This window comes from Nonomuraea sp. NPDC049655, from assembly GCF_044465465.1.
Classification (GTDB): domain Bacteria; phylum Actinomycetota; class Actinomycetes; order Streptosporangiales; family Streptosporangiaceae; genus Nonomuraea.
In genome coordinates this window covers 56899-113762 of record NZ_JBITLS010000020.1, presented here as the reverse complement: position 1 = coordinate 113762, position 56864 = coordinate 56899, and the positions used below count along the sequence as shown (strand labels likewise).

General features: G+C 73.5%; 44 protein-coding genes and 1 riboswitch (2 of these 45 only partly in view). Of the genes, 22 read left to right on the top strand and 22 right to left on the bottom strand.

The features are described from left to right. On the top strand, nucleotides 1-771 hold the 3' portion of the coding sequence (pcaC, locus tag ACIBQ6_RS46360) for a 4-carboxymuconolactone decarboxylase (RefSeq protein ID WP_397219078.1). The gene continues 327 nt to the left of window position 1, outside the view; 771 of the gene's 1098 nt are visible here — the last part of the coding sequence; its start codon lies off the left edge, out of view; the stop codon is at nucleotides 769-771. Continuing rightward, nucleotides 768-2228: an aldehyde dehydrogenase family protein gene (locus ACIBQ6_RS46355; RefSeq protein ID WP_358292533.1), complete on the top strand. Its 1461-nt coding sequence runs from the start codon at nucleotides 768-770 to the stop codon at nucleotides 2226-2228. The genes pcaC and ACIBQ6_RS46355 overlap by 4 nt, the downstream gene beginning before the upstream one ends. A gap of 49 nt (nucleotides 2229-2277) precedes the next feature. On the opposite strand, the gene ACIBQ6_RS46350 is transcribed toward ACIBQ6_RS46355, so the two are convergent. After that, the gene (locus tag ACIBQ6_RS46350) at nucleotides 2278-5172 is read right to left on the bottom strand and encodes a M36 family metallopeptidase (protein ID WP_397219061.1); all 2895 of its coding nucleotides are present in this window, start codon (nucleotides 5170-5172) and stop codon (nucleotides 2278-2280) included. Between the two features lie 171 nt (nucleotides 5173-5343). On the opposite strand from ACIBQ6_RS46350, the gene ACIBQ6_RS46345 reads away from it, so the two are divergent. Genes ACIBQ6_RS46345 through ACIBQ6_RS46335 form a run of 3 tightly spaced genes read left to right on the top strand, consistent with a single transcriptional unit; the run spans nucleotide 5344 to nucleotide 6935 of the window. Continuing rightward, nucleotides 5344-6090 (top strand): SDR family NAD(P)-dependent oxidoreductase, encoded by a 747-nt coding sequence (locus ACIBQ6_RS46345; RefSeq protein WP_397219060.1) that lies wholly within the window; start codon nucleotides 5344-5346, stop codon nucleotides 6088-6090. Between the two features lie 34 nt (nucleotides 6091-6124). After that, nucleotides 6125-6472 (top strand): ArsR/SmtB family transcription factor, encoded by a 348-nt coding sequence (locus tag ACIBQ6_RS46340; RefSeq protein WP_397219058.1) that lies wholly within the window; start codon nucleotides 6125-6127, stop codon nucleotides 6470-6472. After that, the gene (locus tag ACIBQ6_RS46335) at nucleotides 6465-6935 is read left to right on the top strand and encodes an SRPBCC family protein (RefSeq protein ID WP_397219057.1); all 471 of its coding nucleotides are present in this window, start codon (nucleotides 6465-6467) and stop codon (nucleotides 6933-6935) included. The genes ACIBQ6_RS46340 and ACIBQ6_RS46335 overlap by 8 nt, the downstream gene beginning before the upstream one ends. Before the next feature lie 4 nt (nucleotides 6936-6939). Here ACIBQ6_RS46335 and ACIBQ6_RS46330 read toward each other — a convergent pair whose 3' ends face one another. Further along, nucleotides 6940-7458, bottom strand: a complete 519-nt coding sequence (locus tag ACIBQ6_RS46330; RefSeq protein WP_397219056.1) for a hypothetical protein — start codon at nucleotides 7456-7458, stop codon at nucleotides 6940-6942. Between the two features lie 610 nt (nucleotides 7459-8068). After that, the gene (locus ACIBQ6_RS46325) at nucleotides 8069-8821 is read right to left on the bottom strand and encodes a lytic polysaccharide monooxygenase (RefSeq protein WP_358292553.1); all 753 of its coding nucleotides are present in this window, start codon (nucleotides 8819-8821) and stop codon (nucleotides 8069-8071) included. A gap of 338 nt (nucleotides 8822-9159) precedes the next feature. On the opposite strand from ACIBQ6_RS46325, the gene ACIBQ6_RS46320 reads away from it, so the two are divergent. From ACIBQ6_RS46320 to ACIBQ6_RS46310, 3 genes are all read left to right on the top strand, one after another. Continuing rightward, complete coding sequence (locus ACIBQ6_RS46320) at nucleotides 9160-10164, top strand: TerC/Alx family metal homeostasis membrane protein (RefSeq protein WP_397219055.1); 1005 nt, start codon at nucleotides 9160-9162, stop codon at nucleotides 10162-10164. Between the two features lie 101 nt (nucleotides 10165-10265). Continuing rightward, nucleotides 10266-10982 (top strand): GNAT family N-acyltransferase, encoded by a 717-nt coding sequence (locus tag ACIBQ6_RS46315; protein ID WP_358292558.1) that lies wholly within the window; start codon nucleotides 10266-10268, stop codon nucleotides 10980-10982. Continuing rightward, nucleotides 10979-11968 (top strand): lysophospholipid acyltransferase family protein, encoded by a 990-nt coding sequence (locus ACIBQ6_RS46310; protein ID WP_397219054.1) that lies wholly within the window; start codon nucleotides 10979-10981, stop codon nucleotides 11966-11968. The genes ACIBQ6_RS46315 and ACIBQ6_RS46310 overlap by 4 nt, the downstream gene beginning before the upstream one ends. On the opposite strand, the gene ACIBQ6_RS46305 is transcribed toward ACIBQ6_RS46310, so the two are convergent. The 3 genes from ACIBQ6_RS46305 to ACIBQ6_RS46295 are packed head-to-tail and all read right to left on the bottom strand — an operon-like array spanning nucleotide 11929 to nucleotide 15087. Next, nucleotides 11929-12813 carry a carbohydrate ABC transporter permease gene (locus ACIBQ6_RS46305; protein ID WP_397219053.1) on the bottom strand — a complete coding sequence of 295 codons (885 nt, stop codon included), beginning with the start codon at nucleotides 12811-12813 and terminating at the stop codon, nucleotides 11929-11931. The two genes, ACIBQ6_RS46310 and ACIBQ6_RS46305, sit on opposite strands and share 40 nt — an antisense overlap. A gap of 1 nt (nucleotide 12814) precedes the next feature. After that, nucleotides 12815-13738, bottom strand: a complete 924-nt coding sequence (locus tag ACIBQ6_RS46300) for a carbohydrate ABC transporter permease (RefSeq protein WP_397219051.1) — start codon at nucleotides 13736-13738, stop codon at nucleotides 12815-12817. After that, the gene (locus tag ACIBQ6_RS46295; RefSeq protein ID WP_397160312.1) at nucleotides 13735-15087 is read right to left on the bottom strand and encodes an extracellular solute-binding protein; all 1353 of its coding nucleotides are present in this window, start codon (nucleotides 15085-15087) and stop codon (nucleotides 13735-13737) included. The genes ACIBQ6_RS46300 and ACIBQ6_RS46295 overlap by 4 nt, the downstream gene beginning before the upstream one ends. Nucleotides 15088-15440: 353 nt before the next feature. Between ACIBQ6_RS46295 and ACIBQ6_RS46290 the strand changes: the two genes are divergently transcribed. Both ACIBQ6_RS46290 and ACIBQ6_RS46285 read left to right on the top strand, forming a co-directional pair. Next, a complete protein-coding gene (locus ACIBQ6_RS46290) occupies nucleotides 15441-17852 on the top strand; it encodes a glycoside hydrolase family 3 N-terminal domain-containing protein (protein WP_397219050.1) in 2412 nt (803 codons plus the stop codon). Beyond that, a complete protein-coding gene (locus ACIBQ6_RS46285) occupies nucleotides 17839-18864 on the top strand; it encodes a substrate-binding domain-containing protein (RefSeq protein ID WP_358292575.1) in 1026 nt (341 codons plus the stop codon). Before ACIBQ6_RS46290 ends, ACIBQ6_RS46285 begins: the two co-directional genes overlap by 14 nt. On the opposite strand, the gene ACIBQ6_RS46280 is transcribed toward ACIBQ6_RS46285, so the two are convergent. The 5 genes from ACIBQ6_RS46280 to ACIBQ6_RS46260 form a co-directional block, all read right to left on the bottom strand. Next, entirely contained in the window at nucleotides 18851-20407 is a 1557-nt protein-coding gene (locus ACIBQ6_RS46280) for a PQQ-binding-like beta-propeller repeat protein (protein WP_397219048.1), read from the bottom strand. The two genes, ACIBQ6_RS46285 and ACIBQ6_RS46280, sit on opposite strands and share 14 nt — an antisense overlap. After that, the gene (locus tag ACIBQ6_RS46275; RefSeq protein WP_397219047.1) at nucleotides 20404-21993 is read right to left on the bottom strand and encodes a carboxylesterase/lipase family protein; all 1590 of its coding nucleotides are present in this window, start codon (nucleotides 21991-21993) and stop codon (nucleotides 20404-20406) included. The genes ACIBQ6_RS46280 and ACIBQ6_RS46275 overlap by 4 nt, the downstream gene beginning before the upstream one ends. Nucleotides 21994-22120: 127 nt before the next feature. Continuing rightward, nucleotides 22121-23455, bottom strand: coding sequence for a xylan 1,4-beta-xylosidase (locus tag ACIBQ6_RS46270; RefSeq protein ID WP_358292583.1), 1335 nt, complete (start codon nucleotides 23453-23455; stop codon nucleotides 22121-22123). 205 nt (nucleotides 23456-23660) lie between these two features. Beyond that, a complete protein-coding gene (locus tag ACIBQ6_RS46265; protein WP_357979767.1) occupies nucleotides 23661-25229 on the bottom strand; it encodes a carbohydrate binding domain-containing protein in 1569 nt (522 codons plus the stop codon). Between the two features lie 165 nt (nucleotides 25230-25394). Next, a complete protein-coding gene (locus ACIBQ6_RS46260; RefSeq protein ID WP_397219046.1) occupies nucleotides 25395-28964 on the bottom strand; it encodes a discoidin domain-containing protein in 3570 nt (1189 codons plus the stop codon). Nucleotides 28965-29199: 235 nt separating this feature from the next. On the opposite strand from ACIBQ6_RS46260, the gene ACIBQ6_RS46255 reads away from it, so the two are divergent. From ACIBQ6_RS46255 to ACIBQ6_RS46235, 5 genes are all read left to right on the top strand, one after another. Continuing rightward, nucleotides 29200-30192, top strand: a complete 993-nt coding sequence (locus tag ACIBQ6_RS46255) for a LacI family DNA-binding transcriptional regulator (protein ID WP_358292588.1) — start codon at nucleotides 29200-29202, stop codon at nucleotides 30190-30192. 141 nt (nucleotides 30193-30333) lie between these two features. After that, entirely contained in the window at nucleotides 30334-31707 is a 1374-nt protein-coding gene (locus ACIBQ6_RS46250) for an extracellular solute-binding protein (RefSeq protein WP_397219045.1), read from the top strand. Between the two features lie 71 nt (nucleotides 31708-31778). Next, entirely contained in the window at nucleotides 31779-32699 is a 921-nt protein-coding gene (locus ACIBQ6_RS46245; RefSeq protein ID WP_352325894.1) for a sugar ABC transporter permease, read from the top strand. Between the two features lie 2 nt (nucleotides 32700-32701). Further along, nucleotides 32702-33661 carry a carbohydrate ABC transporter permease gene (locus tag ACIBQ6_RS46240; protein ID WP_358292594.1) on the top strand — a complete coding sequence of 320 codons (960 nt, stop codon included), beginning with the start codon at nucleotides 32702-32704 and terminating at the stop codon, nucleotides 33659-33661. A 34-nt stretch (nucleotides 33662-33695) separates the two neighbouring features. Beyond that, on the top strand, nucleotides 33696-35213 hold the full coding sequence (locus tag ACIBQ6_RS46235; RefSeq protein ID WP_397219044.1) for a glycoside hydrolase family 13 protein: 1518 nt from the start codon (nucleotides 33696-33698) through the stop codon (nucleotides 35211-35213). 44 nt (nucleotides 35214-35257) lie between these two features. Here ACIBQ6_RS46235 and ACIBQ6_RS46230 read toward each other — a convergent pair whose 3' ends face one another. Further along, entirely contained in the window at nucleotides 35258-36244 is a 987-nt protein-coding gene (locus tag ACIBQ6_RS46230) for an endonuclease/exonuclease/phosphatase family protein (RefSeq protein WP_397219043.1), read from the bottom strand. A gap of 41 nt (nucleotides 36245-36285) precedes the next feature. After that, a complete protein-coding gene (locus ACIBQ6_RS46225) occupies nucleotides 36286-38547 on the bottom strand; it encodes a WD40 repeat domain-containing serine/threonine protein kinase (protein WP_397219042.1) in 2262 nt (753 codons plus the stop codon). A gap of 135 nt (nucleotides 38548-38682) precedes the next feature. Between ACIBQ6_RS46225 and ACIBQ6_RS46220 the strand changes: the two genes are divergently transcribed. After that, nucleotides 38683-39153 (top strand): PPOX class F420-dependent oxidoreductase, encoded by a 471-nt coding sequence (locus tag ACIBQ6_RS46220; protein WP_364336894.1) that lies wholly within the window; start codon nucleotides 38683-38685, stop codon nucleotides 39151-39153. Nucleotides 39154-39222: 69 nt separating this feature from the next. On the opposite strand, the gene ACIBQ6_RS46215 is transcribed toward ACIBQ6_RS46220, so the two are convergent. Both ACIBQ6_RS46215 and ACIBQ6_RS46210 read right to left on the bottom strand, forming a co-directional pair. Beyond that, nucleotides 39223-40029 carry an alpha/beta fold hydrolase gene (locus ACIBQ6_RS46215; protein ID WP_397219041.1) on the bottom strand — a complete coding sequence of 269 codons (807 nt, stop codon included), beginning with the start codon at nucleotides 40027-40029 and terminating at the stop codon, nucleotides 39223-39225. A gap of 95 nt (nucleotides 40030-40124) precedes the next feature. Next, nucleotides 40125-41603 (bottom strand): hypothetical protein, encoded by a 1479-nt coding sequence (locus tag ACIBQ6_RS46210; RefSeq protein WP_397219040.1) that lies wholly within the window; start codon nucleotides 41601-41603, stop codon nucleotides 40125-40127. Nucleotides 41604-41728: 125 nt separating this feature from the next. On the opposite strand from ACIBQ6_RS46210, the gene ACIBQ6_RS46205 reads away from it, so the two are divergent. Together ACIBQ6_RS46205 and ACIBQ6_RS46200 are read left to right on the top strand one after the other, a co-directional pair. After that, nucleotides 41729-43060: a hypothetical protein gene (locus ACIBQ6_RS46205; protein ID WP_358292613.1), complete on the top strand. Its 1332-nt coding sequence runs from the start codon at nucleotides 41729-41731 to the stop codon at nucleotides 43058-43060. A gap of 58 nt (nucleotides 43061-43118) precedes the next feature. Beyond that, a complete protein-coding gene (locus ACIBQ6_RS46200) occupies nucleotides 43119-43622 on the top strand; it encodes an NUDIX domain-containing protein (protein ID WP_358292616.1) in 504 nt (167 codons plus the stop codon). 21 nt (nucleotides 43623-43643) lie between these two features. On the opposite strand, the gene ACIBQ6_RS46195 is transcribed toward ACIBQ6_RS46200, so the two are convergent. Beyond that, on the bottom strand, nucleotides 43644-45098 hold the full coding sequence (locus ACIBQ6_RS46195) for a glycine hydroxymethyltransferase (protein ID WP_397219039.1): 1455 nt from the start codon (nucleotides 45096-45098) through the stop codon (nucleotides 43644-43646). A 22-nt stretch (nucleotides 45099-45120) separates the two neighbouring features. Next, a riboswitch (ZMP/ZTP riboswitch) is annotated at nucleotides 45121-45207 on the bottom strand. Nucleotides 45208-45289: 82 nt separating this feature from the next. Here ACIBQ6_RS46195 and ACIBQ6_RS46190 point away from each other — a divergent pair. Further along, a complete protein-coding gene (locus tag ACIBQ6_RS46190) occupies nucleotides 45290-46222 on the top strand; it encodes a MerR family transcriptional regulator (RefSeq protein ID WP_397219038.1) in 933 nt (310 codons plus the stop codon). 32 nt (nucleotides 46223-46254) lie between these two features. On the opposite strand, the gene ACIBQ6_RS46185 is transcribed toward ACIBQ6_RS46190, so the two are convergent. Next, nucleotides 46255-47472, bottom strand: a complete 1218-nt coding sequence (locus ACIBQ6_RS46185) for a multidrug effflux MFS transporter (protein ID WP_397219037.1) — start codon at nucleotides 47470-47472, stop codon at nucleotides 46255-46257. A gap of 212 nt (nucleotides 47473-47684) precedes the next feature. Between ACIBQ6_RS46185 and ACIBQ6_RS46180 the strand changes: the two genes are divergently transcribed. Then, nucleotides 47685-48269 carry a carboxymuconolactone decarboxylase family protein gene (locus tag ACIBQ6_RS46180; RefSeq protein WP_397219036.1) on the top strand — a complete coding sequence of 195 codons (585 nt, stop codon included), beginning with the start codon at nucleotides 47685-47687 and terminating at the stop codon, nucleotides 48267-48269. Nucleotides 48270-48303: 34 nt separating this feature from the next. Here the strand turns inward: ACIBQ6_RS46180 and ACIBQ6_RS46175 are convergent, their stop codons facing one another. The 5 genes from ACIBQ6_RS46175 to ACIBQ6_RS46155 form a co-directional block, all read right to left on the bottom strand. Further along, nucleotides 48304-49365: a GNAT family N-acetyltransferase gene (locus tag ACIBQ6_RS46175; protein ID WP_397219035.1), complete on the bottom strand. Its 1062-nt coding sequence runs from the start codon at nucleotides 49363-49365 to the stop codon at nucleotides 48304-48306. 29 nt (nucleotides 49366-49394) lie between these two features. Further along, nucleotides 49395-50609 (bottom strand): hypothetical protein, encoded by a 1215-nt coding sequence (locus tag ACIBQ6_RS46170; protein WP_397219034.1) that lies wholly within the window; start codon nucleotides 50607-50609, stop codon nucleotides 49395-49397. Further along, nucleotides 50606-52216, bottom strand: a complete 1611-nt coding sequence (locus ACIBQ6_RS46165; RefSeq protein ID WP_397219033.1) for a carbamoyltransferase — start codon at nucleotides 52214-52216, stop codon at nucleotides 50606-50608. The genes ACIBQ6_RS46170 and ACIBQ6_RS46165 overlap by 4 nt, the downstream gene beginning before the upstream one ends. 4 nt (nucleotides 52217-52220) lie before the next feature. Further along, nucleotides 52221-53468: a hypothetical protein gene (locus ACIBQ6_RS46160; protein ID WP_397219032.1), complete on the bottom strand. Its 1248-nt coding sequence runs from the start codon at nucleotides 53466-53468 to the stop codon at nucleotides 52221-52223. A gap of 125 nt (nucleotides 53469-53593) precedes the next feature. Further along, entirely contained in the window at nucleotides 53594-54658 is a 1065-nt protein-coding gene (locus ACIBQ6_RS46155) for a trypsin-like peptidase domain-containing protein (protein ID WP_358292642.1), read from the bottom strand. Nucleotides 54659-54823: 165 nt separating this feature from the next. Here ACIBQ6_RS46155 and ACIBQ6_RS46150 point away from each other — a divergent pair, with 165 nt between their 5' ends. Both ACIBQ6_RS46150 and ACIBQ6_RS46145 read left to right on the top strand, forming a co-directional pair. Further along, nucleotides 54824-55483 carry an AMP-binding protein gene (locus ACIBQ6_RS46150; RefSeq protein WP_397219031.1) on the top strand — a complete coding sequence of 220 codons (660 nt, stop codon included), beginning with the start codon at nucleotides 54824-54826 and terminating at the stop codon, nucleotides 55481-55483. Between the two features lie 69 nt (nucleotides 55484-55552). Continuing rightward, nucleotides 55553-56864, top strand: partial view of an ATP-binding protein gene (locus tag ACIBQ6_RS46145; RefSeq protein WP_397219030.1) — the 5' portion only. The gene runs 1139 nt beyond the window's last position; only the first 1312 of its 2451 coding nucleotides appear in the window; it begins with the start codon at nucleotides 55553-55555; its stop codon lies off the right edge, out of view.

Sequence of the window (56864 nt, the reverse complement as noted above, 5' to 3'; positions counted from 1 at the left end):
TCCTCGGCCCGCTTCGGCGAGCCGGACGGCTGGCGCGAGCGGGCCGCGCTGGTCCGTGAGCACGGCACCGCGCCGCTGCTGGAGCCCACGGCCAAGCGCTGGTTCGCCGGGCCGGGCGACCCGGCGCTGCTCGACGACCTCGCCGCCGCCGACCCCGCCGGCTACGCCGCCTGCTGCGACGCCTTGGCCGGCTACGACCTGCGCGCCGAGCTGCCCGGCATCGCCGTCCCGACGCTGGTCCTGGGCGGCCGCGACGACCCGGCCACGCCGCCCGCGCACGCCAGGGAGCTGGCCGACGGCATCCCCGGCGCGACGCTCGTGGAGGTGCCGGGAGCGGCCCACCTGGCCGGCGTCGACCAGCCCGAACGGGTCACCGCCGCGCTGCTCGCCCACCTGCCCGCCGCCCCCGGCATGCGGGTGCGCCGCGAAGTGCTCGGGGACGCCCACGTCGACCGGGCCGTCGCCCGCACCACCGCCTTCACCAGGGACTTCCAGGACCTCATCACGCGCTACGCCTGGGGGGAGATCTGGACCAGGCCCGGCCTCGACCGGCGCACCAGGAGCTGCGTCACCCTCACCGCGCTGGTCGCGCACGGGCACCTCGACGAGCTGGCCATGCACGTCCGCGCCGCCGTGCGCAACGGGCTGACGGCCGACGAGATCGGCGAGGTGCTGCTGCAGAGCGCGATCTACTGCGGGGTGCCGGCCGCCAACGCGGCGTTCGCCGTCGCCCAGCGCGTCCTTACCGAGATATCAGGGGAGTCCGCATGACCATCACCCGTGACCTGCTGATCGGCGGCAAGAACGTCCCCGCCCAGAGCGGCCGTACGACGCCCGACCTGGCCCCCTACACCGGCGAGGTGTACGCGACCGTGGCCGCCGCGGGCGTCGAGGACGTCACCTCGGCCGTGGACGCGGCGCAGGCCGCCTTCGACGGCTGGGCCGCCACCAGCCCGTTCGCCCGCCGGGCGATCTTCCTCAAGGCCGCCGACCTGCTCCAGGAGCGCGGCGAGCAGGCCGTGGCGCTGATGGCCGCCGAGGTCGGCGGCACCCGCCCGTGGGCGCTGTTCAACGTCGGGCTGGCCGCGAACATGCTGCGCGAGGCCGCCGCCGCGATCACCGCGCCGCGCGGCGAGGTGCTCACCGCGCAGGAGGAGGGCGTGCTCGGCCTGGCCGTGCGCGAGCCGCTCGGCGTGGTGGCCGCCTTCTCGCCGTGGAACGCGCCGATCATCCTCGGCGTGCGCTCGGTGGCCGCCGCCCTGGCCGCGGGCAACACCGTCGTCATGAAGCCCAGCGAGGACGCCCCCATCGCGTGCGGCCTGTTCGTCGCCGACCTGCTGCACGAGGCCGGGCTGCCCGCGGGCGTGCTCAACGTGGTCACCAACGACCCGGCCGACGCCGCCGTGGTCGCCGAGGCGCTCATCGCCGACCCCCGCGTCCGCGCGGTCAACTTCACCGGCTCCACCGAGGTCGGCCGGATCGTCGGCACCCACGCCGCCCGCCACCTCAAGCCCGCCCTGCTGGAGCTGGGCGGCAAGAACGCCATCATCGTCCTGGACGACGCCGACCTCGGCCACGCCGTCGACGCCGCCGCGTTCGGCGTCTACATGAACGCGGGCCAGATCTGCATGTCGGGCGACCGCGTGCTGGTGCACGAGTCGCTGGCCGAGGAGTTCGGCCGCCGGTTCGCCGACAAGGTGCGCGCGCTGCCCGCCGGCGACCCGTCCCGGCCGGAGACCGTGATCGGGCCGCTGGTCAGCGCGGACGCCGCCCGCCGGGTGGCCGGGCTGGTCGCCGACGCGGTCGCCGAGGGCGCGACGGTGCTGGCCGGTGGCGGCGAGCCCGACGGCGCGGTGCACCCGGCGACGGTGCTGGCCGATGTGCCCAAACATGCCCGTCTGTACTACGGCGAGGCGTTCGGCCCGGTGTGCGTGGTCGGCACCTTCGCCACCGACGACGAGGCCGTGGCCCTGGCCAACGACACCGAGCACGGCCTGACCGCCGGGATCATCACCGAGAACGGCACCCACGGCCTGCGCGTGGCCCGCCGCCTGCGGACCGGCATCGTGCACGTCAACGACCAGTCCGTGGGCGACGAGCCGCAGGCGCCGTTCGGCGGGGCCGGCTCCTCCGGCTACGGCCGGTTCGGCGGCCGGTGGGGCCTGGAGGCGTTCAGCAACACCCGCTGGATCACCCTGGCGACCGAACAGGCCCACTACCCGTTCTGACCACCCGGCCCACCCCTGGGAGGGGCGGGCCGGGCGGCCCGCCGGCGGGTCAGTGGGCGTACGCCTGGAACTCCGCCGCCCGCACCTGCTCGCGCGCCGGGCTCGCCGTGGCGCAGTCGGTCGCGGAGCCGGGGTCGGCGTCCTGCTCGCCCGCGTAGCGCGGGTTGCCGGTGCACTGGCTGCTGACCACCCGCAGCATCAGGTGGGTGGCGCTGGTCGGCGGCACCCGGAAGGAGCGCACCAGCAGGTCCGCGCCGCGCGGCCGGGGCAGCGTGGCGTCGAAGGCGTCCGCCGGGCTGGTGTAGACCTTCCTGAAGCTCGCCGGGTCGGCGCAGTTCGCGGCGCAGGCCAGCACCTCGAACGCGCGCAGCGCCGAGAACCTGTTCTGCCCGCCCGGATCGGCGGCGTCCCCGACGTCGGGCCGGAGCATCGCGCTCACCTGGACCCTGCGCACCGTGACCGGACGGTCGCCCGCCAGGTCCACGGTGACCGACCGGCCGGCCGGCGCGCCGGTGCGCGAGGCCCAGTTCGTGGCCTCGGTGTCGTCGATCAGCCGGGCCTGGTTGACGCCGTCGCCGGCGGCCGTCGCGCCCGCCGCGGCCGAGGCGAGGTTGCGCGGCAGCGGCAGCGGCAGCGGCAGCCTGGCCCCGGCCACCACCGGGAACGTCAGCCGCGCGTGCCCGAACCCGGCGCCCGCCACCACGAACCGGTACGTGCCCGGCGTCATCTCGACGGTGTCGCCCAGCGGCGTGGCCGGATCGGTGTCGGCGACCGGCACCGCGCGGCCCTCGTAGTCGCCCACGTAGAGCCGCAGGGCCGCGTCCCTGGCCTCGCCGAGCGGCTTGAGCTGGAGCGAGCCGTTGCGGCCCGCCGGGTCGACGAAGCTCGGCGTCGGGTCGGGGTCGTTCGGTCCGTTGCTGGCCGCGCCCTTGCCCAGGCCGTGCTCGGCGAACGCCCGCCACAGGATGTCCTGGTTCGCGCCGTCGAAGCGGATGGCGTCGGCGGCCAGGATCGCGTCCCGGTGGTCGACGTAGCTGACCGCGCCGGAGGCCATCAGCAGCAGGGCGTCGTACGAGAGCTGCGCCCACCGCCGGTTGCCCGGACACCGGTCCACCGCCACCTTGCCGTCGGCGCAGTCGCGCTGCCGGGCCGGCGTGCCCTTGCCGTACCGCTTGACGAACGCCTCGCGGACGTCGAACTGGGTGGCGGTCCAGATCTCGCCGTCGGCGTGCACCTGCGTGCCGACCAGGTCGTAGGCGAGGTCGCTGTAGTTCAGCGGCGACCTGGACATGTCGTAGTTGCGGATGCCGCGCGTCCGGTCGCCCGTGACGTACGGGCCGATCACGTACGGGGTCGCGCCGGAGGAGCGGAAGCCGTACTCGTCCAGGTACTCCATGGCGAACAGGTCGGAGGTGCTCTCGTTCATGGCGCCCGCCTGCGCGCCGCTCCAGCCGGCGTTCGGGCCGGCGATCATGCGGCCGGAGATGGCGTGGCTGTACTCGTGGCCGATGACCGACATGTCGTAGTCGCCGTCCACGCAGGGGGAGTAGAACGAGCCGGCGATCGGCTGCCACAGGTACATGTTGGTGATCGGGGCGAGGCCGTCGGGGCCGGTGATCTGGTTGGCGTTGTCGCGTACCGACGCCACGCGCGCCCCGGCCTGGGCGTTGCCCAGCTCGGGGTCGTTGCCGAGCCCGCCGCGGTCGCCGTTGTCCACCTGCATGTTCCAGGCGGACTCGGTGAAGCCGAGCCGGTAGGACCAGTCGTGCATGCGGTTGTGCATGGCGTTGAGGTTGGCGATGGCGGCCTCCAGGTCCGCCTCGCCCGGCTGGTCGAACGTCGCCGGGTCGCACTTGGCCCGGTGCCAGGTGTTGCGCCACGGATAGACGTAGTCGCGGTTGGGGGAGGGGGCGTTCGCGCGGGTGCCGACGGTGAAGGGGTCGCCGTTCGCGCGGTTCTCGTACGTCCGGGCGGCGTTGCCCGCGCTGGTGTGGGTCGGCGTGCCGGTGGCGTGGTCCACGTCCCAGGCGCGGCCGGTCGCCGGGTCGCCGCCGGTGGCGAGGTCGCAGCCGGGCCCGGCCGCCAGGCACCAGGTCCGCCGGGTGTCGGTGGCGGAGTAGTCGCCGGGCGGGCTGGCCGGGAAGGCCGCCCAGCGCGGGTTCTCCGGGTCGAAGTGGTCGACCAGGTTCTCGCGGGTGAGGATGCCGCCGGTGACCGCGTCCACGTGGGTGGTGTACGCCGCCGCCTCGCCCTTCCCGCCGCCGATCAGGACCACCTGGTACGCGCTGTGCACGCCGTCGGGCGCGGGCACGGCCACCTTCGTGACCTGCTTCGTCGTCGCCGTGGCCAGGTCCACGCCGCCGTCGCGGGCCGCGATCTCCAGGGCCCGCGCCTCGCTGATCGCGGCGGCCGGGGGCGCGGCCTGCCCGCGGGCGAGCGAGGAGGTCACGTGGCGCACCTTCCCCCGTACGACGCCGACCGCGACGAGCCCGTCCACCCCCGCCGGCAGCCCGCCGAACCGCTGGCGCAGGAGCACGGCGTGACCGGCGCCGAGGGGGTTGACCGCGACCTTCTCCAGCCCGGCGACCTCCTCCGCCGACAGCCCGAACAGCGGCTCGTTGGCGGTCAGGTAGGCGCGGGCGGCCCGTTCCGGATCCTCGCCCAGGCCCTCGGCGAGCGGTGCGGCGCCGGTGACGACGGCGGGGGTGCCGAGGGCGTTCCAGCGGATCTCCGCGCCGGCGGCCCGCGCGCCGAGCCCGGCGGGCGGCGGGACGCGGCCCTGCCGGTTGTCCAGGTCCGGCCTGCCGTGCTGCTCGGCCTGGAAGTCGTGGACGATCGGCGCCTGCCCGCCGGGTTCGCCCCGCGCGGCGCCGGTCAGGGGCAGGGCAGAGGCGGTGACCGCGAGGGCGATCACGGCGCTGCGTAACCAGGGTCTGGTGGACACGGTTCCTCCTGGGCACGGAAGACGGGCGGTTGACGCCCGTCCCGCCAGAGGTAACACCGCCCCGGAGTCCTGACAAGATCGGATGAAGCCTCCAGGACTGTCCAGTTCTTGACACCGTCGCGCATTCAACCTATAGGTTGATAAACCAACTGGTTGAACAAGGAGGAAGAGATGCTTCTCCGAGAAAAGGTCGCGGTGGTCTACGGCGGCGGCGGCTCGATCGGCGGCGCGGTGGCCCGCGCCTTCGCCCGCGAGGGCGCCCGCGTCTTCCTGGCCGGCCGTACCCGGGCCCCGCTCGACAAGGTCGCCGACGACATCCGCGCGGCCGGCGGCACAGCGGAGACCGCCCTCGTCGACGCGCTGGACGAGCAGGCCGTCGACGCGTTCACCGGCTCGGTGGCCGCCCGCGAGGGCCGCATCGACGTCTCGTTCAACGCCGTCTCCGTCCAGGACGTGCAGCGCCCGCTGGCCGAGATCTCCGTCGAGGACTTCCTGCGGCCGATCCAGGTCGCCGCGCGCACCCAGTTCCTCACCATCAGGGCCGCCGTGCGGCACATGGCCGGTTCGGGGGTCGTCCTGCTGTTCGGCGGCGGCGGCCCGCAGACGCAGCCGGGGCTGGGCGGGTTCAAGGTGTCGCTGGACACCATGGAGGGCATCCGCCGCCAGTGGGCGTGCGAGGCCGGGGCGCAGGGCGTGCGCGTGGTCACCCTGATCACCGGCGGCGTGCCGGAGAGCATCCCCGACTCGTTCCCGGGCAAGGCCGCGCTGGAGGCGGAGCTGCGCGAGCCCACCCTGCTCGGCCGGCTCGCCACCCTTGCCGACGTGGGCGAGGTGGCGGCGTTCGTCGCCTCCGACCGGGCCCGGACCATGACGTCGGCGACCGTGAACGTCTCCTGCGGCGCGATCGTGGACCATTAGGGTCGGCACCGCCCAGGAAGGAACGTACGCACCGATGCCCGACGACCAGCTCAGCCTCACCTTCGCCGCCCTGGCCGACCCCACCCGGCGGGCCATCCTCGCCCGGCTGGCCGACGGCGAGGCGACGGTCAACGAGCTGGCCGAGCCCTTCGAGATGAGCCTGCAGGCCGTGTCCAAGCACCTGAAGGTGCTGGAGCGGGCCGGGCTGATCAGCCGCGGACGCGACGCCCAGTGGCGGCCGTGCCGCCTGGAGACGGCGCCGCTGGAGGGCGCCTCCGCGTGGATCGACCGCTACCGCGAACGCTGGACCGGCAGCTTCGACCGGCTCGACCAGGAGATCAGGAAGCTCCGGCGCAGCGAGGAAGGACGTGACCATGGCTGAGACCGAATTCGTCATCGAACCCGGCCGCCAGGACATCATCATGATCCGGACCTTCGACGCCCCCAGGGACGTCGTCTTCCGGGTCGTGACCGACCCGGCGCTCATCCCGCGCTGGTGGGGCCCCCACTGGCTGGACACCCGGGTGGACGCCATGGAGGTCGCGCCGGGCGGCCGGTGGCGCTTCGTCAACACCGACGCCGGCGGCCGGGAGTACGCCTTCGGCGGCGTCTACCACGCGGTCGTGCCGCCGGAGCGGTACGTGCGCACGTGGGAGTTCGAGGGCACGCCCGGCGAGGTGGCCCTGGAGACCGTCCGGCTGGAGGAGGCCGGCGGCCGTACCCGGTACGTGGCCCGGTCGGTGCACCCGTCCGTCGAGGCGCGCGACGCCATCGTCCGCGCCGACGGCCCCAAGGGCGGCGCCCAGTCCATGGACCGGCTGGCCGAGCTGCTGGGAGCGCGCTGACGTCTTACTGCGGGCAGGCCAGCCGGCAGCCGCCGAAGCGGGCTTCGTCCGGCTCGGGGAAGCGCGACGCCGGCGTCCCGCGCAGCGCCCCGGCCATCGAGGCCCGCCAGATGGGGCCGGGGACGGTGGCGCCGTCCATGGTGTCGTAGCGGCGGCCGCCGACGGTCAGGCCGGTGAGCGTGGGCCGGCCGAGGCCGCCGGTCCGCAGCAGGCCGGTCACCGCGTCGGCGACGGCCGCGTCCAGAACCTGCTCGCACCGGGGGGCGAGGGCGTGCAGCACCTTGCCGGAGCCCTCGCGGACCTCCTTGACCGCCCTCGGCGCGCAGCGCAGGCCGTGGGCGGCCAGGGTGGCGTAGGTGGCGGCGACGGTGACGGTGTCCGCCTCGTTGATGCCGAGCGTGAAGGTCTCGTACTCCCGCAGCGGTGTCCCGTCGCGGCGGGCGAGGCCGAGCCGCTGCGCCGTGCGCACGGTCTGGCAGAGGCCGACCCGCTCCTCCAGCCGCAGGAAGAAGGGGTTCGGCACGGCGCGGGCGGCCGAACGCAGGGTGGTGAACGCGCCGCCGTCCTCGCCGCCGGGGCCGATGACCGTGTGGGTGGGGTCGCCGACGTTCTCGCCCTTGCAGTTGGTGAAGGAGTTGTAGCCGGTGGCCTGGAAGGAGCGGGCGCGGGGGAAGCCGTCGTCGTAACGGAAGCCGCCCGACAGCGCCGCCGCGAGCGACGGCCCGTTGCGCCGCCTGCTGCGCCCGCGGGTCGAGCGCGGTGGCCACGACCAGGCCGCCGCGGGTGAGCAGCCGCGGATCGATCGCGGTCAGCTCGTCGTGCACCCGGCGGCAGAAGGCCGGGTGGCGGCTGGCCGCGCAGTCGGGGGCGAGCTTCTCGACGACCTGGCCGCCGCCGTCGGTGATCACGCTGTCGCGCACCACCAGCGGGGCGACGGCCAATCGCTGCCTGGCCGGCGCCGGGCCGGCCGTCGCGGACAGCACCAGGACGGCGCCCCAGACGGCCGCCGCCACCCCGGCGACGACGCCGAGGGCGAGGAGAAGTCGCTTCATCGGCGTCCTTCCGGAAGGGAGGTGCGGCCGGCCCGTCCATCATGGCCGACCGCACCGCCCCCGTGCACCGGAGCTAGACGATCACACCCGTTGCCACAGGGCGGGCACGTTCGGCGGCTCCCAGCCGGGCAGCGCCGTGTGCGGCTGGAGGCAGCGGTAGGTGACGTTGTTGTAGACCACCTGGTCACCCGACTTGTACGCGGTGCCCGCCGTCCAGTTGCCGGCCGGGCCCTGGGTCGGGGTCACCGTGGGGGTCACCGTGGGGGTGGGGGTGGGCGTGGGGGTCGGCGTCGGGGTGGCGGTGGGGGTCGGCGTCGGGCCGCCGGGGCCCACCTGGAGGTCGACGCAGTTGTAGAAGGCGTTCTCCGTGTCGGCGATGTTCCAGATGGCCAGCAGCTTGATGCGCCCGGTCCGGCCGCCCAGGCTCACCGTGTGCGTCACTGTCGCGCCCGGTTCCCTGCCGTGGTCGTTGAACGAGGCGATCCGGGTGCCGCCGACGTAGTAGTCCCACGTGCTGGTGGCGTGCCGGGCCTCGATGAGCCACTTGAAGTTGACCGTGTCGCCGACGGACGCGGCGGGCCAGGCCTTGCTGTCGTCGTCCAGCGGGGCCCACCGGGCGTCGCCGCCGCTGCAGTTGCGCAGGCCCTTCGGGCCCTCGACGCTCTGCGGCTCCCAGATGATCTGGCCGCAGTTCTTGACCTTGCCGGCCGCGCAGTTGGCCTGGCGGCTGGGCGGGTCGGAGATGTAACCGTGCGCCGAGGCCGGCGGGGAGAGGGCGACGACGGTGGCGACGGAGACCGCCGCCATGGCTAAGAAGGTCCATACTCTGCGCATGTCACCGTTCCTTCATGCTGGGGGATAGTCCCAAATATAAAGGAAAGTTTCCTAACGGTAAATGGCGCAGTCAGCGCTTTTCCGCCCCGCAGTCAGGCTCTCGTCGCCTTCCGCCGGTAGCGAGAGCCCTGCGCCTGATGTCGGGCAGCGCACAGATGGGCTGGCCAACAGGTGGTGACATGTCGTGACTTCGCCTAGGCTGAGGGTGCCGAGGGGAGTACTTCGCAAGCGCCGGCCCGGTCAGTACGGACGTCCCAGACGTCCCCGGGCGGCCGCCCGCGCGATCGGCGCACGGGCGAAGGAGACCTCGAACGATGACGCGCGTTCGAGGAGGACCCATGCCCCCGGGCACATTGCAGGCTGCCCCCGCCCTGACCACCATCGCCACGCCCACCCTCTGGCTGGTCGCGATCGCCGGGCTCGTGCTGCTGCTGGCGCTGGATCTTCTCTTGACCAGGCGCCCGCACGAGGTCCGCATGCGCGAGGCGGCCGGCTGGTCGGTGTTCTATCTGGTGCTGCCGGTGATCTTCGGCTTCTACCTGTGGGCGGACCACGGCGGCGGCGTCGCCGTGGAGTTCTTCACCGGGTTCGTGGTGGAGAAGTCGTTGTCGGTGGACAACCTGTTCGTGTTCATGCTGCTGCTGGCCGCCTTCGCCGTCCCGCCCGCGCTGGCCCGGCAGGTCCTGCTGTACGGGATCGTCGGGGCGCTCGTCCTGCGCGGCGTCTTCATCTGGCTCGGCGCCGCCGCCCTGCAGAGCGGCACGTGGGCGTTCCTGCTGTTCGGCGCGATCCTCATCGTCACCGCCGGGAAGATCCTCAAGGACGTGCTCGGCGGCCACGAGCAGCAGGTGGACATCTCCTCCATGCGCAGCGTCCGGCTGGTGCGCCGGTTCGTGCCGGTCACCGACGACTACCGCGGCTCCCGGCTGGCCGTGCGCGAGGGCGGCCGGCTGGCCCTGACGCCGCTGGCCCTGGCCGCCGTCGCCGTCCTGGGCACGGACATCGTCTTCGCCGTGGACTCCGTGCCGGCCGTGTACGGCGTGACCGAGGACCCGTTCCTGGTCTTCGCCACCAACGCCTTCGCGCTGATGGGCCTGCGGGCGCTGTACTTCGTGCTGCAGGGCGTCCTGGCCAAGCTGCGCCACCTCAACCACGGGCTGAGCGTCATCCTGGCCTTCATCGGGGTGAAGCTCATGCTGCACTGGGCGCACGGCGTGTGGGACTGGATGCCGCAGATCCCGACGCTCGCCTCGCTCGGCGTGATCGTCGCCGTCCTGACCACGGTCACTCTGACCAGCCTGTACGCCAACCGCCGCGACCGCGAGAAGGCGGCCGCGAGCTAGTTCACCGCTCCGACGCCTGGGTGCCCCCGACGCGAGAGCCGGCCGTCATGTCGGCATGACGACATGGTCGCGAGACGCTTTCAGGGAAGGACTCCGCGCCCATGACGATCTCTCTTGACACGAGCCGGTACACGGTCGGCATGGCCACGAGCCCCGCCGACCTCCAGGCGGCCCAGCGGCTGCGGTACGAGGTCTTCGCCGAGGAGATGGGGGCGCGGCTCGACAGCCCGGTCTCCGGCCTCGACGTGGACCGGTTCGACGCCTACTGCGACCACCTCCTGGTGCGGGAGGGGCGGCGGGTGGTGGGGACGTACCGGCTGCTGCCGCCGGGGCGGTCCGACCGGCTCTACTCCGACGGCGAGTTCGACCTGCGCGCCCTCGCCCCCATCCGCAACAACCTGGTCGAAGCGGGACGTACCACCGTGCACCCGGACCACCGGGACGGCGCGGTGGTCGCGCTGATGTGGGCCGGGATCGCCCGGTACATGGTGAACGGCGGCCACCAGTGGCTGGCGGGCTGCTGCTCGGTGCCGCTCGACGACGGCGGCGCGCTGGCGGCCGGGGTGGCCGGACGGGTGCCGCTCGGCCCCGAGGAGCACCGGGTCACGCCGCACGTGCCCTGGGCGGCCGACGGCGCGCCGCGCTCCGACCGGTTCGTGCCGCCCGCGCTGCTCCGCGGCTACCTGCGGCTGGGCGCGTGGGTGTGCGGGCCGCCCGCGCACGACCGGGACTTCGGCACGGCCGACTTCTTCGTGCTGCTCTCGATGGCCCAGGCGAACACCCGCTACCTGCGTCACTTCCTGGGCGGGACGCCGTGACCGGCCCCTGGCTGCGTACGGGCCCGTGCACGCCGGACATGTGCGTGGGGGCGGCGGTCGTCGGCGCGGGGGCGGTGCGCCGGGCGCTGCGGCTGCTCGCGGCGGCCCTGGTGGTGCTGGCCGGGGTGCCGGTGGCGCTGGCGTTCCGCCACGCCCGCCCGGACGTGCGGGCGCGCGTCACCGGAAGGTGGGCCCGGCTCCTGCTGCGCGCCCTGGGCATCCACCTGGACCTCGTCGCCGAGGATCCGGCGGAGGCGCCCCGGCCGCCGACCATGGCCGGGGCCGGACCCGGGGCCGGACCCGGGGCCGGACCCGGGGCCGGGGGCGAGTGCGGGGTCGGGGCCGCCGGTTCGGGGGGAGGTGGGGAGGCCGGGGTGCTGGTCGTGGCGAATCATGTGTCGTGGCTGGACCCGCTGGTCGTCGCGGCCACGGTGCCCGCGCGCCCGCTGGCCAAGCGGGAGATCGCCGCCTGGCCGGTCGTCCGCACGCTGGCCGCGGGCTCGGGCGCGCTGTTCATCGACAGGGAACGCCTGTCCGCGCTGCCGTCGGCGGTCGCCGCCGTGGCCGGGGCGCTGCGGGCGGGCGACACCGTCGTGGCCTTCCCCGAGGGCACCACGTGGTGCGGGCTCGGCATGGGCGACTTCCGGCCGGCGGTGTTCCAGGCGGCGATCGACGCGGGCGCCGCCGTACGGCCCGCCACGCTGCGCTACCGCGAGGACGGCCGGCCCTCGACCCGCGCCTGCTACGTGGGCGAGGACTCGCTGCTCGCCTCGGTGCTCCGGGTGGCCGCGACCCGGCGGCTGGCCGTCGAGGTGCGCCTGCTGGCCCCTCTGCGCGCCGCGCCGCCGGCCGGCCGCCGGCGGGCGCGGGCCGCCCTGGCCAGGGACGCCGAGGCCCTGGTACGCGCCGCGATGGACGGCCCTCCCACGCGGGGGAGGACCGCCGCTCACTTGCCGAAGCCCGCGGTCAGCCCGCTGAGCAGCTGACGGCGGCCCACCACGTAGAGGATCAGGATGGGCAGCGTGGTCAGGACGACCGAGGCGAGCACGGCGGGCACGTTCACGCTGTACTGGCCCTGGAACGTCCACAACGCCAGCGGCAGCGTGCGCTTGTCCGGGCTCTGGGTCAGGATCAGCGGCAGCAGGAAGCCGTTCCAGATCGTCAGCGCGTTGTAGATCGTCACCGTCACCACGGCCGGACGGGTCAGCGGGAAGGTCAGCCGCCAGAGCATGCCCCAGTCGGTGGCGCCGTCCAGCCGCATCGACTCGAACAGCTCCTTGGGCACGTCCCTGATGAAGTTGGACAGCACCAGCACCGACAGCGGGATCGCGAACGCGATGGAGGGCAGGATCATGCCCAGCAGCGAGTCGTACAGGTGCAGCCGGATGATGATCAGATAGATCGGGATGATCGTGGCCTGGAGCGGGATCGCCAGCCCCATCAGGAACAGCGAGTTCACCCCGCGCAGGAACCGCCCGCCGCCGCGCACGATCGCGTACGCCGCCATGAACGACACCCCGACGGCCGGGATCACCGCGCCGAGGGTGACGAGGAGGCTGTTGAGGAAGTACAGCGCGAAGTCCGACTCCAGCACCAGCCGGTAGGCCCCCAGCGTCGGCTCCGCCGGCGGCGCGAGCGGGTTGGAGGCGTAGTAGGAGCTCTGCTCCTTGAAGCTGGTGATGACGATCCAGTAGATCGGCACCACCACGATCGCCAGCCAGATCCACCCGGCGACCCCGGCCACCCAGTTGCGGCGGGCGGCGGCCGGACCGCCCGCCCGCCGGGACGCCCCGGCGGCCCGCCGCGCCGGCTTCGTCAGCGTCGTCGCCATGTCAGGCCCCTTCCAGCTGGCTCGCCGAGGCGTCGCGGCCGCCCAGGCGGCGCAGCAGCAGCGCCAGCGCCAGGCCCACGAGGACGAGGATGACCGCGATCGCGCTGGCCGGGCCCATCAGGTTGGCCTGGAACCCCCGCTTGTACATGTCCAGGGCGAGCACCCGGGTGGCGTCGCCGGGTCCGCCCGCGGTCAGCACGAAGATCAGGTCGAAGAACGTCAGCGACCCGACCACCATCAGCGTCGAGGACGTGATGATCGTGTACTTGAGCTGCGGCAGCGTGATGCTGAAGAACGTGCGCACCCGGCCCGCGCCGTCGAGCTGGGCGGCCTCGTACATCGAGCGCGGGATCTGCCGCACGCCGCCCTGGTAGATCAGCGAGTGGAACGGGATGAACTGCCACGACACCACGAAGATCACCACGCTGAAGGCGAGGACGGGCTCGCCCAGCCAGTCCTGGGCCAGCAGGTCGAGGCCGAGCCCGGCGCCGAGCCCGAAGTTCGGGTCGAGCAGCGCCTTGTAGGTGATGGCGATGGCGGCCGAGCTGAGCAGCAGCGGGATGAAGTAGAACACCGACAGCACGGCCCGGTAGCGCTGCTGACCGGCCAGGAACACCCCGAGCAGGATGCTGGCCGGCGTCTGCACCGCCCAGGACGCGGCCATCACCAGGAACGTCACCCACAACGCGTGCGGCAGCCCGGGGTCGGCGAGCACGGCCTGCCAGCTCGACAGGCCGGCGAAGCCGATGTCGCCCAGCCCGTCCCAGGAGGTGAAGCTGAGGACGAGGACCCCGATCAGCGGGATCACGCCGAAGGCGACGAAGAGCAGCAACGCCGGGACGGCCAGCCAGGCGAGGGAGCCGCGACCCCCTCGCCCGGCCGCCGCCGGCGCCCGCCGCCCGGCGGGGATCGGGATCACGCTCACTTGCCGATGACCGCGTTCATGTTCGTCTGGAACTGCTGCGGCGAGATGGACAGCTGGAACAGCTTGGCGATGTTGTCCAGCAGCACCTCGGCGGCGGTCGGGCTGAGCGCCTGGTCCCACGACTGGGCGAAGGTCTTGGCGTTGCTGGCGATGCCGTAGACGAACTTCAGGAACTCGGCGTCGGGGGAGGAGGCGAAGGCCGCGTCGGCGCCCTTGACGATCGGCACGGCCCCCGTGTCCGCCCACTCCTTGACCTCGGTCTGGTCGAGCACGCCGCTGGTGAAGAACTTCTTGGCGATCTCCTTCTGCTCGGGGGTGGCCTTGGCGGAGATCGACAGGTACTGGCCCGGGTTGCCGACGGTGTTGCTCGGGTCGCCCTTGCCGCCGTCCACGGGCGGGAAGTTCATGTAGCCGAGGTGGCCGCCGGGGACGAAGTCGCCGCCGTCGTTCTTCATGCCGCCGTACGTCCAGCCGCCGTGCAGCATCATCGCGGCCTTGCCGGTGTAGAGCAGCGCCTGGTCGGCGTTGGAGTCGGCGGTGATGGAGGAGAAGCCCTTGATGAAGCCGTTCGCCTTGATCAGGTCCTGCATCTTGGTCAGGGCGTCGAGGGCGGCGGGGTGGGACCAGGCGTCCTTCTGGCCCTCGAACACCGCCTGGAACACCTCGGGGCCGCCGATCCGGTCGAACAGGAACTCCAGCCACATCATGTTGGTCCAGCGCGACTGGCCGCCGAGCGAGAACGGCGCGATGCCCTTGGCGTTGATCTTGGGCACGATGTCCATGATCTCGCCCCAGGTCGTCGGCGGCTGCACGCCGACCTTCTCCAGGACCTCCTTGTTGTAGTACAGGACGATCGGCTGCACGGTCTCGCACGGCATCGCGTAGATCTTGCCGTCCACGGTGGCCGCGCCGAAGGAGGAGGGGAACAGCCGGTCCTTGACGGCGGCGTTCTCGGAGAACCAGGACGTGAGGTCTTCCACCTGGCCGGCCTGCACGTAGCTGCGCAGCGTGCCGCCGCCCCAGCCCCAGATCAGCGTGGGGGCCTGGCCGGCGCCGATGGCCGTCTTGATCTTGGTCTTGTAGGCGTCGTTCTGGAACGCCGTGCCCTCGATCTGGGTGTTGGGGTTGGCCTTGTTGAAGCGCTCGATCGCCCGGCGGCGCACGCCTTCCTGCGGCTCGACCGACAGGTACCAGTAGGTGGCCTTGGCGCCGCCGCCGCCACCGCCGGTCGGACCGCCGCCACCGGCGCGGGTGGGGCCCGACGTGCCGCAGGCGGCGAGCGCGGCTCCCAGGGGCAGCCCCATCGAGAGGCTGAGGAAGGTGCGGCGAGAGGTTGTCCTGGTCTCCACGCTGATCTCCGTACTCGAATGCCGTGGCCTGGCCGCGGCTCGGTTGTCCTTGGGACGCGTTGGCCGGCGGTCGGATCGGCAAACCCCCCAATGCCGCTCGTCCGCTCGCCGTTGAGTGAACTAGTCGAAACATTTGCGACATGACCGCGCGGCACGTCAATCTAGATTTCGGCCATTACCCTGTCAAGACCTCTGTCGCGGAAACGGAGCTGGGCGGCGGCCGGGCCTGTGTAGTAATCTCGCGCGGGCATCTAGCTGGCTATTCTGCCCCAGTTGCGGCATTGTGCAGGTGGCGGACCCAGCTCCGAAATGTTTCGAAACTTTGCGGCAGAACTCTTGAAGGAGTGCAGTTCATGACGGCTCTAGATCGGACCCCGGCGGATCGGGTCCTCGGTCCGTGGCTGGACCCGGCGCTTCCCGTGGCCGAGCGCGTCGAGGCCCTCCTTCAGGAGTTGACGCTGGAGGAGAAGGTCGCCCAGCTCGGCAGCCGGTGGGTGGGCAACGACATGGCGCACGAGGAGGCGGCCCCCGCCCCTGACCCGGACGGCACGGGCACCCACAACGTGGCCCCCATGCAGGACGTTTTCGCCGCCTCCGGCACCGTGCCCCTGGGCGAGGCCGCCCGGCACGGGCTCGGCCACCTGACCCGCGTGTTCGGCAGCGTCCCGGTGACGGTGGCCGAGGGCGCCGCCGAGGTGGTGCGGCTGCAACGCGAGGTCGTCGGGCTGTCCAGGCTCGGCATCCCCGCCCTCGTGCACGAGGAATGCCTGACCGGTTTCACCACCTACGGCGCCACCGTCTACCCGGCGGCCATCGCCTGGGCCGCCACCTTCGACCCCGGCCTGGTCGAGCGCATGGCCGCGGCCATCGGGCGGGACATGCGCGCCGTGGGCGCCCACCAGGGCCTGTCCCCGGTGCTCGACGTGGTCCGCGACTACCGGTGGGGCCGGGTCGAGGAGACGATGGGCGAGGACCCGTACCTCGTCTCGATGCTCGGCGCGGCGTACGTGCGCGGCCTGGAGAGCGCCGGCGTGATCGCCACGCTCAAGCACTTCGCCGGGTACTCGGCCTCGCGGGCCGCCCGCAACCACGGCCCGGTCCCGATGGGCCGCCGCGAGCTGACGGACATGATCCTGCCGCCGTTCGAGGCGGCGATCACCCTGGGCGGCGCCCGTTCGGTGATGAACTCCTACTCCGACGTGGACGGCGTGCCCGCCGCCGTCGACTCCTGGTTGCTGACCGAGCTGCTGCGCGAGGAGTGGGGGTTCACCGGCACCGTCGTGTCCGACTACTGGGCGGTCCCGTTCCTGGCGACCATGCACCAGGTGGCCGCCGATCCGGCGGACGCGGGCGCACAGGCGCTGGCCGCCGGCGTGGACGTCGAGCTGCCCGACACCCTCGGCTTCGGCGCCCACCTGGTCGAGCGGGTGCGCCGCGGCGAGCTGCCCGAGTCGCTGATCGACCGCGCCGCGCGCCGCCTGCTCACCCAGAAGGTGCAGCTCGGCCTGCTCGACCCCGGCTGGACGCCGGAGGGCTCGGTCGCCGGCGCGCCGGACGTCGAGCTGGACTCGGCCGCCAACCGCGCCCTCGCCCGCGAGCTGGCCGAACGCTCGATCGTGCTGCTCGCCCCCGGGACCGCGCTGCCGCTGCGCGCGGGCCTTCGCCGGATCGCCGTCGTCGGCCCGTGCGCCGACGACCCGCGCACGTTCATGGGCTGCTACGCCTTCCCCAACCACGTGCTGCCCCGCTACCCCGGGCTCGGGCTGGGCGTCGAGGCCCCGACCGTGCTGGACGCGCTGCGCGCCGAGCTGCCCGGCGCCGAGATCGTGCACGAGCCGGGGTGCGCGGTCCAGGGCGGCGACCGGTCCGGGTTCGCCGCGGCGGCCGCCGCCGCCCGCGCGGCCGACCTGTGCGTCGCGGTCGTGGGCGACCTGGCCGGGCTGTTCGGCCAGGGCACGTCGGGCGAGGGCTGCGACGCCGAGGACCTGCGGCTGCCCGGACTCCAGGCCGACCTGCTGGCCGAGCTGTTCGCGACGGGCACGCCGGTCGTCGTGGTGGTCGTCTCCGGCCGCCCGTACGCGCTGGGCGAGGCGCACGCCGGAGCCGCCGGGCTGGTCCAGGCGTTCATGCCGGGAGAGGAGGGCGGCGGGGCGATCGCCGGTATACTGAGCGGTCGTGTCCAGCCTGGAGGCAAGCTTCCCGTGCAGATACCCCGCCATCCTGGCGGGCAGCCGGGCACCTACCTGCAGCCCCCGCTCGGAGCCGACAGCAAGGGCATCAGCAACCTCGATCCCACCCCGCTGTTCCCCTTCGGGCACGGCCGCTCCTACACCTCCTTCGAGGTCGGCGACCTGCGGATCAGCGCGGCCGAGGTCCCGACCGACGGCGAGTTCACCGTCTCGGTCCGCGTCGCCAACACCGGCGGCCGGGCGGGCGACGAGGTCGTGCAGCTCTACCTGCACGACGTCCTCGCCCAGGTCACCAGGCCGGTGAAGCAGCTCACCGGCTTCGCCAGGGTGCACCTCGAACCGGGCGAGAGCAGGCGGGTCTCCTTCCTCGTCCACACCGACAGGACCGCCTTCACCGGGCGCGACCTGCGGCGCGTCGTGGAGCCAGGAGACGTCGAGGTGCTCGTCGGCACGTCCGCCGCCGACCTGCCGTGCCGCGGCGTGGTCCGGCTGACCGGGCCGACGCGGCCCGCCGGCGCGGGCAGGCGGCTGGTCACACCCGTGGAGATCCGAGGAGGAACAGATGCCGGCTCCTAGGCGCGCCACGCTGGCCACCGTCGCGGCCTCGGCCGGCGTGTCCGTCGCCACCGTCTCCAAGGTGCTCAACGGCCGCAGCGACGTGGCTCCGGCGACCCGTTCGCTGGTGCAGTCGCTGCTCCAGCAGCACGACTACGTGCCCGCCACGCCGCGCCGCGGCGAGGCGGGCGGCCCCGCCACGGTCGAGGTGCAGTTCGACGACGACCTCAACGCCTACTCCACCGAGATCATCCACGGCGCCATCGAGGCCGGCGACGAGCTGGAGACGTCGGTCGTCGTCAGCATCAGGAAGAGCCACCAGCGCACCGGCGGCTGGGCGCGCGACCTGGTCGCCGCCGGGCGGCGGGCGCTCATCGTGGTGACCAGCGAGCTGACCGGCGCGCAGCTCGGGGCGCTGACGCGGGCCCGGCTGCCGCTGGTCGTGATCGACCCGCTCAACCTGCCGACCACCAGCGTGACCAGCGTCGGCTCGACGAACTTCGCCGGCGGCCTGACCGCCACCCAGCACCTGCTGTCGCTGGGCCACCGCCGCATCGCCTACATCGGCGGCCCGCCGACCTCGGCCTGCAACCAGGCCCGCCTGCACGGCTACCGCGCGGCGCTGGAGGCGGCCGGCGCGCCCGAGCCGCCCGGCTACGTGCGCACCGCCCACTTCCACTACCAGGACGGCCTGGACAACGGCGCGAGCGTGCTCGACCTGCCGGAGCCCCCGACGGCGATCTTCGCCGGCTGCGACGAGATCGCGCTCGGGGTCATGGAGGCCGCCAGGTCGCGCGGCCTGCGCATCCCGGAGGACCTGAGCATCGTCGGCTTCGACGACACCCAGATCGCCCGGATGGCCTCGCCGCAGCTCACCACCGTGCGCCAGCCGCTGCGCGAGATGGGCCGGGCGGCCCTGCGCACCGCGCTGCGGCTGGCGGCCGGCGAGCGCATCGACTCCCACCACGTCGAGCTGGCGACCGAGCTGGTGGTGCGCGGCTCGACCGCCCCGGCGGCGCCTACGGAAGGCTGAAGGCCAGGAACACCGACCCGTACGGGTTCGGGTACGGCGTGAAGGAGTACCCGGACTGGACGAACAGCATGCCGTGCGACACCACGGCCCCGCCGCCGCCCGAGACGGCCCCGCCGCGCCCGGTCAGGCCGTTGACCCCCTGCACCTCCTGCATGGTGTCGTAGGCCCACACGACCTCGCCGGTGCGCGCCGAGTAGGCCCGCATCTTGCCGTCCATGCTGCCCTCCCAGACCAGGCCGGGCGTGCTGGAGACGGCCGGGGTGTGGCCGAGCCGGCAGACGTCCGGGTACTGGGCCGCGCCGCCGGTGGCGCAGCCGTCGGCCGGGTTGGGCGTCTCCCACAGCAGGTGCCCGGTGGCCGGGTCGAGGGCGAACAGGGTGCCGGGCTGGGCCATGTACGTGGCCACGTACAGGCGCTGCCCGTCGAAGGAGGTGCCCCACTGGACGCCGGACAGGCCGCCGCCGGGCATCGGCTTGGACAGCTGCCGCTGCCAGACGATCTTCCCGGTCCGGGCGTCGAGCACGTGGTACACGCCCGCCTTCTGCCCGATGCCGACCAGGGCGCGCCCGCCCGCCCTGAACAGGTTGGGCGCGGCCCCGAGGTCGAAGTCGAGCGCGGTGCCGTCGGGGAGGTTGGGGCAGTACTCGCGGTCCTCGGGGGTGGGCAGCGAGCACTCCAGCCGCCAGGTGTCCACGTCGGTCATCCGCCGGGTCCAGCGCGGGCGGCCGGTGTCGATGTCCAGCGCCAGCACCGAGTCGTAGTGGCCGGCGCTGCCGGTGTAGTTCTGGCCGGTGCCGACGTACAGGGTGCGGGTGACCGGGTCGAGGGCGGGGGAGCTCCACACGCCGCCGCCCGAGGGGGCGTACCGGGGGACGCCGTTGGGCCAGGTGCCGTCCTGGCGGGCCTTCGGGACGGTGTTGAAGCGCCAGACCGGGCGGCCGGTGTCGGCGTCCATGGCGTCGAGGTGGCCGCGGAAGGTGCAGCAGGCGTGCTCCTTGCCGAGGATGTTCTCGCCGCTGGAGACGCCGACGTAGACGCGGTCGCCGAAGACCAGGGGCGAGCTGGTCACGATCGCCGTGACGGTGTCGTCGAGCCGGCGGGCCCAGGCCAGCCGGCCGGTGCGCTGGTCGACGGCGTAGAACCAGCCGCGCACGTCGCCGAAGTACACCTTGCCCCTGGCCACGGCCGGGCCGTCCTGCACCTGGGTGCGGCCGGTGCCGACGGTGGTCAGGTCGAACTCCCAGCGGGCGGCGCCGGTGGCGGCGTCCCTGGCGTACAGCTTGCCTTCGGGGGAGCCGAAGTACACGGTGTCGCCCACGACGGCGGGCTGGCTGCGCGGCGTGCCGGCCTCCTTGGGATAGGCGAAGGCCCACTTCAGCGCGAGGCCGCCGACCGTGCGCGGGTTGATCGCGCGTTCGGCCGCGTTGTGCCGCCAGCCCAGCGGGCCCTGCTGCCACATGGGCCAGTCGCCGCCGGTCGCCGCCTGCGCGGGCGCGGGGCCCTGCAGCAGCGCGAGGCAGAGCGCGGTCAGCAGCCGGATCATGAGGTCGCCTCCTTGTTCCAGAACGCGCACTGGTGCTGCCTGGCGATCTCCCGCGTCATCTGGCTGTCACCGGCCGGGGCCAGCGACATGACGGCGGGGTCATTGCGGGTGTACCGGGGCCACAGCGGGGTCCCCTCCGCGGTCGGGTCGCCGGTACGGGCGAAGCCCGTCCACTGGGCGACGAGCTGGGCGCCGAAGGAGCGCTGGTTGGCGTCCAGGTCCTTGACGTCGGAGTACAGGAAGGGCGCCTCGCTGATGTGGAAGGCGCCGTTCGGCTTGGTCCGGTCGAGGAAGAACAGCGGCGGCGCGTCGGCGTTGTCCACCTGGAAGGCGTACACCGGGAGGTGCGCGGCCAGCCGTTCGTCGTTGAGCAGCGCCGGGCAGACGGAGTTGCTGTCGGCCACGATCGTCCGGTACGCGATGAACGCCGCCGGAGCGGGGAACCTGGCCAGCGGGTAGCGGGCGAGCACCTCGGGGGCGAGGGGGCCGTACTGCCGGCGGACCAAAGTCTCGTACTCGGCCGGGGTGTTCGCGGCGGGGAGCTGGACCTCGTCGCGGCCCACGCCGTGCATGAGGGCGACCTTGTTGACCTTGCCCCTGGCGAACGCCCGGGACGGCGACATGGTCAGGATGCGGCCGTCCACGATGGGGGCGATCGTCCCGCGGTCCGGGCCGAGCCCGTCGCCGGACTGGTCGAGCAGCGCCTTGACCGGCTTGGCCCGCAGGCACGCGGCCGGGTCGGCGGCCTGCTCGCAGCCCAGCGCGGCGGCGAACCGGCCGCCCTGGGCCTGCGCCTCGGCCTGCGTGGGCAGCTCGGCCTTGCAGTCCTGCGGCTGCCAGAAGGTGTTCACGCCGCGCAGCGAGTTGTACTCGCCGCTCTGCACGATCCCCTTCTCGAACAGGCCCTTCGCGGTCGGCGACGCCGTGTGCGCGCAGACGCTCGACCCGCCGGCGCTGGCCCCGAAGATCGTCACGTTGCCGGGGTCGCCGCCGAAGCGGGCGATGTTGCGCCGCACCCAGCGCAGCGCCTCCTGCTGGTCGGACAGGGCGTAGTTGCCGGCGTTCCGGCCGAAGGCCCGGTGGGACAGGAAGCCCAGGACGCCCAGCCGGTAGCCGACGCCGACGTGCACGACGTCGCCGGCCTTCGCCAGGTAGGAGCCGTCGGAGGGGGCGCCGTACCGGAAGCCGCCGCCGTGGAACTCCACCATGACGGGCAGGTTCCGCGCCCCTTCGGGAGCGGCGACGTTGAGCTTGAGGCAGTCCTCGTCCTCGGAGGGGGAGCCGAGCAGCTCCGCCTGCGGGCAGGGGCTGCCCCGTCCGGTGCCGGAGAACACGCCGGGCCAGGGCGTGGCCCGGCGTGCGGGCGTCCAGCGCAGGTCGCCGACGGGCGGGGCGGCGTAGGGGATGCCGAGCCAGGAGCGCAGGCCCTCGCCCGCGATCCCGCACACCTGGCCCGAGTCGGTGGTGACGGTCGTGCCGGGCGCGCAGGCGGGCGCGCCGCGCGGGGCCGCCTGCGAGGGCGGCGTCGTCAGGCTGAGCGACGCGATCACGACGAGCGCGCTCAGCCCTGGTCGGAGCTTCAACATGCGCAAGTTCCCTCGATGGATTGACACGGGATCTTGCGCATCGTGTCAAGGCGAGTCAGCCGGATCAATGGCGGCCGTCATACCGGACCGCCATCTCGCCCGTGTGATCACCGCGCGCCGCCTCCGGCTAGCGGTCGCTCCACTTGATCTCGTACGGCTTGAGCGTCAGCTCCTTGCCGTCCACCGTCGTGGTGACCTGCTTGCCCGTGGTGTTGACCGCGAGGAGTTGCTTGGGCTGGGCCAGCACCCGCACCCGCGGGTCGGAGGAGGTGACCGGCTCCAGCTCGGCCCCCGCCGGGAACCAGCGGGTGAAGTCGCTCACCAGCTTGCCGGTGGGCATCAGCGCGCCCGTGCGCGGCTCCCACATGCAGGCCCGGCACTCGCCGTCCTTGGCCTGCGGGTTCCAGTACAGGGCGGTGCTCGCGCCGCTCCGGGCGAACTCCATCATCGAGACGGCCTGCACGGCCAGCCGCATGGGCTCGTCCCAGACGGTGCCGTCCTCGGGCACGAAGTACCACTCCGACCACCACACCGGCAGGTCGCCGGTCTTCTCGCGCAGCCACTTGGTGATCGCGCTGAACTTGCCCAGGGCGCCGAACGCGTCGGGCAGCAGCTCGTGGGTCTCGGTGGGGGAGGCGCCGTCCACGACGACGAAGTCGGCGCCCTTCTTGTTCTTGAACCAGTACTCGAAGGCGTCGAGGGCGTGCTGGTTGACCGCTCCCCACGGGCCGCGCAGCTCGGTGTCGCCCTTGCTGTCGCTGTCGAAGCCCAGGTACGGCCCGCCGATCTTGGCGTCCGGACGGACCGCCTTCACCGCGTCGTACACCTTGTTGTACAGCTCGGTGTAGCCCTTGTAGTCCGCGGGCTTCTTGTGGTCCCGCCAGAAGCCCTTGAACTCGTTCCAGACCATGAAGTACTTGACGTCCCGGTAGCGCTCGGCCACGGTCGCCGCCAGCTTGGCGAAGTCGTCGAAGTGCTCCGGGTACGGCGCGTCCTCCAGGTGCTCCTTCCAGGCCGACTCCTCGGTCGGGCCCTCGGGGCCGCCCTTCATCCAGTCGGGGGCGCAGCACAGCGTGATCACGCCGGTGCCGCCGGACTCCCGCATGAAGTTCGTCCGGCTGTCGAGGTCCTCCCAGAAGTACTCGCCCCGCCGCGGCTCGGGGTTGAGCGCCCCGAAGCCCATGATGTGCTGGTTCTGCAGCATCGGCGTCTCGGACAGCGCGCGGGCGACGTCCTGCTCCAGGCGCGGGGTGATGTTGTTGGCGCTGACGCCGGTGTGGGTCAGGCCCCAGCGCGGCCAGTCGGCGTCCACGGGCGGCGGCTTCAGCGCCTCGGCGGTGGCGGCGGGCGAGGACGCCGGCGGCGGCTGGGCGCCGGTGGTCTCCTGGTCGGCGGTGGCGCCGAGGGAGCAGCCGGCCGCGAGCAGCGCCATGGCGGCGAACCCCATGACGCAGGTGGCCAACCGGCCAGAACGCCGCGCCGCCGCCCTCCCGCTTACTGTTGACACCTGAATCCCCACCTGGTCCTCGGCGCTTTTTGCCTAGAGCGTTCCATGCCCCCGCAAACGCGGCAAACCAGTGGGCCGGATTCACAGGCAAGCGTTATCTCGCGGACACGGCGGCGCTTCCGGCGCCCCTGGCGCGCCGGAAGGCCGCCGCGTCCTGTCCCTAGCGGCCCTGCAGGCCCTTGACGTTGTCCCCGAACGTCCAGCCCTTCGAGCCGTCCCAGTTGATCGACCAGGTCATCAGGCCCTTGAGCTGGCCGTTGAAGGCGTTCCAGCCCTGCGAGACCAGCGAGGGGGCCATGTACCCGCCGCCGGCGCCCGGCTGCGCGGGCAGGCCCGGCACCTGCTTGTCATAGGGCACGGTGATCGTCGTGCCCTGGATGGTCAGGCCGTTGTTGAGGCAGGTGGTCTGCACGGTGAAGCCCTGCACGGTGCCGGCGGAGTAGGAGTCGCCGGAGCAGCCGTACATGCTGCCGTTGTAGTACTGCATGTTCAGCCACCACAGGCGGCCGTTGTCGGCGTACTTCTTGATGATCGGCAGGTACGCGCCCCAGATCGATCCGTACGTCACGCTGCCGCCCGTCACGTACGCCGTCTCCGGCGCCATGGTCAGGCCGAACCCGGCCGGCATCTGGGCGAGCACGCCGTCGATGATCCGGATGAGGTTCGACTGCGAGGCGGAGAGCTGGGTGATGCTGCCGCCGCCGGTCAGGCCGGTCTCGATGTCGATGTCGATGCCGTCGAAGTTGTACTTCTTCAGGATCGGCACGACGGTCGCCACGAAACGGTCGGCGACGGCGCTGGAGCCGAGGTCGATGCCGGCCGCCGCGCCGCCGATGGACATGAGGATCGTCGCGCCCGCGGCCTTGGCCTGGCACATCTCGGCCGGGGTGGCGACCTTGACGGTGGCGTCCATGCCGTCCTCCCACAGCACGGTGCCGTCGGAGCGGATGACGGGGAACGCGGCGTTGATCACGTTGTAGCCGTGCGCCTTGATGCGCGGGTCGGTGATCGGGATCCAGCCGAGCGGCGGGTGCACGCCGTTGATCGCGCCGTCCCAGTTCTCCCAGTAGCCCTGGATCACCTTGCCGGCCGGGCGCGGCTTGGTCGGGCAGGTGGTGTCGGTCGGCGTCACGGTGGGGGTCACGGTGGGGGTGACGGTCGGGGTCACCGTGGGCGTGACGGTCGGCGTGACGGTCGGCGTCACGGTCGGGGTGACCGTCGGCGTGATCGTGGGGGAGGCGGTGCCGCCGGGGCCGTCGAAGCTGACGTCGTCGGCGTAGTAGGTGCCCTGCCCGTACCAGCCGTGCAGGAAGATGACCGCGGTGCTCTGGCTCGCGGTGGTCGTGAACGACACGGTGAGCTGCGTGTACGCCCCCGCCGACGACGTCCAGGAGGAGGAGCCGCCGGTCACGCCGAGGTAGACGTAGCTGCCGCGCACCCACGCGCTCAGCGTGTACGTCGTGCTCGGCCGCACCGACACCGACTGGGTGCACTGCGCGGTGTCGGACCCGCTGGCCGCCGCGGCCAGCGCCTTGGTGCCGGAGTGGACCGGGGTGGAGACCACCGACCCCAGCCCGCCGGTGCACGACCACGGCGACAGGGATCCGGTCTCGAAGTCCGGATTGGTGAGGAGGTTGGCCGCCTGGGCGGAGGTCTGGACGACGAGGACGCCCAGTGCCGCCAGGACGGAGGCCAGCAGCACGACGAGGAGACGGCGCGTTCGCTTCATGGTGGACAACCCTTTCGTCGCCCGAGCGCGGGCCCGCGACCAGCGGGTTCATCGGATTATGTAAAGAAACTTTAAAGTTGTCCACGGAGCTTGCATACCATTTGGGTCATATCACGGACGTGCCGTCCGGGCCCCCACGGACCCGGACGGCACGTCGGGACGGGCTCAGTTCACATTGAGGGTGAACGTGCTCGTCGTGTTGCGGATGTTCGTCGCGTTGTCGCTCAGCCGCAGATTGCCGAACGTCGCCGAGCCGACCGCCGGGCCCTGCCCCGGCTCGGGCAGCTCGTTGACCCAGATGCCGAAGCCCGACTTGGCGTCGAAGGCGTCGCCGCTGCGGTGCGCCCCCGAGATCGACACGTTCGTGAACACGGTGTCGGTGACCGGGTTCAGCGGCGTGCTCGGGCTGGAGTAGCCGGTCTGGAACATGATCCCGCTGTAGGTCGGGTCCACGATGTCCACGTCGGTGACCCGGATCGCGGTGAACTTCTTGGACGCGGAGAAGATCCACATCGCCGGGAACGTCTGCTGTCCCCAGAAGTGCCCGCCGGCGCGGACGAGCGAGATGTTCTCGAACTTCGTCTGGCCCGGCCCGAAGTCCCGCATCGGGATGCCGAAGTCCAGCGAGCTGATCGTGATGCCCGAGTAGACCAGGGTGTCGGCGATGTAGGCGTTGCGCACGACGTTGTTCTGGCCGCCGTACACCGCGACGCCCGCGGCCCGCCAGGTCAGCAGCGAGGTGATGTTCTCGAAGACGTTGCCCGACTGGTCGGCGTTGACGTTGTCGATCGCCGCGAACAGCGCGAAGCTGTCGTCGCCGGTGGCCCGGGCCTCGACGTTGGTGATCAGGTTGTTCGTGCTGCCGTTGGTGAAGTTCGCGCCGTCGGCGAAGGTGTTCCTGATGCGCGAGTTCCTGATCGTGACGTGGTCGACGTTCGTGCCCCAGAACATGCAGATCTGGTGCTCGACCCAGAGGTCGTCGATCGTGATGTTCGAGACCTTCGACAGGTCGAAGATCTTGCCGGGGCCGTCGATGCGCGAGGTGTAGTTGCCGAAGTGGGCGAACCCGGCGAACGTCGAGCCGTTCGACGACGCCTCGGTGCGCCAGCCGACGTCGGTGCCGTCCTGGCCCGAGGGCGAGACGAACCTGGTGTACCAGGGGCCCGCGCCGACCACCTTGACGGCCTTGCCGTACACCTGGAACTTGCCCGTCGTCTGGTACGTGCCCGCGGGCAGGTAGACGCCGGTCAGGTTGGCGTCCTGGCGTGCCTTGTCCAGGGCGTTCTGCACGTCCTGCTGGGAGAACCCGGCCGGTACGGCGTAGTGCGCGGGGTCGGGGTTGGCGGCCGGCGAGACCTGCTCCAGGCTGACGAAGTCGATGGCGTAGGTCGTGTTGTTGGCCGGGTCCTTCTGCAGCCTGATCCTGCTGCCCTTGGGGACCGTGGCGTTCAGCATGACGTTGGCCTCGTCGTAGATGTGGCGGGCCGGGCCGGCGCCGGGGGAGTTGCCGGGGCTCGCCTCCGCGCCGTACAGCCAGGCGTACTTCGAGGTCAGGTCGATGGCCTTGTGGAAGGCGCCGTCGACGTAGATGTTCAGGGTCGAGCTCGTGCCGCCGCCGCCCGGGGCGTCCGGGATGGAGAAGCGGGTGACCAGGGTGTTGGTGTCGGCCTTGGTGGTCCACTCGACGTAGGAGCCGTTCTGGCTCAGCGTCACCGCCCGGCGGCCCGACGCCTCGCCGGCCACCGTGCCGACGTCCCTGCTCGGGCCGACGACCTGCGCGCCGCCGCCGGTCACGCCGTCCTCGGCCTCGTAGGTGTCGTACGGCATGTTCGCGCCGCGGCCGACGAAGAGCTGCTGGACGCTGGTGTTGTTGGCCTGCTTGACCGGCAGCTCGTTGGCGTCGTTCGCGATGACGGTCTTCACGGTGTAGCGGCCGCCGGCGGCCGTCCAGGTGCCCAGGGACACGGGGGCGGTGGTGGCGCCGGCCGCGATCGCGCCGCTGTGGGCGCCGGTCAGGGTCCTGACGACCGTGCCCGCCTCGTTCGCGACGGTCAGCGTGACGCCGTGCGCGCCGGCGGCGGAGGCCACCGTGCCCTGGTTCCTGATCGCGACGGAGAAGGCGACCGCGCTGCCGGCGGCCGGGTTGCCCGGCGTCCAGGAGACCGGCGCGGCGACCAGGTCGGAGGTGTCCACCGGCTTGACGACCAGCGGGGACGGGCCGGTGAGGGAGTTGTTGGACTCGTTCTGCTCGATGACGGTCCCGGCGTCGTCGGCCTTGGCGGTGACCGGGTAGCTGCCGGCGTCCCGGGCGCCGATGTTCGCGGTCACGGTCGCCGAGGCGCCCGCGGCCAGCGCGCCCACGTTCGCGGTGGCGACCTTGCCGGCGCCGAGGGAGAAGGCGACGTCGGTCGCGGCCGACGCCGCGTTGCCGGCGTTCCTGACCACGGCCGACAGCGTGACCGCATCGGTCTCCACCGGCGCCTGTGGCGACCAGGACAGCGAGGTCACGGTCAGGTCGGGGTTCGGCGCGGGCACGCCCATGACCTGCAGCTCGGCCACCTGCCCCGCCGGGGCCCCGGTGTTGGCCGTGAACGAGAGCCGCACGTCGGCCACCCGCGCGCCGACCGGCACCGTCACCGTGTTGCCCGAGCCCGGGTCGAACGTGTAGGCCGCCGAGGAGACCAGGTTCGTGAACCCCGAGGCGCCCTGCTCCCTGCCGAGCACCTGGAACGTCTGGGTGCGGGTGCTCCACACGGCGGCCGGGTCCAGCCTGACCACGACCGAGGAGACGTCGGCGTTCGCGCCGAGCTGCACGGTCAGCGTGTTCGGATAGCTGCCGCCCGCGCCCTCCCAGTAGGTCGTCACGCTGTTGTCGTTGGCGTTGGCGGCGACGTAGGTGTGCACGTAGGAGGAGGCGGTGATCGGCTTGCCGGCGGCCAGGTTGGAGCCGCCGCCGCCGCTGCCGACGCGGGTGACGGTGTTGCTGGCCGGGGACTGGTTGCCCGCCGCGTCCCTGGCCTTGACCTGGTAGGAGACCGTCAGCGTGCCGGGCTGGGTGTCGGTGTAGGTCAGCACGTTCCCGGCGACGCTGCCGCGCAGCGCGTTGTTGGCGTAGACGTCGTAGCCGGTCACGCCCACGTTGTCGGTGGCGGCGGTCCAGGTCAGCTTGATCTGCCCGGCGACCGGCTCGGTGTAGGCCAGGCCGCCGGGCGCGGACGGGGCCTGGGTGTCGCCCGAGCCGGGGCCGCGCACCTCGAACTCCGAGACCTGGGCGGCGGGCCAGCCGGTGTTGGCGGTGACGGTCACCCGGACGTACCGGACGGTCGCCGCGGTGAAGGTGATCGTCGCCGCCGGGGCGAACGTGCGCACGGCCGAGGCCGAGAGCGTCGTGAGCGGCGAGCCTTCGGTGCCGCCCTGCACCGTCAGCGTCTGCGTCCTGGACTCCCACGTGGCGGGCAGCTTGAGGACCACCTCGTTCACGCTGACGGCCGAGCCGAGGTCCACCTGGATCCATTGCGGAAAGGCGTTGTTGGCGCTCTCCCAGTAGGTGGCCTGGTCGCCGTCGGTGGCGTTGCCGCCGCCGTAGACGTCGGTGGTGCTGCTCACCGTGACCGGTTTCCCGGCCGCCAGGTTCGGGCCCGCGGCCGCGGCCGGTGGAGCCGTCCAGCCGATCAGGGCCAGGGCGACGGCCACGGCCGCCGCGAGCGGTCGTAAGAGGGAGGGCTTGCGTCTCATGGGGGGTGTCACCTCTCGTCGGGCTGGGAGGGTTGCCCGCACCTTAAGTTGACTCCTAGAAATCCGCAATGTTTCTACTTCGTTTCGCAAATAATCGACTGTCGCGTGATTTCGTGCGCCCGGCGGACGAAGCAGGTCGTGGCCCCTGCGGAAGCGGCGGAAATCCCACCCATCGCCCGCAAGGATGAGCGCAAGCTGTTGCAAGTCTTTGCGGGATTGGTCGTATAGTTTGCGCATGACCCGACGACTCGGAGACGTGGCCAAGAAGGTCGGCATGAGCGAGGCGACCGTGAGCCGGGTGCTCAACGGCAAGCCCGGCGTGTCGGAGGCCACCAGGGAGGCCGTGCTCACGGCCCTCGACGTGCTCGGGTACGAGCGCCCCACCCGGCTTCGCGGCGACCGCGCCCGGCTGGTCGGCCTGGTGCTGCCCGAGCTGCAGAACCCGATCTTCCCGGCGTTCGCCGAGGTCGTCGGCGGCGCCCTGGCCCAGCAGGGCTTCACCTCCGTGCTGTGCACCCGCACGGTCGGCGGGGTGAGCGAGGCCGACTACGTCAGCCTGCTGCTCTCCCAGCAGGTCAGCGGCGTCGTCTTCGCCGGCGGCCACTACGCCCAGGCCGACGCCTCCCACGAGCACTACGAGCTGCTCTACGAGCGCAAACTGCCGACCGTCCTGGTCAACGCCGCCGTCGAGCACCTGGGGTTCCCGCAGGTGTCGGCCGACGACGTGGTGGCCGCCGAGATCGCGCTCGGCCACCTGCGCAGCCTCGGCCACGAGCGGGTGGGCCTGGTGCTCGGGCCGCGCGACCACGTGCCGTCCCGGCGCAAGCTCGCCGCCGTGGCAGGGCAGGTCGATCCCGCGCTGGTCGAGCACAGCATGTACTCGCTGGAGGGTGGCCACGCGGCGGCCGCCAGGCTGGTCGCCAGGGGCGTGACCGGCATCGTGTGCGCCGGCGACATGCTCGCGCTCGGCGCGGTGCGGGCCGTGCGCCGGGCCGGCCTGTCGGTGCCGGCGGACGTCTCGGTCGTCGGGTTCGACGACTCGGCCCTGATGAACTGCACCGACCCGCCGCTGACCACCGTGCGGCAGCCGATCGACGCCATGGGCCGGGCCGCCGTCGACCTGCTCATCGCGCAGATCGACAAGCACGTGGTGCCCGCCGACGAGCTGCTCTTCGACCCGGAGCTGGTGGTCAGAGCCTCGACGGGACGGGTTCGCGGCTCGTCCTGAGAACGTCTTCCGGTGACCTAGTCGTTATCTTGCAACCCTATGTCGAAACATTGCGGACATCTGAGGGATCTGCCATTGTGAGCGCACAGCGGGGCGCCTCACCGTCCCCCGGCTTCGTCAAGCTTCGGAAGGGTCAGATCGATGAAGAGATCGGACTATCGCAGGACTGTGGGGCTGCTCGTGGCGGCAGGCCTGAGCATGAGCGCCGTGGCCTGCGGCAGTGGCGACGACACCAAGCCCGAGGCGCAGGGCAGCGCCTCCGGCGCCGCGCAGGTGAGCATCACCGTCGCCTGCCAGCCCGCGAAGTCCGTCCCCAAGGAGCGGCAGGCCTGGGACGACGACGTGGCCGCGTTCATGAAGGCCAACCCCGGCGTGACGGTCAAGAGCACCGACCAGCAGCCCTGCTTCGACCCCAAGACCTTCGGCCCGAAGCTGGCCGGCGGCCAGATGGAGACCGTGTTCGTGGTGCCGGTCACCAACTACGGCGACGTGATCGCCAAGGGACAGGGCCTGGACATCACGCCGTACACCGGTGAGATCAAGAACTGGAACGACCTGCGCCAGGACGTCCGCGACCTGGTCACCAAGGACGGCAAGGTCTACGGCGTCCCCAACGTCCACTACAGCGTCGGCCTGGTCTACAACCGGGCGCTGTTCACCAAGGCCGGGCTCGACCCCAACAGCCCGCCCAAGACCTGGGCCGAGGTCCGCGAGGCGGCCAAGAAGATCGCCGCGCTCGGCGGCGGCGTCATCGGCTACGGCGAGTACTCCGGCGGCAACACCGGCGGCTGGCACTTCAACCAGGCCCTGTACGGCCGCGGCGGCGACATGGTCTCGGCCGACGGCAGGACCGCCGCGTTCAACTCGCCCGAGGGCAAGGCCGTGCTGCAGTTCCTCAAGGACCTGCGCTGGGTGGACAAGAGCACCGGCGCCAAGCTGTTCAACGCCTGGGAGCCGCTCATGCAGGCCATGGGCTCGGGCAAGGTCGGCATGATGCTCGGCGCCCCCGACGTCGTCACCGACGTGGTCAACAAGTTCAAGGGCGCCGCCACCGACTACGGCATCACCGGCTTCCCCGAGGCCAAGGCGTCGCTGAGCGGCGGCGAGGCGTTCTTCGTCAACCCCAAGGCCACGCCCGAGCAGGCCAAGGCCGGCCTGGCCTGGGTGAACTTCCGCTTCAACACCGTCGACAAGGGCCGCTTCGACTTCGCCCGCGGCAAGTCGCTCGGCAACCCGGTCGGCGTGCCCGACAACGACGTCTACGGCGCCTCGCCCACCGGCAAGGCCATCCAGGACGCCCGCAAGGCCAACGCCACCCTGCCGGTGGAGAACTACCAGCCGTACGTGGACGCCTCGGCCACCATCCCGCCCAAGATGGAGCCGCCGCACGCCCAGGAGCTCTACGCCATCCTCGACGTCGCCATGTCGGCCGTGCTGAGCCGCGAGGACGCCGATGTCGACCAGCTCCTCGCAGACGCCGAGACCAAGGCGAACGCCATGCTCGGCAAGAGCTGAGCGGAACGTGAGACCGGGGCGCCGCGCCCGCCGGCGCCCCGGTACGTCGAGTCGGTGATCGGAGACACCCCATGAGCATTGCGACCGCCGGAGCCGCGCGACGGCCGAGGCCGCCCTCGCCGTTGCGCCGGGCGTTGCGGAGGAACCTGACGGCCTACGGGTTCATGGTCGGGGCGCTGTTCTGCTTCGTCCTGTTCTCCTGGTATCCCATCGTCCAGGAGTTCATCCTCAGCTTCCAGAAGACCGACCTGGTCAACGAGCCGGAGTGGGTCGGGCTGGACAACTTCAGGGCCGCCTTCGCCGACCCGGCCTTCGGGCCCGCGTGGCTGAACACGCTCATGTTCACCGTCCTCGCGCTGGTGCTCGGCTACGGGCTGCCGTTCGCGGTGGCGATCCTGCTCAACGAGCTCCGCCACTGCCGGGCCTACCTGCGGTTCGTGGTGTACCTGCCGGTCATGCTGCCCCCGGCCGTCGCGGTGCTGCTCTTCCGCTGGTTCTACGACCCCGACGTCGGCCTGTTCAACCAGATCCTCGGCTTCTTCTCGCTGCCCGGACTCAACTGGATCTACTCGACCGACACCGCGCTGCTCTGCCTGGTGCTCGTCTCGACCTGGATGAACATGGGCTCGGCGACCCTGATCTACCTCGCCGCGCTGCAGAACATCCCGCCCGACCTCTACGAGGCCGCCGAGCTCGACGGCGCCGGCGTCTGGAAGCGGATCAGGCACATCACGATCCCGCAGACCCGGCTGATCCTGCTGCTCATGCTGATGTTGCAGATCGTCGCGACCATGCAGGTCTTCATCGAGCCGTACCTGCTCACCGGCGGCGGCCCGGAGAACGCCACCGCCACCGTCGTCTTCCTGATGTTCCAGCAGGCGTTCACCTACAGCGACTACGGCGCGGGCGGCGCGCTGGGGATGATGCTCATGGTCGTGCTGCTCGCCTTCGCCGCCGTGCAGCTCCGGCTGACCCGCGAGGAGAAGGGCTGACCATGTCGAACGCCACCCTGCGACGCCCCGCCGCGCCGCCCTCGCCAGGTCGCCGGGCCAGGAGACGGCCGCCCAGGCGCATCGAGGTGCAGTTCCGCACGATCATCTCCCCGCACCAGCTCAACAGCCGGTGGGGACGGCGGGTCTACTGGACGGTCCTGGTCGCGACGGTCGTCACGTTCACGGTCGTGTTCCTCCTGCCGATGTACTGGATGATCACCGGCGCGCTGAAGTCGGCCGAGGAGTTCGCCCAGGTGCCGCCCACGCTCTTCCCGAAGGAGCTGAACTTCGGGAAGTTCCTGGAGTCGTGGGAGCTGTTCGACATCGGCACGCTGCTGAAGAACACCGTCCTGTACGCCGGCGGCGGCTGGCTGATCACCATGTCGGTCGACGTCGCCGCCGCGTACGCGCTGTCGAAGCTGCGCCCGGCGTTCGGCAACGTCATCCTCGGCGCCATGCTGGCCACGCTGATGATCCCGCCGATGGTCGTGCTCATCCCCACCTATCTCGCCATCCACGACGTGCCGGTCCTCGGCTGGGACCTGCTGAACAACCCGTGGGGCCTGTGGCTGCCCGCCGCGGCCAACGGCTTCAACATCTTCCTGCTCAAGAGGTTCTTCGACTCCATCCCCCGCGAGCTGCTCGAAGCCGCCCAGATCGACGGCGGCGGCCCGTTCCGCATCCTGTGGTCGGTGGTGCTGCCGGTCTCCCGCCCGATCCTCGGCGTGACGTCGATCTTCACGATCGTCACCTCGTTCAAGGACTTCATCTGGCCGCTGCTCGTCATGAGCGACAGCGAGAAGATGACGCTCAGCGTGGGCCTGGCCCAGACCGCCGGAGCCGTGTCGCAGGACCAGGTCATGGGCGGCCTGGTGATCGCCAGCATCCCGACCGTCATCGTCTTCTTCATCTTCCAGCGGCACATCATGGCGGGACTCACCGCCGGCAGCCTCAAGGGCTGAGTGCCTCCACCTATGGCAAGGAGTTGTCTTCAGCATGTCCGAAACGTGGTGGCGGGGAGCCGCGATCTATCAGGTCTACCTGCGCAGCTTCGCCGACGGCAACGGTGACGGCGTGGGCGACCTGGCGGGGCTGCGGGCACGTTTGCCGTACCTGTCGGCGCTCGGGGTGAACGCGATCTGGCTCAACCCCTGGTATCCGTCGCCGCTGGCCGACGGCGGGTACGACGTGGCCGACTACCGGGACATCGACCCCGTGTTCGGCACCCTGGCCGAGGCGGAGGAGCTCATCGCCGAGGCGCACGCCCTGAACATCAGGATCATCATCGACGTGGTGCCGAACCACAGCTCGACCGCGAGCGCGTGGTTCCGGGAGGCGCTGCGCGACCCGTCCGTGCGCGACCGGTTCTGGTTCCGGGACGAGCCCGGCGAATGGCAGTCGATCTTCGGCGGCCCCGCCTGGACCCAGGTGCCCGACGGCCAGTGGTACCTGCACCTGTTCGACCCCGGCCAGCCCGACCTCAACTGGACCAACCCGGACGTCCACCGCGAGTTCCACGACGTGCTGCGCTTCTGGTACGACCGCGGCGTGGACGGCATCCGCATCGACTCGGCCGCCCTGCTCGCCAAGCCGGACGGCCTGACCGGCTCGTACGAGGACCTGGACGAGGTCCACGACGTCTACCGCAGCTGGCGCCTGATCAACGACGAGTACGACGGCCGCGTCCTGGTCGGCGAGGTCTGGCTGCCCGACCAGGAGCGCCTGGCCCGCTACCTGCGCTCCGACGAGCTGCACACCGTCTTCAACTTCCCGTTCCTGGCCTGCCCCTGGGAGTCCGCCGGGCTGCGCCAGGTGATCGAGCAGACCCTTGCCACCCACGCCCCGCTCGGCGCCCCGCCCACCTGGGTGCTGTCCAACCACGACGTCGCCCGCGTCGTCACCCGGTACGGCCGCGCCGACACCTCCTGGGACCACGGCGACCGCAGGGACGGCGCCCCCTCCGACCTGGAGCTCGGCTACCGCCGGGCGCGCGCGGCGGCGCTGCTGGCCATGGCGCTGCCCGGCGGCATCTACATCTACCAGGGCGAGGAGCTGGGCCTGCCGGAGGTGGACGACATCCCGGACGAGCTGCGCCAGGACCCGATGTGGCGGCGCTCGAACCACACGGTGAAGGGCCGCGACGGGTGCCGGGTGCCGCTGCCGTGGTCGGGCGACGAGCCGCCGTTCGGCTTCGGCACGGCCACGCCGTGGCTGCCGCAGCCGGACGCCTGGAACAAGCTCACCGTCGAGGCCCAGACCGCCGACCTGGGCTCGATGCTCAACCTCTACCGGGACGGGCTGCGCATCCGCGCCGAGCGGCTCGGCGACGGCACGCTCACCTGGCTCGACCTCGGGCCCGACGTGCTCGCCTTCACCCGGGACTCCGGTCTGACCTGCGTGGTCAACCTGGGCGCCGACCCGGTGCCGCTGCCCGCCCACGGCACGGTCCTGCTGGCCAGCGGCGCCCTGGACGGCGACCGCCTGCCCACCGACACGGCGGCCTGGCTGGCCTGACACCGCCCCGGCCCGTCCGGAACGCCCGCTGGGCTTCCGGCGGGTCAGCTCTGGAGGCGGAGGTCGGCGAACAGGGCGCGGTGGTCGGAGCCGGGCAGGTCGAGGACGCGCACGTCCACCGCCCGCGCCCGCCCGTCCGTGAGCACGTGGTCGATCGCCACCAGCGGCGGGATCCGGCGCATCGGCCACGTGGGGACCAGCCCCTTGCCGGTGGCCGCCGCCGCGTCGGTGTAGCCGGTGCCCAGCAGCCGCCGGAACACGGCGTGGTCCAGCGTGGCGTTGAAGTCCCCGGCCAGGATCCGCGGCGCGCCCGTGGACGGCGCGGGCGGCAGCGTCCCGACCCCCGCCGCCCACTCCGGCACGGTCGAGGGAACCGGCGCCACCGGATGCACGACCACCACCTCCACCGCGCCGCCGGGCAGCGCCGCCTCCACGACCGGCATGTGGTGCCCGACCGGCTGGAACAGGCCCGTGCGCTCGCGCAGCGGGTGGCGCGCGTACACGCCGCTGCCGACCGGCCCCCACGTCTCCGGCTTGGTGACCTGGTACGGCAGCAGCGTCTCCAGCCCGGCCGCCGCCAGCCGGTCGCGTTCCGCCCAGGTCAGCTCCTGGAGGCTGAGCACGTCCACGTTCAGCGTGCGGACCAGGTCGACGATCGTGCGGGCGTCGCCGCGGCCGCCGTTGAGGTTGGCGGTCAGCACGCGCAACGGGCGGCCGGTCGCGCCGTCCGTACCGCCGGGCAGGGCGCGCGGGAGCACCAGCCAGGCCAGGCACACGCACACCGCCAGCATGACGGCGACCGCCGCCCGGCTGCGGGCCAGCGCGGCCGCCCCCAGCATCAGCAGCGCCGCCACCCCGAAGTACGGCGTGAAGGACACCAGCGGGACCAGCAGGACGCCCGACTCCAGGCCGCCGAGCCGGACCGCCGTCCCCGCCGCGAACAGGACCGCGACCGCCGTCGCCAGCCGCCGCCGCCAGACCCGGCGCGGACGCGTCCGCACGGGCTCCTTCACCACTTCGTCCGTGAGCACAGCCCGAACCCTAGGCCGCGATTCTTAAACCTGGATGAGCGTCAGGCGGGACCGAGGCTCCACGCGCTCAGCAGGGCGTCGCCGCCGCTGCCCACGACCACGGGACGGCCCTCCAGCTCGGCCAGCGCCAGGGCCCGCACCTCGGCGCCCGGCCCGGGGCCCAGCTCCCCGACGACCTTGCCGTCGGTCAGGCTCCAGACGCGGACGACCGTCTCGCCGCCGCCCGGCGCGTGCGCGACGACCGCGACGGGCCTGCCGCCGAGCGCGCCCACGACCAGCGCGGACGCCCCCCGGTCGTCGGGGCTGCGGCGGCTGAAGTTCCACTTCTTCCTGCGCCTGCCGGTCGCCAGGTCGTAGACGCGCAGGGTGGCGTCGAGGTGGGTGGAGACCAGGACGGGACGGCCGTCCAGCTCGCCGCAGGCGAGCAGCTCGATGCCGCCGATCTCGCCGGTCTTGTAGGTATGTGTCACCTTTCCGTCTGACAGGCGGCGCACCCGGACGCGATTGGCGCCGTCGCCGGTGACCAGCACCTCGTCGTCGCCGAGGCGGCCGAACGCCAGGCCGTTGACGCCCTGGAAGTGGTCGGTGACGGCGGGGCCGATCTGGCGGCCGGTGGCGAGGTCCCACAGGCGGACGACGCTGTGCAGGTCCTTCAGGCTGTCGTACTTCTGGGTGACGGCGACCGCGCGTCCGGCGGTGGTGACGGCGATGACCGGGTCGGCCGCCTTCTTCGTGTGGAGAGCGCCGCCCGCCGGGTTCCACAGCCGCATCGCGCCGTCGCCGTGCCCGGTGGCGGCCTTGCCCTCGCCGCAGGCCACGGCGGTCACGGCGGCGCCGCCGTCGCCCAGCCTGCGCACGGGCGCGGATGCCGGGCCGAGGTCCCAGACGAGCACCGTGCCCTTGGACGTGCCGCAGACGACGGTGGCGCCGGCGGCGGCCAGGACGGCCGGCGTCCCGCTGCCCGCCGGCAGCGCCACGGGCTCCCTGACGGGCGCGCCGAACGGCTCGGCCGTGGGGGACCGGGTGGCGGACGCCGTGGGGGATCCGGTGGGCGACCCGGTGGGGGACTCCGTGGGGGACGTGCTGGGCGCTGGGCTCGTCGCGGCTGTCGTGGGCGTGCCCGTCGCCGTGCCCGTCGCCGGGGGGCCGGTCGGGTCGCCGGTGGGGCGGGGGGACGGGTCGTCGGCGAGGCCGTTCGCGGGGCGCAGAAGAAGGAAGGCGGACGCCGCCGCAGCCACCGCGGCCGTCGCACCGCCGACCACCACGGCCCGCCTGCTCACCCGCCGATCCGTACCCGGCCTGGTCGCCTCCCCGTGAAACGCCGGCCCCGTCGCCCCACCCAGAGCCGGCGGAACCGTCGCCCCAACTCCGCCCCCGGCCGGCGGAACCGTCGCCCCAGGCCCGCGCGGCGGAACCGTCGCACCGGCTCCGGCTCCGGTCGGATGGGCCGTCGCTCCGGCTCCGGGCGGGGGGATCGGCGCACCGGGCCCCGCGGTGCCGGGGGCGCTGATGAGGTGGCGGAGGAGGGCGGCGGGGGTGGGACGGGCGGCGGGGTCCTTGGCGAGGCAGGACCGGATCGGGTCCACCAGGCGGGCCGGCACGTCCGTGAGGTCGGGCGTCCCGCTCATGACCTTGTGCAGGATGGCGGCGACCGTCTCGCCCGCGTACGGCGGATGGCCGGTGGCCGCGAACACCATCGTCCCCGCCCAGCTGAACACGTCGGACGCCGGCCCGACCCGCTCGCCCGCGAACTGCTCGGGCGACATGTACGCCGGCGTCCCCATCGGCGCCGAGGCCTGCGTCGTCGCGCCCAGGGCCTTGGCGATGCCGAAGTCGATGACGATCGGCCCCTCGGGCCCCATCAGCACGTTGCCCGGCTTGAAGTCCCGGTGCACGATCCCGGCCTCGTGGATGGCGGCCAGCGCGGTCAGCGTGGAGATCGCCAGCCGGTCCAGCGCGCCCCCCGTGCGCGGCCCCGACTCCCGGACGAGCCTCTGCAGCGTGTCGCCCGCGACGTACTCGCTCACGATGTACGGCCGCCCGTCGGCCACCCCCACGTCCAGCACGGCGGCCGTGCAGAACGCGGCCACCCGGCGCGCCGCCTCGGCCTCGCGCAGCAGGCCCCGGGTGACGTCGTCGTCCTGGGTCAGGTGGCTGTGCAGCAGCTTGATCGCGACCTCGCGGCCCGCGCCGTCGACGCCCTTGTAGACGACCCCCTGCCCGCCCGAGCCGAGCACGCCGAGCAGCCGGTGGTCGCCGATCCTGTCGGGATCGCCCGGCCGGAGCGGACGGACTTCCGGCATTCCGCTCCTCCCTCGGGCGCGTACCGGCATATGCCGGCGAACCACACCATAGGGCCGCCTGGGCGAGCCCCGGAAGCCGGGGCCCGCGCCGGATGGCAGGATCGAAGCCGGCACCGCACAGGAAAGGCGTCCCGTATGGCTCCCAGGATCGCGACCGCCCGCCGCGTCGATCTGCCCGAACTTCTCGACTTCCTCCGCCCCCGGCATCACGGCCTGCTCTCGACGACCCGCGCCGACGGGCGTCCCCAGCTCTCGCCGGTCTCGTGCGGCGTCGACGACGAGGGCCGGATCGTGGTCTCCACCTACCCCGGTCGCGCCAAGGCCGCGAACGCCCGGCGCGACGAGCGCGTCTCGATGTGCGTGCTGTCCGACGACTGGGACGGCCCCTACGTCCAGGTGGACGGGCGAGGCGAGGTGCTGGACATGCCCGAGGCCCTCGACGCCCTGGTGGACTACTACCGGTGCATCGCCGGCGAGCACCCTGATTGGGAGGAGTACCGGCAGGCCATGCGCCGCCAGAACAAGTCGCTGATCCGGATCACGATCGACCGCTGGGGGCCGATCGCGACCGGCGGCTTCCCGGCGAACCTGACCCCCGGCGGCTGAGCGCCCGACCAGGAGCGAGCCACCAGGAGCGAGCCGCCCGGGGCCCGCCGCCTCAGTGGGCCTCCCGCGTCAGTGGGCCAGCACCTCGCGCAGCACGTCGGCGAACTCCTTCGGACGGTCGACAAAGCCGCTGTGCTCGCCGGGGAACACCACCGGCGGCGCGCCGAGCAGGTCGGCCAGCGCCAGCGAGGTGCGGTACGTGAGCAGGCCGCCCGAGTCGGCCCCGACGCCCACGACGACGCGGGCCGGCCCGGCCTTCAGCGCCGCGACGTCGGGCACGTACCGGGTGGTGCCGCGCAGCTCGTGCAGGAAGAAGTGGGCGGCGTCGGCCAGGTCCTGCTCGGGCGACTCGCTCGGCGGCGGGGCCGGGGCGTCCTCGCCGGTCTGGAAGCCCGCGGTGGCCATGAACTTCCCGAACGCCGCTCCCGGGCCCTCCCGGCGGAACGTCTCGATCATGTCGTCCACCTCGGCGCGGCGCCGGGCCACGTCGGGCAGCAGCTCCAGCACGGGCGGCTCGTGCGCGACGAGGGTGCGCACGCGGGTGGGGTGGCGGGTGACCAGGGCGAGGCCGGTGACCGCGCCGCCGCTGCTGCCGAGCACGTCGGCCGACTCGGCGCCGAGCGCGTCGATGATCGCGAGCGCGTCGCCGGCCCGCAGGTCGGGGGTGGAGTCCTGGCCGGGGTCGTCGAGCGTGCTGCCGGACACGCCGCGCGGGTCGTGGGTGACGACGGTGTGCTCGCCGGCCAGCTCCTCGGCCAGCGGGGCGAAGGGGGCGGCGTCCATCGGCGCGCCCACGAGCAGCAGCAGCGGGCCGCTGCCGCGGACGTGGTAGCGCAGGCGTCCGCCCGGTATGTCGAGAATGTGCGTGGTGCTCATCGGTGGGTCCTTCCGCGGAGTCGGGTGACACCAGGTTGGACCACCGGGGGCGGGTGAACTCATCGGTCCGCGGGCTCCCTGTGGCAATGTGCCGATCAGAGCTCCTTGACCTCGTCGAACAGGTCCTCGACGGCCGCGACGATCCGCCGGGTGGCCAGGGAGGCGGTGTCCGGGCCGTCGAACGGGTGCGCCCCGCCCTCGGCGACGCCCTCGACGGTGGCGAGGTGGGCCCCCGGATGGCAGACGACGTCCGGCTCGGGCAGGTTGGCCAGCAGGAACTCGCCCTGGTTCGCCCGCGCCTGCGACGGGTGCGCCCCCCGCCGCACCCACCGCAGGCTCCCCGACCGGTCCAGACGGTAGACGCCGGGGCCGTGGGCGGCCGACACGCGTACGGGGGTGTCGCGGGCCAGGCGGACCCGGACGTGGAACGGCCCGCCCGGCCGGGCCGAGCGCAGCAGCGTGCGCTGGTTGAACTCCTGCGCGTCCCCCAGCCAGGTCACCGGCCCGCCGAGCATCACCGACAGGTGGGCCAGCACGAACGGGGGCAACCCGGCGGCCTGCTGGTTGACCGACGCCACCTCGGTGCCCTCCTGGTGCCGCCACTTGATCGCCGTCAGGTGGACCCGTTCGCCCGGGGTGAGGATGGCCTCCACGCTGAACAGGCCGGCCGCGCCGTACCTGCGCCAGGCCCAGGACGCGATGCGCTCGGCGCACTCGATGAGCAGCGCGGCGGCGGGCGTCGGCCAGGGGCGCGACCAGTCGTCGCCCGTGCTGCGCATCGGCCCGGCGCCCAGCTCGGCGATCCCGGCCGAGGTGTGGGCGGGGCGGTCGGCGTACACCCGGACGCCGCCGTCGCGGTCGGGCACGCTGAGCACCGCGATCGTGCACGGCCAGCCCGGCACGTACGCCGCCACCCGGTACGGCCCGAGCAGCCGGGCCGCGCGCGGCATGTCGTCCTCGCCCGCGACGACCACGGTGCCGTGCCGGTCCGCCCGCCGGCCCGCCTGCACCACGACCCGCTCGGTGCCGACCGCGCGCCGCAGCTCGGCCAGTCCGGGCAGCCGCTCGACGTGCACGCAGGGGACGCGGGCCACCGCCGGCACGCCGGCCGCCCGCAGCAGGTCGTCCAGCAGGTGCTTGGCCTCGATCGCGGCCCGCACGTCGGCGTCGATGGCCGCGACCACCCCGCCGGGGCCGGCCAGCTCGCGCAGGCGGGCGTTGTCGTACCAGGTGAAGACGACCGGCGGACGGTCCAGCTTGAGCAGATACCGGGCGGCCTCGTGCCGGACGCGGGGCAGCCAGGCGTGCCGCTCGGCGACGGACCGGGTCCTGGTGCGCTCCTCGGCGGCGACGACCATGCCGGGCAGCGCCGGGTCCCACGCCGAGTAGCAGCCGATGCTCAGCGCCGGGCGCAGCACCTCGACCGGGGCCGGGCCGGTGTAGCCGGTGCGCAGCGCGGTGCTGAACCGTTCGACGCAGACCAGCGGGCGGCCCGCCAGCGCGGCCGTCAGCTCCTCCTGCGCCGCCTCCTCCAGGCCGGTCTCGTGCCGGCCCGCGCCGTGCAGCCCGTCCATCAGCCCCTCCCTCGCCGTCCTCCGTACGGGGCCGTCCCGCGAGGGGCACGGCCCGCACTCTTGACGGTGAGCCACGTCCGGCGCACCGTCGAGGCCACAGTGATGTGAAGCGATGTGAAGATGAGATGCCGCCCCGCCGTACCCACCCAGTCGTCAACCGGGCGCTGGCGGCGTTGATCGAGCAGGCGGGCTGGACCCACGCGGCCACCGCGCGGCACGTCAACGCCGTCGCCGCCGAGAGTGGCGAGCGCGTGCACTACGACCGCTCGGCGGTCGGCCACTGGCTGACCGGCACCATCCCGCGCCCCGAGGCGGTGCGCGCGGCGGTCGAGGCGTTCCGCCGCCGCCTGGGCAGGCCCGGCCTGCGCCCGGCGCATCTGGGCTGGCCGGAGCCGGGCGGGTCGCCGTCCGCCGACGATCCCTGGCGCGGCGACCCGGTCGCCCGGCTCGCCGTGCTGGGCGAGGACGACCTGCTCAACCGGCGCACGTTCACCCTGGCCGCGTTGTCCGGCTTATCGGGCTTATCGGTCCTGGCCGCGCGGCGGGCGGGCGGCCGCGCGGCGGCCCGCCGGGCCGGCGCGGGCGACGTCGAACGGATCCGCGCCACCACCCGCGCCTTCGCCGACCTGGACGACCGCTACGGCGGCGGCCACGCCCGCGCCGCGGTCGCCGCCTACCTGTCCCGCGAGGTCACGCCCCTGCTGCACGGCACCACCGGCCGCCGCAGGCCCGACCTGTTCGCCGCCGCCGCCGAGCTGAGCTACCTGGCCGCCTACATGGCCATGGACGCCGGCGCCCACGCCCTGGCCCAGCGCTACTACATCAGCAGCGTGCGTCTCGCCGACGAGGCCGCCGACCTGCTGCTGCGCGCCACCGCCCTGCGCAGCATGGCCGTCCAGGCGGCCGAGCTGGGCCACGACGGCGAGGCGCTGGCCCTGGCCGAGGCGGCCGCGTCCGCGCTGGCCGGGCACGGTCCCGCCCGCACCCAGGCGTGGATCACCGGCATGCGCGCCGAGACCCACGCCGCCGCCGGCACCCGCTGGGACGCGCTCAGGCTGCTCAGCCGTACCGAGACCCAGCTCGAACGCGCCGACTCCGTCCCCGAGTCGGAGTGGACGGGCAACTACCGGCGCGAGTCCCTGGAGCACCAGATCGGCCTGACCCTCACCCAGCTCGGCGACCACGCCACCGCCGCCCGCCACTTCGCCGCGTCCATGCGGGCCAGACGGCCGGTCGAGCTGCGCACCCGTGCCCTGATCGGGCTGCGGGCCGCCCACTCCCTCCTCCGCGCGGGGGAGGTGGACCAGGCGGCGGCCACCGTCCTCGACCTGAGCGACGACATCCGGCTGATCTCCTCGGCCCGGGTCCGGGAGGAGCTGCGCGGCCTGCGCGCCGCCTGGCAACCCCACCGCGGCAATCCCCTGGTCAGCCGCGCGGACCGCTCGGTCGCGGGCTGACCCCGCGGCACCGCCGTCCAGCCGTCCCGGTCGCCGGGCCGGGCCCTAGGATCGCGGCGTGATCAGGAACGCGTACTGCTCCTTCTGCGGCGCCGCCTTCGCCCCCGGCCAGCCCTGGCCCCGCACCTGCGCGGCCTGCGGGAACACCAGCTACCTCAACCCGCTGCCGGTCGCGGTGACGCTGCTGCCCGTGGACGACGGCCTGCTCGTCGTACGCCGGGACGTCGAGCCGCGCCGCGGCCGGCTCGCCCTCCCCGGCGGGTTCATCGACCTGGGGGAGTCCTGGCAGCAGGCGGCCGTGCGCGAGCTGCGCGAGGAGACGGGCGTGGTGGCCGAGGCCGCCGACGTCACGCTCTTCGACGTGGTCAGCGCCCCGGACGGAACCGTGCTGATCTTCGGGCTCGGCCCGCGCGTCACCGCGTCCGCGCTGCCGCCGATGGAGGCCACGGACGAGACGAGCGAGTGGCTGGTCATCGACGGGCCCGCCGAGCTCGCGTTCCCCGCCCACACCCGGGCGGCCGCCGCCTACTTCACGCGACGGGCCCGCCGCGGGCCGGAGTGAGCGGGTCGGGCGGCCGGTGGGTCAGCTCAGGTCGAGGCCCGGGTAGAGCGGGTGGGCGGCCAGCAGTTCGGCCGCCGCGGCGCGGGTCTTCTCGGCGGTGCTCTGCGGCAGGTCGTACTTCGCCTTGGAGGTGGCCGACGGCGTGGTGTCGGTCAGCACGCCGACGATCAGCTCGGCGACCTGGTCGAACTCCTGCGTGCCGAACCCGCGTGAGGTGAGCGCCGGGGTGCCGACCCGGATGCCCGAGGTGTACCAGGCGCCGTTGGGGTCGCGCGGGATCGCGTTGCGGTTGGTGACGATCCCGGCGTCGAGCAGCGCCGACTCCGCCTGCCGGCCGGTCAGCCCGTACGTGGACACGTCGAGCAGCACCAGGTGGTTGTCGGTGCCGCCGGTGACCAGCCGTACGCCGCGCCGCGCCAGGCCCTCGGCCAGGGCGACCGCGTTGGCGGCCACCGCCCGCGCGTAGTCGGCGAACGCGGACTGCCGCGCCTCGGCCAGGGCGACGGCCTTGGCCGCCATCACGTTGCCGAGCGGGCCGCCCAGCACCATCGGGCAGCCCCGGTCGATGGAGTCGGCGTACTCCCGCCGGCACAGCACCAGGCCGCCGCGCGGCCCGCGCAGCGACTTGTGCGTGGTGGTCGTCGTGACGTGCGCGTACGGCACCGGGTCGTGCACGCCGGTGAACACCTTGCCCGCGACCAGCCCGGCGAAGTGCGCCATGTCCACCATCAGGACCGCGTCCACCTCGTCGGCGATCTCCCGCATGCGGGCGAAGTCGATGCGCCGCGGGTAGGCCGAGTACCCGGCGATCAGCACCAGCGGGCGGAACTCGCGGGCGGTCGCGCGCAACGCGTCGTAGTCGAGCAGGCCGCTCTCCGGGTCGGTGCCGTAGGAGCGCTGGTGGAACATCTTGCCCGAGATGTTGGGACGGAAGCCGTGGGTCAGGTGACCGCCCGCGTCCAGCGACATGCCGAGGGCCCGCTGGTCGCCCAGGGCCTTGCGCAGGGTCTCCCAGTCGTCCTCCGACAGGTCGTTGACGTGCCGCGCCCCGGCGGCGGCCAGGGCCGGGGCCTCCACCCGGTGGGCCAGGATGCCCCAGAACGCCACCAGGTTGGCGTCGATGCCCGAATGGGGCTGGACGTAGGCGTGCTCGGCGCCGAACAGGGCCTTGGCATGGTCGGCCGCCAGCTGCTCGACGGTGTCGATGTTCTGGCAACCGGCGTAGAAGCGGTGGCCGATCGTGCCTTCCGCGTACTTGTCGGACAGCCACGTGCCCATCGTGAGCAGGACGGCCGGGGAGGCGTAGTTCTCGCTCGCGATGAGCTTCAGCGAGGCGCGCTGGTCGGCCAGCTCGGCGCGGATCGCGCCGGCCACGCCGGGCTCCACGGCGGCGATCACGTCGAGCGCGTTGCGGTAGGCGGCCGACACGGTGGCCGCGTCGTGGGCGCCGTAGGAATGGGGGTGCTCTTCAGCCATGACTTCTCCCGAGCCGTCGAAGTGAGGGCACCCAGGCGCGCGGCGACGTCCAGGACCGCTCCCCGGTGGTCAGTCCCACCTTACGATCACGCCGGTCACGATCCGAGGCTTGACACCACGGTCATCGGCCGGAGCCGCGCAACGAGGGAGGCGCTTGAGTCTCCACCAGGGGGAGACGCCAAGGTGGAGCCATGGACGACGGCACCCTCTACACGATCGGCGACCTGGCGCGGCGGACCGGACTGCCGGTCAGGACCATCAGGTTCTACTCCGACCGCGGGATCGTGCCGCCGGTGGAACGCAGCCCGGCCGGCTACCGCCTCTACGACGCCGCCGCCGCGGCCCGCCTCGACCTCGTCCGCACGCTGCGCGACCTCGGGGTCGACCTGGTCACGGTCCGCAAGGTCGTGGACCGGGAGCTGACGCTCGCGCAGGTCGCGGCGGCGCACGCCGAGGCCCTGGCGGTGCGGATCCGCACGCTGCGGATGCGGCGCGCGGTGCTGACGGCGGTGGCCCGGCGCGGCTCGGGGCCCGAGGAGATGGAGCTCATGCACAGACTCGCAGGACTGTCGGAGGACGAACGCCGCCGCCTGGTCGGCGACTTCCTGGACGCCGCCGTCCCGGACGCCGGGCCGGGACTGGCGGGGATGCGGGTCTCGCTGACCCCCGAACTGCCGGACGACGCCGAGCCGGAGCAGGTGGAGGCGTGGCTGGAACTGGCCGAACTGATGGCGGACCCGTCCTTCCGCGCGAGGCTGCACGACCTGACCACCGACCACGCCACCGACCGTGCCGCGGGCCATGGGGAAGGGGTGCCGCGGGACGCCGTGTCGGTGGGCGTGTGGGCGGCGGGGAAAGCGCTGGCGGCGGGCGTGGATCCCGCCGCGCCCGAGTCCGCGCCGGTCGTGGCGGCGGTCGCCGGCGAGTACGCACGCCTCCTGGGCCGTCTCGACGACGCCGGCCTCCGGTTGCGGCTGCTGACCAGGCTGACGGCGGCGAACGACCCCCGCAGGGAGCGCTACCTCCGCCTGCTCGCCGTGATCAACGCCTGGCCGCCCCCGGCCCCGTCGGCACCGGCCCTCGACTGGCTCGTCACCGCCCTGCGCACCCACCCGGCCCCCTGAACCCAGGCCCGGAAGACACCACCGGACGGGGCTCAGCCGCGGGCGGGGGCCTCGGCGGTGGTGGGGCCGGTCTCGGGCAGGCCCCGGGTCAGCAGGCGGGCGCCGATGCCGAGCAGCGCGCTGACGACCAGCGTGACGCCCATCGGCAGCCCGGTGTCCGCGCCGCCCAGGCCGACCAGCGGCGAGACCAGCGCCCCGAGCGCGAACTGCAACGCGCCCATCACGGCCGCCGCCGTGCCGGTCGCGTACGGCGCCCGCCCCACCGTCAGCGCCGCCGCGTTCCCCATGATCAGCGTGAACGAGCTGACCAGCGCGAACAGCACCGGCAGCACCACCATTGCGGCCACCCCCGCCCCCAGCAGCACCAGCAGCACGGCCGACAGCCCCAGCACGACCCCCTGCCCGGTCCGCAGCAGCCCCTCCGGGCTGAACCGGCGCACCAGGCGCGCCGCGGCCAGGCCGGTCAGCGTCATGCCCAGCGCGTTGGCCGCGAACGTCACGGTGTAGGCGGGGGTGGACAGGCCCAGGACGTTCTGCACGACGAAGGGCGAGGCCGAGATGTACCCCATCAGCCCCGCGAAGCCGAAGGCGAAGGAGAAGGCGTAACCGAGATAGCCCCGGTCGGCGAACAGCCGCCGCACGGTCCGCCCGGTGGCGGCCAGGCCGCCCGCGTGCCGGCGTCCGGGCGGCAGCGTCTCGGGCACGACGAGCGCCGAACCGAGCAGCATCACCGCCGAGATCCCGGCCATCACCCAGAACTCCGCGCGCCACCCGGCGGGCGACAGCGCGCCGCCGATCAGCGGGGCCACGACGGGCGCGACGCCGACCACCGAGGCCAGCAGCGAGAAGATCCGCGCCGCCGCCCGGCCGGACGTCAGGTCGGCCGCCACCGCGCGGCCGATGACGATGCCCGCCGACCCGGCGAACCCGTGTACGAAACGCAGGGCGACGAGCGTCCGGATGTCCGGCGCGAGCGCGCACAGGACGCAGGCGGCCAGGGCCGCGGCGGTGGCCAGCAGGATCGGCCGGCGGCGGCCGAACCGGTCGGACAGCGGCCCGATGACGAGCTGGCCCAGCGCCAGCCCGGTGAGGAACGCGGTCAGCGTGAGCTGCACGCCGGCCGCGCCCGTCCCCAGGTCGGCCGCCAGGTCGGTGAACACGGGCAGGTACATGTCGGTGGCCAGCGGCGCCACCGCCGACAGCAGGCCGAGCACGACCAGCAGCGGCCCGGACACCCCGGTCCTGGTCATGACGCACACCTCTGCGGACGGTGTCGGTGGCTGTGGGGAGTCTCGAACTCCATGGTCATGATCTCCAAGACGGCCGCGCGGCTAGAGACCTAGGATGTTCCGTGATCCGGCCACGGCTAACCGCGCCACCGGCACCCGAGCGCGAGACGTCACCGCAGGTCCACCCGCCGGCGGAGCCCGGGTGGCCCGCGTCGCCGAGACAGGAGCACCGCATGACCGCCCGGCTGCCCGCCCTTCCCCCGGAAGACCTGGACGACGCCCAGAGCGAGGTCTACCGCGCCATCACCGGCGGCGCCCGGGCGGCGGGCCCCCAGGTCTTCCCCCTCACCGACGAGCGGGGACGGCTGCGCGGCCCGTTCAACGCCATGCTGCTGAGCCCGCCGGTCGGCGGCGCGCTCCAGGCGCTGGGCGCGGCGGTGCGCTACGGGTCGGTGCTGCCGGACCGGGCCAGGGAGCTGGCGATCCTCGTGGTCGCCGCCCACTGGGGCAGCGACTTCGAACGCGACGCGCACGAGGCGGTGGGCCGGTCCTGCGGCCTGACCGAGGCCGAGCTGACCGCGGTGCGCGAGGGACGTCCGCCCGGCCTGGCCGACCCGGCCGAACGCGCCGCCGTCCTCGCCGCCCGCGAGCTGACCCGGACGGGGACGCTGGCCGAGGAGGACTACCGGGCGGTCACGGCGGCGCTCGGCGAGCGCGGCCTGTTCGAGCTGACCACCCTGGTCGGCTACTACGCCACGCTGGCCCTCCAGCTACGCGTCTTCGCGGGCGAGCTCCCCCCGGAGCGCCGCGAGCGCTGAACGGCGGCGCGCACCGGCCCTCGTCCTTTCCGGGTCACGTGCTGGATGGCGGGGACGGGAGCTGCGGCGGGTCGAGGCGGTGGCCCAGCCCGCCGACGAGCCGGGTGACCATCGCGCCGCGGGCGGCGAACAACCGGCTGCGCGGCTCCAGCCGCACCCCGAACTGCTTCTTCGTCTCGTACGCCGCGCCGCCGAGCCGCAGCCTGCGCGCGCCCGAGCCGACGGCGGCCCGTACGCACGCCGTGAGCAGCGCGTGGTAGACGGCGGTGCCCTCGGTGCGGGCGTAGTCGCGCCCGATCCACCGGGCGACCAGCTCGTCGCCGTCGCGCAGCAGGGCGACGCAGCCGACCGGCGCGCCGTCGCGGCGGGCGGCCAGGACGGTCAGGTCCGCGCCCAGGGCGCCGGCCGCCTCGGTGAACAGACGCGGCCGGTAGAAGACGTGCGGCCCGTGGCGGAGGTCCACCGCGGCCACCATCGGGCCCAGCCGGTCCAGCAGCCGGTCCGGCTCCCCGCCCGGCCCGGGCGTCAGCGGGCGGACCTCGATGCCCTCGCGTGCGGCCCGGCGCTGCGTGCGCCGGATCTCGGCCCGCCTCTTGCGCGGCAGATGGTCCAGGTACGCCTCGTACGACGGCCACGTCAGGTCCAGCAGCGTCTCCGGCAACCAGCCCAGGCGGCTGTAGCCCGGCTGCCCGGCGGCGTACGGCAGGTGGTCGACGACGCAGAACAGCAGCCGCTCGCGCCTGACCAGCGACCGCACCGCCCGCAGCAGGACCCGCCGCTGCGGCCCCTCACCGCCCAGCAGCCCGGACGTCGCCGTCATCGGCGCCTGGACCTGGAGGAACGGCCACCTCCTGGTCAGCCGCCCGAACCGGGACTCCAGCACCGGGTTGTGCAGCCGGTGCTCCAGCGCGCACACCGCCGCGGCCACGAGCCCGCCGTCCTTGCGGACCAGCAGGTAGCGCGGCCGGTGCCCGGACAGGACGCGTTCGGCCAGGGCCAGCCAGTGATGCCGCACGAACGGCACGCCGTCGGCGAGCGCGTCCCACTCCCCGGCCCCGACCTCGCCGATGGAGGCCGCCACCTCAACGCTGTACATCGCCCGCCTCGCCGGCCGGGCGGGCCACGTCAACGCCGTCCATCGCCGCGCACCTCGAAGCGCAGCGCCCGGGTGACGGCGGCGGCGGCCGCGTCCAGCTCCGCCGGGCCGGAGGCGTGCACGACGAACCAGCCGAGCCGGTCGGAGACGTCCCGGTAGGGCCGCACCCGCTGCCCCGGGCGGGCCAGCAGGACCAGCTCGGCCACCTCCGGCAGCGCCCTGGCCGCCGCCACGCCGGACACCGACACCAGCTCGCCCGCGCGCCCGGCGGTCAGCACCCGCCACAGGACCGGCCGGGGCGGGTGCGGGCGCAGCTCGATCGGCAGGCCGACCGCGGCCTGCACAGCGGCCCGCACCGGATCGACGCCGTAGCAGGACCGCACCATGTCGTCGGTGCCGTTGCCGCCGGTGCGCAGCCCGAGCTCGATGACGTACGGCCGGCCGTCCGGGGTGACGATCAGGTCGAGGTTGAGCGGGCCGCGCCGGTAGTCCAGGCGCTCGCAGACCTTGTCCATGATCGAACGTGTGGTGTCCAGGACGCCGCCGGGCAGCCCGGCCGGCATCCGGCGGCTCATGGTCAGCACCAGCGGCGGCGGGCTGACCGTCTGCAGGCTGGTCGCGACGAACGCCACCCGCCCGTCGTCCACGACGCACTCGCAGTTGCACAGGATCCCGCGGATCTCCTCCTCGACCATCACCAGCCCCCCGTACGAGCTGCGCCGGGCCTCCTCGGCGGCGGCGCGCACGTCGCCGGGGGAGGCGCACCTGCTCACCCCGCGCCCGCTCTGGGCGTCGGCGGGCTTGACCACCACGGGGAAGGGCAGCCCGCGCGCCCGGACCGCCAGGTCGGCCGGGTCGTCGCCGACGATCCACGGGTAGGAGGACACGCCCAGGTCGTCGAGGATGCCGCGGAGCACCCATTTGTCCACCGAGGCCCGCGCCGCCGTCTCCGACAGCCGGCCCGGCAACCCGAACGCGTCGGCCACCGCGCGCAGCGCGGGCACCGCGACGTCGCTGGAGGGGGCCACCACGCCCGCCAGGTCGGCACGTCCGGCGAGCGCGGCCGCGACGGCGGCCGGATCGTGCGTGCTGACCGGCAGGTACTCGTCGGCCAGGGCGACGCCGGGCGCGTGGGCCGAACGGTCGACCGCGATCGTCCGCAGGCCCATGCCGGCCGCCGCCCGGTAGGTGGACAGCGAGCCGTCGGCGGCCCCGAGCACGACCAGGGACCTCGCGCCGCTCATCGGTCCGCCTCCCGGCCGGCCCGGTCGTCCGTCCGGCGCTTGCGGGCCCAGAACGGGCCGAGGGCCAGCGCGTCCGCGCCGGTCCTGAGGTAGCAGGCGACGGCGTCCTCGGGCGTGCACACGATCGGCTCGTCGTCGTCCCGGAAGGAGGCGCCGGCCAGCATCGGCACGCCGGTCAGCGCCTCGAAGCGGGTGATCAGGGAGTGGAAGAGCGGGTTGGCGGCCCGGCTCACCGTCTGCACGCGGGCGCTGCCGTCCACGTGCGTGATCGCGGGCACCTCGCCGCGGCGGTGGTCCAGCACGTCGAACCCGAGCAGCATGACCGGCGAGGGATGCCCCCCGGCGAAGTAGTCCGCGGACCGCTCGGCCAGGCACGACGGCGCGAGCGGCAGGAACGGCTCCCGGCGCCTGACCCGTTCGTTCATGCGCGCGGCGGACGTGGGGTCGCGCGGGTCGGCCAGCAGCGAGCGGTTGCCCAGGCCGCGCGGCCCGCACTCCGTCCGGCCCTGGAACCAGCCCACGATCAGGCCGTCGGCGATGCGGGCGGCGGCGTGCCCGGCGATGTCGTCCGGCCGCCGGTAGTCCACGCCCGCGTCGCGCAGCGCCTTCTCCATGCGTTCCGCGGTGAAGCCGGGCCCGGCGAACACGTGACCGCCCGCCGGGCGGGGCCGGCCGTACAGGCCGACGCTCACCTCCAGCGCCGCGCCGAGCGAGGCGGCGGCGGGCTGGGCGAACAGCTCCTCGAAGCCGGACTCGGCCAGCAGGCGGCCGTTCAGCATCGGGTTCATCGCGGTCTCGCCGGCCACCGCGAGCCGGGTCGCCCCGGTCGTCTCGCGCAGCCATCGGGCCAGGTGCAGCCCGGCCCGCTCAAGGGTGGCCTGGAGGGCGAAGGCGACGTCCACGGCGTGCTGGGTGAGGATCTTCCCGGCGGGCGGGGGCGGCGGGCCGAAGGCGTCGAGGAACCTCGCAGAGACCGTGTGCCGTCCGCCGCCCGCGTGCGGCTCGAACCAGCTCAGGTCCAGCTCGTGGCCGCCGTACGGGGTCAGGCGCAGCAGGTCGGCGAAGGGCTGGACGTAGGTGTCGCCGCCGTACGCCGCCAGCGCCATCACCTTGTCCTCGTCCAGGCCGGGACGGAAGCCGAGGTAGCCGGTGACCGCCGCGTACAGGGCGCCCAGCGAGTGGGGGTGACCGACGTGCCGCAGGTGCCTGATCCGGTCCCCGTCGGCGACGGCCAGGCAGGTGCCGGTCCCGTCCATCGTGAGCACGGCGGCCGAGTCGAACGGGCTCACGTGGAAGGCGCCGGCCGCGTACGCGCGGTGGTGTTCCACCAGGTGCACCCCGAACCCGGCCGGGCCGGTGTGCCCGGCGGCCTCCCTGACCTCCCAGCCGGGCGGGGAGCCCGTCCGCTGCCCGTGGAAGGCCACGTGGTCCACCTCGTCCAGCCCGATCCCCGCCTGTTCCAGGCAGTACGCGACCGCCCGGCGGGGGAACCGGCCGTCGTGCCGGACGCGGGTGAGCCGCTCCTCCTCGGCGAACGCCACGATCTCGCCGTCGCGCACCAGCGCCGCCGCGGAGTCGTGCGCCCGGGAGATGCCCATCACGTACATGTCGTCACTCCGAGTTCCGCGAGATCAGCATCCGGCGCATCACATGGGCCTTCACCGGCACCCCGAGGGCCAGCGCCACCAGGCCCCCGGCCGCCCCCGACCACGGCACGACGACGACCGCCAGCGAGGCGGTGGCCACCAGCCCGGCGAACGCGCCCGCCGACGTGACGGCGAGCACGTCGTTGTTCGTGTTCTCCACCAGGTAGGCCGCGTACATCACGGTCAGGAACAGCGCCGGCACGACGACGACCAGCCCGGCCATGATCACCGGCGACGCCGCGAGCCCGTCCGGAGCCCACCGGAGCAGGGCCGCGCAGGCGACGGCGACGGCGGCCCCCGCCCACCCGGCCCGGCCCAGGAGATGGACCGCCCGCGCCCGCCCGGCCCGTCCGGCGAGCCCGCGCAGCCGCCGCGAGGTCGCCGGCTGCGTGACCCGCAGCAGGTAGATGACGAGCTGGCAGACCGCGACCGCCGGCAGCAGCGCGAGATACAGCACGCCGCTCTGCCCCGCCCGCCCCGAGGCGCCGAGCACCAGGTACACGACCGCGAAGCAGAGCGCGTCGCACAGGTCGGCCGCCCCCAGCAACCAGGCGGCCCGCGACAGGGGACGCAGCAACGCCCGCCGCCCATGACCGGCAGGCGGGCGCAGCCAGTCGCGGGGGAGCGTCGCCAGCGCCCCGCAGGTCACCGCGACCGTCCCGGCCAGGACGAGCAGCAGGTGCGTCTGCGGCGGCCAGCCGGTCCACAGGGTGGCGGCGGTGACGGCGAGCACCACGCCGCCGCCGGCCACGAACGCCATCGTGTCCAGCACGGGCCGGCCGCGCACACGGTGCAGCCCGGAGACCGTCATCAGCAGGCCCGTGCAGGCCGACCACGCCCCTGCCGTGAGACAGAGGGCCGCCGTCGACAGCGGCGCGGTCACCGCCACGGGAACGAGCACCGCCAGCAGCACCGCGACCGGCGCGGCGGACATGGCCACCGTCAGCCTGGCCACCGCCGGGCCGGTCCGCCTGACCCGCGCCAGCGTCTTCAGCGCGGCCTTCTCCGGCGCGTCCGCGACCAGGAGCAGCCATCCGCACAGCCCGAGCGCGGTGGCGTAGTGGCCGAACGTCGCCCCGTCCCACACGGCCGCCGGCGCCGCCGCGGCGACCTGCGTACCGGCCCGGAACGCGCCCCGCCCCGCCAGCAGCCGCAGCACCGCCGCCGGCCGGAGGCGGGACGCGGCATGGGCGTCGGCACTGGTCTGGGTCAACGTGGTCCCCCGTGGGTCGCCTGACGGCGTGGTGGCGTTCGTGCGCCGGGTCAGAGCGTCCGCCGTGCGGCCGGAATACCGGCCGGGGGGCCCAAAACAGATCAGTCAGCGGACGCCGGCGGTGGTCAGGCGGCGCCGGAGCGTTGTGCGGCCTGGTAGACGGCCATGGCCTCGTTGCCGAAGAAGGGGCCGAACATGAAGTCGGGGGCGAAGTCGTACTTGAAGCTGTTGACGGAGTTCAGCCAGCCGAGGCCGCTGGAGGTGTCGAACCCCTCGAACCACGGCCCGCCGCTCGACCCGCCGGTCATCGCGCAGCGCAGCCCCTGGTCGCGGGTCCTGACCGGGTCCTTGAACACCCGTCCGCTGCAGAACACCAGGTCGGAGCCGTCGAAGGGGGCGGCGGCCGGGTAGCCGAAGGAGAACATCTGCCGTCCGGTGGGCTGGTTGAAGGCCACCCCCTGGCCGCCGACGACGTCGGTGAGCGTGCGTCCCTGTAAGGGCGCGACCACGGCGGCGGCGACGTCGAAGTTGATGTCCTCGTTGGTGTTCCACTGCTGGGTGGTCAGCAGCCGGGTGGCCACCCACGTGCCGAACGGGCGGCGGCCGTCGTCGAAGCCAGGGACGAACACCCAGTTGCGGTGGGCGGCGCCGTTCATCTTGACGCAGTGGCCCGCGGTCATCACGACGCTCTGGTTGGCGCTGGTCACCGCGGTGCCCGAGCAGGAGGCCGTACGCCCCTCGGCGGTGGTGAAGAAGACCCGGCCGACCGTGCGGGCGACGCCGCCCCCGTCCGCCCACGCCTGGCCCGGACTGTCCTGCGCGGGCGCCGCCCGGCGGGCCGCCGCCGCCGTGCTCCCGGCGAGCGAGGAGGCCGCCGCGCCGGTCCGGGAGCCGGTCCAGGAGGACGTCGTGATCCGGCGGCCGCCCGTCACCCCGCGGGTCGCCCAGGGCGTGCCCTGCGTCGGCCCGCCGGAGGACGTCCCGCGGCGCGGCGTGGGCGCGGAGAGCGGTCTGGCCGCCCGCATGCGCTCCGGCGTCCAGTACTCCATGACGGTCCTGCGCTGCGCCGACGAACCGGCCCCCGACCAGCCCACGGGCCCGCGATCCAGGGCGGTCCCGGCCTGCGCGGGGACCGGCGCGCCCGCCACGGCGAGCGCGACGACGGCGAGCAGGGCGACTCTGCGGTGCATGACGTACCTCCGAAACCGGAACCGGGATCTGCCGTCAGGAGGTACGCGCGCCGCCCCCGCGCGGGCTCAAGCCATGCGGAATCGGGTATGGCGCGGCCGGATTACACACCCGGTTACACACTCTGGACCATGCCGCCCGGCCGCCCCCTTCCTAGCCTGGGGGCCATGACTGGTTGGACGGAGACGGTCCTGCTGCGGGCGGCCGCTCTCGGCCCGCGGGTGGCGGTCGCCGAGGCCGCGAGCGGCGCCACGCTCACGTACGGCACGCTCGCCGTCCGCGCCCGCCAGGCCGCCCAGGGCCTGCGGCGGCGCGGCCTGCGCCCCGGCGACCCGGTGGTCGTGCTGCTGCGCGGCGGCTGCCACCTGCCCGTCGCCGGGTACGCCGTGCTCGCCGCGGGCGGCGTGGTCGTGTCCATCCCCGGCGGACCGGCCGCCACCGGCGCCCGCATCATGATCACCGACCGGGACGACGCCGACGCCATCGCCCAGGAGGCCGACATCCGGCAGGTCTACTCCTTCACCGGCGTCCCCGGCGCGGCCGGCTTCGACAGCCTGCTCGGCGCCGACGGCCCGATCGAGCCCACCGCCCGGCTCACCACCGCCCGCAAGGTGGGCGCCGCCGACGTCGTCCTGGTCGCCGGGGCCGACCTGCGGGCCTACGACATGGTGCTCGGGGCGGGCGCGCGGCTGGTCGCGGCGCACGAGCCCGACCCCGCCGAGTGCCGCCGGATCATCACCGAGCACGACGTCACCCTGCTGATCGACGCGCGGCTGCGGGTCGTCCCGGTCCGCGCCGCCGGTCCCGCGCTTGGGGCAAACCTCTGACAGCTCGTGAGGGCGGTGTCACACTGGGTGCCAATCCTGGGGTCCAGACACATGAGGATCATGGTGACGTTGCTCAGACACAACCTTCCCGCCGAGCCCGACAGGTTCATCGGGCGGGAACGGGACCTGGAGGAGTTGTGCGGGCTGGTCGGTGAGGTCAGGCTGCTGACGCTCAGCGGCGTCGGAGGCACCGGCAAGACCCGGTGCGCGCTGCAGATCGCCGCCCGGCTGGTCCCGTCCTTCCCCGACGGGGTCTGGCTGGCCGAGCTGTCCAGGCTGACCCGGGCCGACCTGCTGGTCCACGAGATCACCAAGGTGCTGGGCGTGCACGAGGAGGGCGTGCGGCCGCTGCTCGACACGCTGGTCGACTTCCTGCGCGGCAAGAAGCCGCTGCTCGTCCTGGACAACTGCGAGCACCTGGTCGAGGCGTGCGCCGAGCTGGCCGAGCGGCTGCTGACCTCCTGCGAGGACCTGCGGCTGCTGGTGACCAGCCGGGAGCCGCTGAAGATCCCCGGCGAGCTGGTGTGGCGGGTGCCGCCGCTGGCGCTGCCCGGCCCGGCGGAGGCGGCCGAGGAGGTCGAGCGGGTCGAGTCCGTGCAGCTCTTCCTCGACCGGGCGCGGTCGGCCGGGTCGGGGCTCGCGGTCACCGGCGCCAACGCCGGCGACATCGCCCGGCTCTGCCACGCCCTCGACGGCCTGCCGCTGGCCCTGGAGCTGGCCGCGGCCAGGACCGCCGCGATGTCGCCCGGCCAGATCTCGGCCCGGGTCAACGACCGGTTCCGGCTGCTGACGGCGAGCGGCCGCACCGCGCCGGCCCGGCAGCGCACCCTGCTGGCCACCCTCGAATGGAGCCACGACCTGCTCTCCCCGCAGGAGCAGGTGCTCTTCCGGCGGCTCGCGGTGTTCAGCGGGCCGTTCACCCTCGACCTGGCCGAGTCCGTCTGCGCGGGGCCGAGCCTGGCCGCCGCCCAGGTCCTCGACGTGCTCAGCGGCCTGGTCGACAAGTCGCTCGTGCTGTTCGACCAGGGCAGCTCGTGCTACCGGCTGCTGGAGTCGGCCCGCCAGTTCGCCGCCGGGAAGCTGGAGTCGGCCGGCGAGACCCGGCAGCTGCGCGACCGGCTGCTCCACGGCCTGGCCGACCTCGCCCACCACCACGGCCGCGACGTGTGGGCCACGCCCGGCCTGACCTGGCCGCAGCGCTACGCCCGGCTGCTCGCGCTCCAGGACCTGCTGGGCAACGCCCGCGAGGCCCTGTCCTGGGCCGTCCGGTCCGGCCTGGCCGAGCCCGGTCTGCGGCTCGCGTGCGGCTACATGCCGCTGTGGGCCGGGTTCGGCGAGCTGACCGAGGGCCGCCGCTGGTACGAGAGCCTGCTCGCGCTGC

Excerpts from the sequence above, each read along its gene's own strand:
- ACIBQ6_RS46340 (WP_397219058.1), top strand. The coding sequence starts at position 6,125 with ATGCCCGACGACCAGCTCAGCCTCACCTTCGCCGCCCTGGCCGACCCC.
- ACIBQ6_RS46260 (WP_397219046.1), bottom strand. The coding sequence starts at position 28,964 with ATGAGACGCAAGCCCTCCCTCTTACGACCGCTCGCGGCGGCCGTGGCC.
- ACIBQ6_RS46165 (WP_397219033.1), bottom strand. The coding sequence starts at position 52,216 with ATGTACGTGATGGGCATCTCCCGGGCGCACGACTCCGCGGCGGCGCTG.
- ACIBQ6_RS46335 (WP_397219057.1), top strand. The coding sequence starts at position 6,465 with ATGGCTGAGACCGAATTCGTCATCGAACCCGGCCGCCAGGACATCATC.
- ACIBQ6_RS46155 (WP_358292642.1), bottom strand. The coding sequence starts at position 54,658 with ATGCACCGCAGAGTCGCCCTGCTCGCCGTCGTCGCGCTCGCCGTGGCG.
- ACIBQ6_RS46305 (WP_397219053.1), bottom strand. The coding sequence starts at position 12,813 with ATGGCGACGACGCTGACGAAGCCGGCGCGGCGGGCCGCCGGGGCGTCC.
- ACIBQ6_RS46265 (WP_357979767.1), bottom strand. The coding sequence starts at position 25,229 with ATGAAGCGAACGCGCCGTCTCCTCGTCGTGCTGCTGGCCTCCGTCCTG.
- ACIBQ6_RS46280 (WP_397219048.1), bottom strand. The coding sequence starts at position 20,407 with ATGATCCGGCTGCTGACCGCGCTCTGCCTCGCGCTGCTGCAGGGCCCC.
- ACIBQ6_RS46190 (WP_397219038.1), top strand. The coding sequence starts at position 45,290 with ATGGACGACGGCACCCTCTACACGATCGGCGACCTGGCGCGGCGGACC.
- ACIBQ6_RS46175 (WP_397219035.1), bottom strand. The coding sequence starts at position 49,365 with ATGTACAGCGTTGAGGTGGCGGCCTCCATCGGCGAGGTCGGGGCCGGG.
- ACIBQ6_RS46250 (WP_397219045.1), top strand. The coding sequence starts at position 30,334 with ATGAAGAGATCGGACTATCGCAGGACTGTGGGGCTGCTCGTGGCGGCA.
- ACIBQ6_RS46315 (WP_358292558.1), top strand. The coding sequence starts at position 10,266 with ATGACGATCTCTCTTGACACGAGCCGGTACACGGTCGGCATGGCCACG.
- ACIBQ6_RS46205 (WP_358292613.1), top strand. The coding sequence starts at position 41,729 with ATGCCGCCCCGCCGTACCCACCCAGTCGTCAACCGGGCGCTGGCGGCG.
- ACIBQ6_RS46245 (WP_352325894.1), top strand. The coding sequence starts at position 31,779 with ATGAGCATTGCGACCGCCGGAGCCGCGCGACGGCCGAGGCCGCCCTCG.
- ACIBQ6_RS46355 (WP_358292533.1), top strand. The coding sequence starts at position 768 with ATGACCATCACCCGTGACCTGCTGATCGGCGGCAAGAACGTCCCCGCC.
- ACIBQ6_RS46225 (WP_397219042.1), bottom strand. The coding sequence starts at position 38,547 with ATGCCGGAAGTCCGTCCGCTCCGGCCGGGCGATCCCGACAGGATCGGC.
- ACIBQ6_RS46215 (WP_397219041.1), bottom strand. The coding sequence starts at position 40,029 with ATGAGCACCACGCACATTCTCGACATACCGGGCGGACGCCTGCGCTAC.
- ACIBQ6_RS46180 (WP_397219036.1), top strand. The coding sequence starts at position 47,685 with ATGACCGCCCGGCTGCCCGCCCTTCCCCCGGAAGACCTGGACGACGCC.
- ACIBQ6_RS46255 (WP_358292588.1), top strand. The coding sequence starts at position 29,200 with ATGACCCGACGACTCGGAGACGTGGCCAAGAAGGTCGGCATGAGCGAG.
- ACIBQ6_RS46290 (WP_397219050.1), top strand. The coding sequence starts at position 15,441 with ATGACGGCTCTAGATCGGACCCCGGCGGATCGGGTCCTCGGTCCGTGG.
- ACIBQ6_RS46220 (WP_364336894.1), top strand. The coding sequence starts at position 38,683 with ATGGCTCCCAGGATCGCGACCGCCCGCCGCGTCGATCTGCCCGAACTT.
- ACIBQ6_RS46185 (WP_397219037.1), bottom strand. The coding sequence starts at position 47,472 with ATGACCAGGACCGGGGTGTCCGGGCCGCTGCTGGTCGTGCTCGGCCTG.
- ACIBQ6_RS46320 (WP_397219055.1), top strand. The coding sequence starts at position 9,160 with ATGCCCCCGGGCACATTGCAGGCTGCCCCCGCCCTGACCACCATCGCC.
- ACIBQ6_RS46345 (WP_397219060.1), top strand. The coding sequence starts at position 5,344 with ATGCTTCTCCGAGAAAAGGTCGCGGTGGTCTACGGCGGCGGCGGCTCG.
- ACIBQ6_RS46240 (WP_358292594.1), top strand. The coding sequence starts at position 32,702 with ATGTCGAACGCCACCCTGCGACGCCCCGCCGCGCCGCCCTCGCCAGGT.
- ACIBQ6_RS46275 (WP_397219047.1), bottom strand. The coding sequence starts at position 21,993 with ATGTTGAAGCTCCGACCAGGGCTGAGCGCGCTCGTCGTGATCGCGTCG.
- ACIBQ6_RS46235 (WP_397219044.1), top strand. The coding sequence starts at position 33,696 with ATGTCCGAAACGTGGTGGCGGGGAGCCGCGATCTATCAGGTCTACCTG.
- ACIBQ6_RS46325 (WP_358292553.1), bottom strand. The coding sequence starts at position 8,821 with ATGCGCAGAGTATGGACCTTCTTAGCCATGGCGGCGGTCTCCGTCGCC.
- ACIBQ6_RS46170 (WP_397219034.1), bottom strand. The coding sequence starts at position 50,609 with ATGAGCGGCGCGAGGTCCCTGGTCGTGCTCGGGGCCGCCGACGGCTCG.
- ACIBQ6_RS46210 (WP_397219040.1), bottom strand. The coding sequence starts at position 41,603 with ATGGACGGGCTGCACGGCGCGGGCCGGCACGAGACCGGCCTGGAGGAG.
- ACIBQ6_RS46195 (WP_397219039.1), bottom strand. The coding sequence starts at position 45,098 with ATGGCTGAAGAGCACCCCCATTCCTACGGCGCCCACGACGCGGCCACC.
- ACIBQ6_RS46285 (WP_358292575.1), top strand. The coding sequence starts at position 17,839 with ATGCCGGCTCCTAGGCGCGCCACGCTGGCCACCGTCGCGGCCTCGGCC.
- ACIBQ6_RS46150 (WP_397219031.1), top strand. The coding sequence starts at position 54,824 with ATGACTGGTTGGACGGAGACGGTCCTGCTGCGGGCGGCCGCTCTCGGC.